Genomic DNA, 57,671 nt, shown 5'->3' with positions numbered 1-57,671 from the left:
TGTAACGCTAGAGCGTGAATATCATTCGCCAACTGCTCTTTTAATACCCCATTAACGGCACGATGCCTTTTTATCAAGCGTTCACCGTCAAACTTGGCAGACACCATAACGACCTTAAAGTGACTTTCAGAACCTTTGGGCACATTGTGCATATAGCTCTCGTTTATAACTTCAAGATGTTGAGGGCTAAAATGCTCAGCTATTTTTGTTTCTATTAACGTTTGAATATTCATTGGATTTCCAATATTGATTAAACTAACCAATTGATTAACATTATTTACCTAAACGTCTAATAATACCCTATGCAACATAGAATTTGTTAAAGAAAACAGAACCATATATAACTATTTACAAGCTATATCCTACAAACATCTAAATTTGCCTCACCTACCAGCAGCCCAACCATTCTCAGCGTGTTATTATGTTACTCATCAAACAATAACCTCTCATACCTTGTTTTTAGGTACACAACTAAAAAATGAATACACGCTTAGCCCTATTAAATAAAAATATACAGTTAGTTCGTTATCCAGAAACGTTACAGCACCCAAGTTGGCAAGCATGGGATGCCGCCGACGAGTACCTAATTGAACATGTTGAACAACACTTAGATGGCGCAAAAGGCAAATCAGTTAGGATTGTAAATGATGACTTTGGTGCACTAACTTGTTGGTTTGCTAGCACTAAGCCAACATGGGTCAGTGACTCCTATGTAGCCAAACAAGCGTGTTTGCTAAACCTAAGTAAAAACAAGCTAGACACAACACACATTGTATTTAATGATTCTGTAAGCCCTGTTTCAGAAAAAATTGATGTCGTACTACTTAAAATACCCAAAACAAATGCCTTGTTAGAGCAACAGCTTATCGATTTACAGCCAAGTGTTGATTCCTCTACAAAGGTTATCGCTGCCGGCAAAGCCGCATTAATTCCTAAATCTATGCTGGCATTATTTGAGAAACACCTCGGCCCTACAACAACATCACTGGCTAAAAAGAAAGCGCGTTTAGTATTCTGTGAACCTACAGCTGATAAAGCTAACCCTAGCCCTTATCCAACCATTTGGTATACAGAAAAACCACGATTTGAAATCTGCAACCTAGCTAATGTATTTGCAAGGCAACAATTAGATATTGGTGCCCGCTTTATGTTAGAGCATTTCAAAAAGTTACCCAGTTTTAACAACAAAACCATTGTGGATTTAGGTTGTGGAAACGGTGTATTAGGTTTACATGTGCTCAATGATAGCAACCCTAAAAAAGTTATCTTTGTAGATGAATCTTATATGGCTGTTGCGTCAGCCAAACTTAATATTGAAAAAAACATCCCAGACAAACTTCACCTATGTGAGTTTAGAGTTGATAACTGCCTAGAAGGCTTCAGACAAGAGCCTAACAACAACCAAGTCGATTTAGTGCTCTGTAACCCCCCTTTTCATCAACAAAACACCATTACCGATCACATTGCTTGGCAAATGTTTACTGATGCGAAAGCAACTTTGAACAAAGGTGGGCAGTTGTGTGTTGTAGGTAACCGACATTTAGATTACCCCAAAAAACTAAAAAGACTGTTTGGGAACACGTCTGTGGTTGCAACCGGCAAAAAATTCAGTATTTTATCTACTACTAAATGATCATCGTATTTAAAGGTCAACTTTCCATGCTTAAAGTATTACTTATTCTATTTTCGCTTATTCTGACTACAGCCAGCCTTGCTAAGTCCAAACTAGACGGCTCTCATATTCAACCCGATAACTTTTATCCTAGAGTCAAAATGGAAACCACAATGGGAGATATTATTGTTGAATTAAACCGCTCAAGAGCACCCATTACGGTTAATAATTTTTTGCGTTACGTTGAAAAGCGTAGCTACGAAGACACTATGTTTCATAGAGTGATAGCAGGTTTTGTGGTTCAAGGCGGAGCCTATGATGTTGATTTTGTTGAAAAGCCATCATTTGGAAGAATTATTAACGAATCAGGTAATGGCCTTAAAAACGATATGTACACCATTACTATGGCTAGAGAGAATGATCCCCATACAGCGAATCGACAATTCTTTTTCAACATGGCTGACAACGAGAGTTTAGATCCTGGCAGAGGTTGGGGCTATGCTGTTTTTGGCAGTGTGATGGAAGGTTATGAGGTACTAGATAAAATCGTAGCAATAGCAACAGACTTCGATCCTAAATATGGCTGGGCAGATGTGCCTGTTGAACCAGTGATACTTAAAAAAGTTATCATTTTACCTCCTGTGTAATTCAAACAACACCAGATGCTTTAGTGGTATATTCCCTACAAATAAAATAAGCACTCTTAAGGGGTAAAATCACAAATAAACTATTAACTTCAAACATTTACATCGACAAAGCTTATAGATAATATCGATTGAGACTTTATAAGTTATTAAAACACGAACTACAAGTAACAATAAATTGCAGGCACAGCAGTTTCTCACTAAGGCTAAACAAGGATTTTAATATGCGTAAATATATTAGCAGTATCACATTTATACTCATTGCACTTGGACTAAACGGGTGTGCAGGCTTAGGCAAGATGAAAGTTGTGCAGTTCGAAAAAGAAATAGCTTCAGACATGGCTATGGTAAATATTGTCAGAAGAGCTGTATTCATGGGAGATGGAGCAAAAGTAGAAGCATGGGACGGAGAACAGTTCATCGGAACCTTAGAGGCAGGAAAGTTACTTCAATATAAAGCAACGCCTGGCGTCCATACCTTTATGGTATCTGTACAAGGGTCATGGGCTGTTGCCAAAGGGGAGCTAAAGCCGGGTAAACAGTATTACTTAAAATTCAACATGTCTGGGTGGGGCCCCATTATGTTAGGCGTAGCTACCTCTGATGACCCTAGAATAACAGAATGGAATACCATGACGACGGTAGCAATAGACCAATCATCACAAAAACCCGTTCCAGATAAATACCTCAAAAAAGCACAAAAGGTTCTCAAAAGAGTTGCCGATGGCGAAGCCAATGTGACACCAATTACAGATTCGAATGCCTTGTAACCTATAAGGGAACAGCCATTACTTTACAGCGACTACAGCGACGTCTCATTCTAAATTCACTAGGCGTATTCTAAGTGGTCATTTACTTAATGAATTTGATATAAAAAATCTACACTGCGCTGGCCTAAAATTCTTTAAGCCAGCTTGTTCGAACATTCACCAGAAAATGACGTTACATTAGACAACTTACTTACATCTAAGAGATGTGATAACTCACCTAAATGCAATAAATTTTATCTAGTTCACTCCCCAGAGCACTGCTTAAACTGGCTTCATTCACTCTTCGGCATCTATTAAAAAATGCGATATATTCATCACCATACATCTCATAAATATTTAATGTATTTTTCATCCTCCCCTCTGCCTTGCCGAAACGTGCATACGCCCAATACAGCCTTTACAAATTTAGCATATGCCACTTTTACATCTAATAGTCACTGAGGCTAAACCATTAACTCTTCAATAATGTCGTAATCAGGCCCTAGTACAAGAGCTACCCAGTTAAACAGCTATTAGCAAAAATTATCAATAACAATAAAACATGGGGATAAGCCACCGTTGGCTTAATTGAGGTTTTTAGGTACTCGAAGACCAAGCCTATGGCACCTTTCCTCGACTCTTCCCATGCGCTGTTAAATTGCATTGCTATATGGAGTGAGTCGAGATTACTCTTAGGGTTTTGAGTAGAAGAACAATATTTAATAGAACGTTCAACCGACTCTAAGCGCTGGGCAATTCTCTCTTGAAAGGTTTTCCAAATGCCATCTTGTATCCAAATAAGGGCACAGATGAATAGCGTCCAAAGACCAATATTAACAATAAATAATAGTGCACAACTTATAGCGACATTGAACAGTTTGATAAACAAAGAGTGCTTCTCGTAACTATCAAACTGGGTTTGTAGGGTGGTCCATTCTTGCTGTAAAGCTAACAAGTTGTTATCGGGTATCATATTGTACAGTCCTTCATCATTGCATTGATACTGTGTTTAAAGTATGAGCTAAGCGCGGTTATGTTCAAACGCTGTGACTTGGTCGATACTGACACAATTGAGCGCGAGCATCAGTAACCTGTCTATACCTAATGCCACACCAGCACATTCTGGCAACCCATGCTCTAGTGCCGCAATTAAGTGTTTGTCTAGGGGCATACTTTCTAACCCTTGAGAAATTCGCGTTTGGTTATCTTGCTCAAAACGCTGGCGCTGCTCATCGGCATCACTTAATTCATGGAACCCGTTAGCCAACTCTACCCCTTTAAAATATAACTCGAAGCGTTCAGCAACTAAGGGATTATCTTTACTGATTTTAGCAAGAGCCGCTTGTGACGCTGGAAACTCATACACTAAACAAGGTCTTTCTTGCCCTATATGTGGCTCTATGTGTTGGCTGAACAACAGCATCATCAACGTATCTCTAGATGATTCATTAACGGCTATGTCTTGATAACCGTAACGACCGGCTAGCAACCTTAATTCATCTAAACTCGCCGTCAAAGGGTCACATTTTAGGTGTTGCTGAAAAGCCTGTTGATAGGTCATGCTTTCAGCTGGCTTCGTTCCTAATATTAATTGTACTAGCTCATCAACTTCAGCCATCAACTGATGATGATCATACCCAACTCGGTACCATTCCAGCATAGTAAATTCGGGGTTATGAAAACGCCCCGCTTCTTCATTTCTAAAAGATTTACATATTTGATAAATAGAACCGCTACCCGCGCACAGCAAACGTTTCATGGCAAACTCTGGGGAAGTTTGCAGAAATAGCGTTTTTTCTTGCGGTGACATAGGGTCATTAAAGCTCGTGGAAAAAGAATGTAAGTGTTGGTCTGTCACTGCTGCGTGGCTTAAGGCTGGCGTATCAACTTCTAATACATTTTTATGATAAAAGAAATCACGAATAGCGCGTATAAGTTGCGCTCGTTTTTTAAGGGTGACTATGTCAGCACTAGGCTGCCAAGGTGTCTGAGGATATTGATTTAGCATGTTACCATTTAGTACCCATAAATAAAAAAAGCCCACCTATGTGAGCTTTTCATTAATCATATTAAAACTACTTTTGAGCGCGACCTACGTATTCACCGTTACGGGTATCAACACGAACCACTTCACCTCTTTGCACAAATAAAGGGACGCGAACAACCGCACCCGTAGCTAAGGTAGCAGGTTTGCCACCTGTGCCAGCTGTATCACCTTTAAGGCCTGGATCCGTTTCGGTAATTTCTAGCTCAACAAAATTTGCAGGTTGAACAACAATAGGCGCGCCATTCCATAAAGTAATAGTACAAGTGTCGTTCTCTACTAACCATTTCACGTTTTCGCCCACAGCTTTTTCGTCTGCTGCAATTTGCTCAAAGGTTTCGTTATTCATAAAGTGCCAAAATTCACCGTCTGTATACAAATAATCTAATTCAGTGTCGATTACATCAGCACCTTCAACAGATTCACCTGATTTAAAGGTTTTTTCTAACACCTTACCTGTAATAAGCTTACGAATTTTAACTCGACTAAAGGCTTGGCCTTTACCTGGTTTAACAAATTCATTCTCAAGAATGTTGCAAGGTTCGCCGTCGAGCATTATCTTTAGGCCCGCTTTAAACTCATTTGTGCTGAAATTAGCCATGTGTCCCCGTAAATATAACTATGTTGAGTCAGTAATTGTCGCAAATAATACCTAAAAAACCGCTGTCTGTAGAGAGTAACTGGCAAAAAGAACTGGCAACGGCATTTACAGACCCCGTTTCTTTACTAAATTACCTTAATTTGCCCGTGGATAATTTCACTAAAGACATAGCTGCCAGGCAACTTTTTCCCATGCGCGTGCCACGTCCTTTTGCCAATCGAATGCAAAAAGGTAACGCGCTAGACCCGTTATTTTTACAGGTATTTACAAGTAAACATGAGTTTAGTAACTCGGCAGGTTATTCGAGCGACCCACTAAATGAACAAAACAATACTCAACCTGGAATACTACATAAATACCAAAATAGACTGTTACTGCTAGTAAGAGGGGGTTGCGCCGTTAACTGTCGTTATTGTTTTCGCCGACATTTTCCTTATAGCGACAATCATTTAAACAAGCATCAATGGCAAGAAGCTTTGCAATATATTGCAGATAACCCGCAAATTAATGAGGTAATTTATTCTGGGGGCGACCCCTTAATGGCCAAAGATGACTTTTTAGCATGGCTCACACAAGAAATAGAAAAAATCCCCCATGTTATTAGGCTACGTATTCATACCCGATTACCCGTAGTGATCCCATCTCGTATTACCCCAGAACTTATTTCTTGGTTTAGTGAATCTCGTTTGAAGCCCGTTATGGTGGTACATGTAAATCATGCTAACGAGATTGACTTAGAATTTGCTTCAGCAATGAATAAATTAAAACAAGCTGGCGTAACCTTGCTAAACCAAGCTGTATTATTAAAAGGCGTAAATGACACAACCGAACAGCAAGTCGCGTTAAGTGAAAAGTTATTTTCGATAGGTGTGATGCCCTATTATTTGCATGTTTTAGATAAGGTATCTGGAGCTGAGCACTTTGACCTACCAGACAAAATTGCAACCGAACTGATGCAAGACATAATTAAAAATTTGCCGGGTTACTTAGTGCCTAAATTAGTGCGTGAGATAGGAGGTCAGCCAGGAAAAACCCCCCTTGATTTAAACTTACACCCTTAAATAAGCGACGAGTTTTATATATACGGGATTGGTGATTACCTTGGGAATAAAACGATTACCAAGTTACCAAGCACTTAAACTCATCAGAGCAAAAACGCTAGATAACTCGGCAATACGCTACTTACTCGACATCTGTTGTCATTGGGCATTTACAAAAATGTAAGGCCTTAATAACCTAAGCATAGGTGTCGATACTCGACCCTATCGCAGGATTAGCAGATGTAGCTTTAGGTGTTTCAGCAGCTTCCAGTAACTCTAGTGTTGCTTGGCCTTCTGCTTTTTGCTGTGATTTAGCAAGTTGCAGAGACTTAATCTCAAGAGTCGAACTAGCAGCTGAGCCTGAAATATCCATACAGTGCTCCTTATTGCTTGTAGCAAAGTACAAAAACGGGCAAAATCGCCCGCATCAAAAAATTTATCGGCAAACTGAAGTCAAACTTTAATTAATATGCAATCAATTATCCAAACTCTTAGTGAAAATGTTCAAGTAATTTATCGTAAATCTATCGATGCAGATCACACTATTAGGCGTCTGCAACAAAGCGGAAAAGGCAAGTTTAGTGCGGTTTTTACAGAAGATGCAGGGTTTGCAACCAATAGTAAATTTTTTAAACCTTATGTTGAAGAATTGGCAAAAGAAGTGCTTGAGCTTGAAAGCCAACCGGCCGAATCCATTAAAGCAGCACTACCAATAATAGTAAAAAAAATTGAGATGTTATTAACGACTCTCAACCAATTTCAGAAAAACGCCCGTTAGATTTAAGGTAACCATCAAACTAAATAGGCTGGTTGTGAATTTGCAACGCATCAATACGGGCGTTTATTTTAGCAATCATTTGTTTATATTCTTGACTGTCAACACGAATAAACCTACGTTCAAATTCAGCTTTTTTCAAGCCTTCGGGTAAGCCTGTAATATTGGGAAAGAATGCTTTCTCATCTAAATTTCCAGCGAGTATATCTTGAACATACATTGCTGACTCTGGGTTTGTTGCAGCTTCGGCAAATTTTATACCTGAAAAATCAGCCGCTAAATCTACAAAACTATAACCGCTTCCGTCCTGGCTTCGATCCATTAATTCTTTAAATTCGCCGATCGCCAAGCTAATACCTTGCTCAGAAAAAATTTTAATAGCAGCTGAAAAAATAAAATGTTGGTTTAAATCTGCTCGAGACTTTAAAACTGCTTTTGAATTAGGCGATACAACCTGTGGGCTATAGGGTTGAACATCACCTACTAAATTTGCAAACCTATGATGCCCTACATAAATAGCCAAGGCCATAATCGCCGCTTTATTCTCTATAGAAGCAGACATACCCGAAGTTGAACGACTTTTAGCTAAACTAAAGACAGGGCCAATATATTTTGCCAATGATTGTGATGTATAACGCTTCGAAATGCTTAAGTCTGATATTTCCTTCAAGTAATAGGCTGTTTTCAGACGCAAAACTTCATCCTTTTCGTCCCCAGTTCCTTGCTTAATCTCATTCAAGTTTTTCAAGAATTGTTGCAGTGGTAATACCGACAACACTATATTTTTATCTGTCATAGCAACGTTATCTATATGCTCAATAAATTGGCTTGCAATATCACTACTTGTGTACCAATTAGCTAGAGTCACTAGACTTGACAGAGCAATATCTCCAGGAATAAAGAATGGCCCTATTTTGATATATTCTACCGCGACACCAGATGCCGGTAATAGAGATGCTTCTAAATTGATAAATTGCCCAATAGGATTATTAGGAAGCTGGTAACTCACAAACACTTTAGATGACTGTGGCTTGATAACCGCTTCACCTTGAAACTGATTGTGAGCTCTTTGGGCAAAGCCAACCAAACTATTGAGTTGGTCTTCACTAATAGTGATATTTTGCTTGTTGGTTCTATGTTTTAAACTATCTTGCAGTTGATGCATTAGGGCTTTTACGGACTCAGCTTGATTAACCTGAGTCGCACTAGAGGTATCTATTTGTGGCTCTGATTCAAGAGTAAACAGAAACAAGCCTGTCGCTAACAATATTACGACTAATAACAATATAATTAGGTACTTCAACAACCTAAACAAATAGCTTTCCTTTTTCAATTACCCTGCTTTTTATGAATGTTAGCTTTTGTAAATACCTAGCAATTAATTCTTCTCTATTTAAAGGCGAGAATCAAACGGTAGATATTTGAAGGCCTGATAACGGCATTTATCTTTAATCGTCATTTTATCAATAGTGACAATTCCAAAATAACAAAGTGAGTCAATTCTTCAATGAAGAGAGAAACCAAGCTTGTGTAGCTGTCATTAAACTTCAGCCATATTACCTTTAGACTCTAGCCACTCTTTGCGGTCTGGGGCGCGCTTTTTAGCTAATAACATGTCCATGATCTCTAGCATTTGCTCGGCATCACCAACAGTAAGTTGTACTAACCTGCGAGTATTAGGGTCCATTGTTGTCTCACGTAATTGCAGCGGGTTCATTTCTCCCAACCCTTTAAAGCGCTGCACGTTCACCTTGCCACGCTTTTTCTCTGCGACAATTCGGTTCAATATACCGTCTTTTTCGCCTTCATCTAGGGCGTAATATACTTCTTTACCAATGTCGATTCTAAACAAAGGCGGCATAGCTACATAGACATGGCCTGTATTAACTAAAGTTCTGAAGTGCTTTACAAACAAAGCACATAAAAGAGTAGCTATGTGCAACCCATCAGAATCCGCATCCGCTAAAATACAAATTTTATCGTAACGCAGTCCGCTTAAGTCTTCAGAGTCTGGGTCAATTCCTAAGGCAACTGAAATATCGTGAATTTCATTCGAAGCGAGAACTTGAGATGAGTCCACTTCCCAACTATTCAGAATTTTGCCACGTAAAGGCATGATTGCCTGAAACTCTCTATCTCTAGCTTGTTTGGCAGAACCACCTGCAGAATCCCCCTCCACTAAGAACAATTCAGAACGAGTAGTATCTTGCGTTGAGCAATCAGTAAGCTTGCCTGGCAGTGCAGGGCCTTGCGTGACTTTTTTACGAGCAACTTTTTTACTTGCTCGTAAACGAGACTGCGCATTATTGATACACATATCGGCTAATAACTCAGCCACATCAGTGTGCTGATTTAACCACAAGCTAAAGGCGTCTTTTACTACACCTGATACAAAAGCTGCTGCTTGGCGAGATGATAAACGTTCTTTAATTTGCCCTGCAAATTGCGGATCTTGCATTTTGGTTGATAACACGTAACTACAACGATCCCAGATATCCTCGGGCGTCAACTTCACACCACGAGGGAGTAAATTTCTAAATTCACAAAATTCACGCATCGACTCCAATAATCCCTGACGTAAACCATTTACGTGTGTGCCACCTTGTGCTGTAGGGATTAGGTTAACGTAGCTTTCGGTTATCATTTCACCACCTTCCGGTAACCACATGACTGCCCAATCTGCAGCTTCTGTGTTCCCAGATATCGTCCCAACAAATGGAACATCTTCAGGAAGCGTCACATATTCTTTTACTGATTGATAAAGGTAGTCACGCAACCCGTCTTCGAAATACCATTCTTTGGTTTCATTGGTAATTTTATTATCAAAACGAATCCGTAAGCCCGGGCACAACACGGCTTTTGCCTGCAAAACATGAAGTAATTTAGAGACTGAAAACTTAGCGGAGTCAAAGTACTGGGGGTCTGGCCAAAAATGAACTTTAGTACCTGTATTACGTTTACCACAGGTATCAATTACTTCTAACTCTTGTACTTTATCGCCATTTTCAAAAGCAATTTGATGCACTTTTCCATCACGGCGAATATTAACTTCAACTCTTTTAGACAGTGCGTTAACAACTGAAATCCCCACGCCATGCAAACCACCAGAGAATTGATAGTTTTTATTAGAGAATTTACCGCCTGCATGTAGCTTAGTCATAATCAGTTCAACACCAGAAATACCTTCTTCTGGGTGAATATCAACAGGCATACCACGGCCATCATCGGTTACTTCTAACGATTGGTCAGTATGCAAAACAATCTTAATAGACGTAGCATGACCACCTAATGCTTCATCAACACTGTTATCAATGACTTCCTGACTCAAATGGTTAGGACGGGTGGTATCAGTGTACATACCTGGTCGGCGTTTCACGGGTTCAAGGCCGTTTAAAACCTCAATGGCATCTGCGTTATATTGATTTGACATAATTTTTATTCAGAGCTCTTATTATTCGAAATAGCGGATGAAACACTCACGGATTAAACGCGGGCACTTATACATTTAAGATATGTTATACCAAGCTTCATTTAGTCTTGCAGTAGAAACCTAAAAATATCTGGTAAGAATCGCTGAAAATCTTGAAAACTATGATTTCCGCCTTGCTCAACAGTCATTTTACAGCCTTGGTATTTCAATTCAGCTTGACGATAATCTAAGGTTTCATCAGCGGTTTGTAGTAGCACCCAATAGTTTTCTTTAGTGCTCACATGTTCACAATCTAATGCTATCAATTCTTCGATGTGTGTCTTTTCAAGTATAAATTGCTCGCCTGAATTGGGATTTACATGTTCGCCTAGGTAGTCTAATAATAATTCATAGGGCTTCACCGCTGGGTTAATCAACACCGCTTTCCCAGCATACTTCTCTCGCATATAAGTAGATAAATATCCGCCAAGCGAACTTCCAATAAAGCGTAATTTTCTATCAGGATAACGCCCAATAATATCTTCTACTATTTTTGCAGCATCTTGAGGGTAATTCGCTAGCTGCGGCACTTCCATATGTAAATCAGAGTAGTGCTCTTTTACAAAATCTAAAGTCTGCGTAGCTTTTAATGAGTGCGGCGAACTTAAAAAACCATGTAAATATATGACTAAATAATCCACTTTTCAAACCTAATTAATACGTTTAATTACGTGACTGAACTGAGCATTATCATTCAGCTCAATCACCCGAAATCCCGGCTTTAAATCACTTACGCCAAAAGATTCTGTATTAGCCCATTGCCAACAAGTTGATGGACTGGCTAAATACAATACGCCATTTTGTAGCGTTTCTATATCACTATGAATATGCCCATATACGACAATTTTTACGTTTGAAAAAGACTCAACTAATTGAGTAAAGTCTTGTCGATTAACCCACTCATGTTTATCCATCCAACCATTACAATCAACTGGATGATGATGTACCGCTATGCAATGATATTTATTTATGTTGGCTTGCAATTGCTTCTGCAGAGCAATCAAATCATTGACGGACACTTTCCCTAACGCGCCTTTAAATTGGGTGTTTAATGAATGAATTTGCCAATTGTCATGACAATCTAAATGAGGAGAATTAACCCATAAACTTTTCTTAGAAAACGTGGCAAGTAAATATTCTAATGAGTCGTGATTACCGGGTAATACCTGCAGGTCACAGTCTAAATTAGACTCAATAAATAATGTTTTAAAGTGTTGATAGCTTTTTATCGAGCCATCACCACTTAAGTCACCGGTTACAAGCAGTAATTCTGGCTTATAGGCACAGACGTCTTCTAATACTTTTTGTAAACTTTGATAAGGGTTTATGTGGTTATAACCGACTTTTTCTGTGTCTGCGAATAAATGGCAATCTGAAATTTGGACGATTTTCAAAAGTTAAACTCTATCGGGTAATAGCTTGTTTTTGATTATTTTGACTTAAACAGAACTGTAGCCATTCAGCTAAGAATAAATTAACCATTTCTTTTTCATTTTTTTGATACATTTTAATATTTGGATATTGGTAACTCGGCTTTAAAGAGCCAATATTCTGAGCCTGTAATACCTCAGCCATTTGTGCATCATGGTAAAGCCTAACTTGCACAATAGGTTGTAAAAATTCAAAACCAACATGACTCTTCTGTGACATTTCTATGGTACTGGTATAGCGACTGCACTCGATAATTTTAATGGTATATTGTAATGCAGGACTGATCTCAAATTGATATTCTAAATCTTCAGTATCGCAGTCAGGCAAAAGTCGTAAGAGACGACCATAATTAAACTCACATACTTTATGCATGCTCGCTACTTTAGGAACATACTTTTTCTGTAACACATCACTCATTTGACCAAGCATCCAATATTTTTGGTTTATTCATCGCGAACCATTGTAAAATAATTATAGTCGCCGAATTATCAATTTTACCTTCCTCGAGCCATGCCATTGCATCATTAACTGACACTCTATGCACTAATATGTCTTCACCTTCATGATCGAGTCCATGCACACCACCGGCCTTAGCTGCATCAACCTCTCCTACATAAAGGTGCAAACGTTCAGTACAGCCTCCTGGGCTAGGTAAATAGCTTAAAGCCTTAATAAGCTGTTTAACTTGCACTCCAGCTTCTTCTTCTGCTTCACGGCAGCATACATGTTCTGGCGTCTCACCTTCATCAATAATCCCAGCAACCACTTCCAACAACCAAGGACTTTGTAAGTTAGACAAAGCACCAATACGAAACTGCTCAATCATCACAAACTCTTCTAAAATCGGGTCATAAAGCAAGACAGCAATGGCGTTACCACGCTCAAATACCTCTCGTTCTATCTCCTTACTCCAACCACCATCATATAAACGATGCTTAAAAGCATATTTCATCATCTTAAAAAAACCCTCAAATAACGGTTCTTTTCTAACAATCTCTACATCTTCAATAGAAAACTGTAAGGTAGACGGTTTAGATTCGTGATTACTTTTTTGCACGTTAGCGCCAAATTCTGAAAACTTAATGAAATCGTACCATATAATAATTTAGAAGTTCATTTGCTAAATGAAGCAATCAATCCCTGCGCTAGCAAATAATATTCTGTTACACTTGAACATGTTGTGTTACTACAAAGTATTGTCACTTATCACTTGATTTGCTTAGACTTCTACCATAGATAAACATTCGACAGCTAGATCGGATTGGAAAACTACATAGGACCACCAATGAAAAAAACATTTTTGTCATTTCTGATAAGCATGAGTATTTCTACTTCTGCTCTAGCAGATGACCTTTATCAAGTCTATCAAATGGCTATAGAAAAGGACCCAACTATTAATAGAGCCCAAGCGGATAAAGACGAAGCTTTTGAAGGCATTTCTGTTAGTAGAGCCAGTTTGTTACCGCAAATATCTGGTGCAGTTGGTTATACAGATAGTACCTCTGAGTCTTTTAACTTCACTACCGATGCAAGCGGAGCTTCGGTTGTAGGAATAGTTGAAAGCGATTCTCAAACTTTAGGTATTGACTTGGACTTAACTCTTTCTTTATACAACCGTCAAAACTGGGTCGCTTTATCCCGAGCAGAGAAAGTAGCACAAAGAAGTGACATCAACTTCGCTCTGGCCAAGCAAGACTTAATAGTAAGAACAACTAATGCTTACTTAGCAATATTAAGGGCAAAAGACAGCTTAACTTTTGTACAAGCTGAAAAGCGTGCAATCGAACGCCAGTTAGAGCAAACCAAGCAGCGTTTTAATGTGGGTTTAACAGCAATAACTGACGTACATGAAGCACAGGCAAATTTCGACAACACTGTTGCACAAGAAATTTTAGCAGAGAATGTTGTAGAACTTCGTTTAGAAGAAATGCGAGAAATTACAGGCAAATATCTAAATAACGTGTCGGTATTAAATACTGAAAGCTTCAGCGCATCACGTCCAACACCCACAGGTGTAGATAACTGGCTGAAAATAGCAGAAGAGAAAAACCTCAATCTTATGGTTAGCAATATGACCAAAGAGATTGCTAATGATGATATCGCCTCAGCTAAAGCTGGGCATTATCCAACACTTTCTTTAGGGGCTAACTATAGCCGTGATGATACAAAATTAAACGGTAGCAGTAATTTCCCTGTCAGAAATAGTAATTATATCGCTCTAAATCTTGACGTTCCTATCTATTCTGGTGGGTCAACCACGGCTTTAACAGCCCAAGCGCGCTATCGCTATGTAGCTGCAAGTGAAGATATGGAGCTAACTTATCGCTCTACTGTTCGCTCTGTACGCTCAGCTTATAATGATGTCATTGCATCAACATCAACCATTCGAGCCTTAGAGCAAGCAGTGGTTTCTGCTGACAGCGCTCTCAAAGCTACTGAAGCTGGTTTTGATGTAGGCACCAGAACAATAGTCGACGTATTAAATAGTACTCGAAACCTATTTGATGCACGTCGTAATCTTGCTAGTGCGCGCTATGATTTTATCAGCGCTATTTTACAGTTAAAACGCTCAGCAGGAGAATTAAAAGAGCAAGATTTAATCGATATTAACCGTGGCCTTACCGCTGAAAGTTAAATTTGAGTTACTTTAAAACAGATTAAATTTAAATGAATCAAAAGGGGCGTGTTAGCGCCCTTTTTAATGATACTGCAAAAGATGCTAATTAAATATTTGGTAATTTTCATTAAAGCATTGACTGTAAAAACCAAAACACTATCCTAACGTCGCTCCCAATAAACAAATAAAAGACCAATGAAAGCTTCCATCTTACAAGACAAGTTTCTGCGTATCCGTTCCAACAAATTATTCGAAATCTTTGTTGTTACTGTTATCATTTTTTCGGCACTGCTGGTAGGTGCCAAAACCTATGAAATGTCTACTACCATGCAAAAAATTACGTTGTTTTTGGATTGGTTTATTAGTGCGTTTTTTCTAACAGAGATTACCATACGCTTTCTAGCAGAGCCCCGTAAGAGAAAATTCTTTAAAAGTTTTTGGAATATATTTGATACGCTGATTGTGATCATAAGTATGATCCCCGCTGACGACGCAGAGCTTGCTGTAATTGCTCGTTTAGTAAGAGTATTTAGAGTCTTACGAATGATATCTATCATCCCTGAATTGCGGATACTATTGGTTTCCTTGGTGAAAGCTCTGCCTCAATTAGGCTATGTAATGTTATTGATGTTCATCATCTTTTATATTTACGCTGCAATAGGAAGCACCCTGTTCGGAACTATAAACCCGGATTTATGGGGACACATCACAATATCACTTCTCACATTATTTAGGGTCATGACTTTCGAAGATTGGACAGACGTAATGTACGAAACCATGGAAGTCTACCCCTTAAGCTGGCTATTTTATCTGACTTTTATCTTCTTCACTGCTTTTGCTTTTTTGAATATGGTAATAGGTATAGTGGTAGGCGTGATGGAGCAAGAGAATGCCAAAGCGAGAGCTGAAAAAATGGAAGAGGAAGGAGAGCCAAGCCTTAAAGATATATCTAAACAAATAATGGCCTTACAAACCCAGATACAAGACTTACAAAATACTAATAAACCCTAATTATTTAACTCAGTTTCCCCTTAAATACTGCTGCATTACTAGCTTTTCTCAAATTTTAGAAAAGCTAGTGGCTATTTAATTGTTCGTTTTATATTTGATAACCTCTACACTTATTCAATACCGTACTCGACAGTTAAGGCTTGCACCCTATCCAGAGACTCTTGCTGTTTCATTTCTCGTTGAGCAAGCTTACGCTTTGCCAGAAAATCATCACCGGAAAAAAGTAAGGTTTCTATATAATTCAGATAGATTTCTTCGTTTTCTAAATCATTAGTCACCACACGGCTATATATTGCTAGTGCTTCTTCATAATTTTTTTCAGCCACATAAATTTGCGCCAAGGTGTCTAACGTGTCTGCATCATCAGGGTTGAGCTCTGCGGCCTTTTCTGCAAACTGTTTAGCAATATCAACTTCACCTTGCTGTAAGTATAAATACGCTAAATTATTATTGGCAATATAATTATTGGGGTTTTGCTCTAATGCTTTTTTATAGGTCGCCATTGCTGCACCAATATCTCCACCGATTTGTCGCTCGGCATATAGCATTCTTGCAACAAGGTCATTTGGCTTTGCCTCAAGATGCTTTTCTAAAAACAGTAAAGACTTTTCAGCTTGTCCCATTAAGTCATGGATACGAACAAGCAGTAATAAATTACGACTGTTTCTGGTAGCAAGATATGCCACTTCTGCATTATCCAAAGCAGCAGAAAATTCTTTTTTATTTAACTGAAATCTAGCCAAAAAGCCTTTCGACATAGGCTCTTCTAACACCTCAGCTGGTAACTTATCATAGGACGTTTGAGCCTTTTCAAAATCACCCTTCATGATTAGAAAATGAGTATCAAGAATTTGCATTTGCACATCATCACGATTTGCTAAAAATGATTGCGTTAACCTCGCTCCTTCTGCAAACTTAATTTGACTATCTAATAAGAATAGTTTTCCAATCACAGCATCCTTATCATTAGGCGCAAATGATAACCACTCATCATAGTGCTTTGTTGCCGCTTGACGTTGATTATCTCGAATGAGACTTCTTCCTAATCTAGCCCAATACTCTTTGGGTAGGTTTTCTTGGTCCTTGATCGCATTTAGTAAAGTAATAACCTTTGAATAGCGTTGCTCAACCAACCAAACTTTTGCAAGTAATAGTCTAATGGCAATATTGGTTTGGTTTTCATCAAAGGTACTTTCAATTTTCTCAAGCCCCACTACTTGCTCGCCTAGCCGTTTAGATATCAAATAAAAGGTCGCTAATGCTGTTACATCTGTTGGGTATTCCTGAAGTACATCATCTAAGCTGTCTTTAGCAACCTCCAAATTACCTTGAAGTAGATCTATATTTATCAAGGCTAGTTTAGGAATTACGGCACCATTTGATAATTCTTTTGCCTTTGTATATTCAGTTTTAGCCGCTTCAAAGTCTTCCAGCTTTATGTACACATCGCCAGCTAATAAATAAGGTCTTGCATCATCAATTTCCGTCTGTTTCCAGGTGCTGGCTAAATCCAAAGCTTTATCGTATTGAGCAGTAACAATATAAGCTTTTGCCAGAGTTAACTGAGCACTATCAAGCTCTGGCGCTTTCGCCACTGCTTGCTCTAAGTTAACGATACCATCTAAGTTATTGAGAGATAATTGTAACAGCCCCAAGCGTGTTAAATCTTCTGCCGTACGACTTATGCTCCCCGATTTATTAATCAATACAGCTGCATCTTTCTCGTATCCACCTTTAATCAGTTCATAGCTAGCTTTAGAAAACAACGGGGCATCTTGTTCAGTAAGCTGGTCTAGTCTACTTAGCACCCCTCCTACATCAGTAGTTAACCCAAGTTGTAATTGACTTGCTGCTAATAACTTTAATCCTGGATGATTATTCGGCAATGAACCTGCTATATAAGATAGATGACGATTGGCTCCGGTAAAGTCTTGTACTTGATAGGCTGCATAACCTGCAACTAGTCTTAGTGAAAAATCATCTACACCTTGACTAATTGCAATTTCTGCATGTTTTAATGCATCACCGTAGTTTTCTTTTGAAGTATTGATAGCAGCCTTTAATTGGTTCAATAAACCATGTTGTTTGTTAATATTTAACAAACTATCAACATAAGGTTCTGCCACATTCATCTCACCTAAATCCACCAATAACTTAGCTAAAACGAAAGTGGTTTGAGTATCTTCTGGGTAAAATTGTACGTAATCTTTAAAAACGTTAGTCGCTTCTTTAAGCTGATTCGATGCTAAATGTAACTGCGCTAAAAGCTTCAGCACTTCAGCATTTTGAGGGGATGTATCTCTTAGCGCCGAAACTGCAACTAACGCACTTTCGAAATCAGAATCCAAAACTAAACTATAAGCGTCCGTTAAACCTTTAAACACTGAGCGAGTATCTAAACTATGCAGCTCTTCTATCAGTAGTTTAGCCTCAGTGATTTTGTCTAATCTTGTCAAAGACACCACTTTAAAGTAGCCAATCTTAGCTTTTTCAACCGACGTTAAGCCAGCTTGCTCATGTTCAACTTTACTCATCGCAGAATAGGCCCCAGTGTTCTGATACGCTTGGGTCAGCATAGGTAACACTTTAGCGGGCTCAAAACCGTACTCTAATGCTCGATTTAATTCCTTTTCAGCACTTTCGTACTGCTTTTGGGTAATATAGACTCGTCCCAATTCAAATCTAGCCTGAGCCGACTTAGGAGCAGTTTTAACGGCATTTTTTAATGCCACAATGGCTGCTGCTGCATTATCATCTTCAAGATACTGCTTAGCTTCCTGGATATACTCATCGCTACTTTGTTTGCCACAACCAACCACCATACCTAAAACTAAAATAGCCGATACAAATCTTATTTTTGAACCAATGAACCGTTTCATTTATTGTTCCTTTTTATCTCTTAATACAAACATAATGACACTTGTCGTTATTTAATACGATACTTACTCGTTAGCAGTTGAAAAGGCTATCCCAGCGGGCATCTAACTGTTTCTGCGCGGCAACTATAGGTAATGCGTGGTAATGATGATTTTGTTTGACGACGATACCAAAGCGCAGCAACTTCAACAGAGCATCCTTGATTTCAAAATCTACCTTTAAATTAAACTGATGCTCTAGCCAAGCTTCAATTTTAGAGTCTAATTGCTCACTACTCATTGGCCCATCTACAGTCAAAAAATAGTAAGCTAAAATAGCTTCTTTACATTCCTCTTCTTCCGCAGCATCAATAAGGTGATGTAAAACACCTGCATTATTATCTAAATTTTTAAAATACAAATTGTCAGCCAGTGCTTTCATAAATCGTAATTTACGATTTTTAAACTTACTCCACTCTTTAAAAATAAACCCACCTAAAATTCCTATTCCAGTGCCCAATACAATTAATTGCTGGCTGGTAATCGTCACCGATCTATCACTGAAACCTAGCCAAAAGCTAAATAACCCAGCGAGTACGACCAGTGATGCTCCTAACTTAGTGACCAACACTACCGCTCCACCAGCAACTGCAGACCCTCCAATAATAGCTTTATCAATGGTTCTCATGCGAACCTTGCTATTTGGAAACAGCATTTCTAAATCTGCTTTAGGTACGTTTTGAAATAATTTAATAATGGTTGAGCCTGGTTCAAAATTACTAACTGCTTTTTTATGCTGTTTAAAGTAATCCTTGTCTTTAAATTTAATATAGACAGCTACCTTGTCGTAATTTGTAAATGTGATTGTGTCTTTTTTTAGCCCCCACCACTTTCTTATAGTATCGGTCTTTTGATGCTCTCCTCTGCGATAAAATACCACTTCTGAAAAGTCATCAAACTCAACGGCTAACCTTACTTTAAACAAAGACTCTTCTTCTAAAGCTTCTCGTAAATCCTGCTCAGTTATTTTTTCAAAATTAGCAGCGTTTAGAACCTCGATAAATACATTAGCAAAAAGGGCTTGTTTTGCTTCTAGTTCGCCTTCACTGAACACTCTTATGGATTGAACATCTGAATTTGGATCAAATGGCGCATAATTGTCTTTTAACGTTTCCAAATTCTGATGGTACTCAAAGTGCAAGGTACTAGTGATTAACTGACACAATAATTGAAACTGCTTGATGCTACCCTTTGGTAAATTATCCATTTCAATGCAAGCTTGAACAACATCTGCCTTTCTAAGAGGTATAAACCTATCGTCATTACTTTTTATCTGCATAACACCCCAAAATAACACACCAATATTCACCATTGTTAGCAAAAAACACCAATATGTTAAATTTGACAGAGCCAAAATAAACATCTTGGTGACAACATTAACAATAAAACCTCAAGGTGATTAATTAAAACCTAAAAATGATAAAAATATTGCAATTAATCAAATCATTACATGGAGTATATGTCAGTAATCGAATATAATTTAGCCTTTGAAACCGTGCCGGCTTCGCCTTAGAAAATTGTTTTACCAATTTAGTAATTGTTTTACCGATTCATATAATGCTGTGCCTGCCTGTACCCTGGGAAAACTTGATGACAACCCCATCTGAAATTACATTTAGAGATTTAAACCTACCCGAAGAATTACTGCAAGCACTGGAAAAAGTCGGCTATGAAAAACCTACACCTATCCAAGCCGAAAGTATTCCAATTATATTAGACGGCCATGACTTGTTAGGTACTGCCCAAACTGGTACCGGTAAAACTGCAGCCTTTGCTTTACCGATGCTTGCAAATGTTGATGCAAATGACAAGAATACTCAATTGTTGGTACTAGCACCAACACGTGAATTGGCTATTCAAGTTGCAGAAGCTTTTCAAGTATATGCAAGCTTTTCTAAGAAAATTAACGTGCTACCTATTTATGGTGGTTCTTCTTATGACAACCAAATCCGTCAACTAAGACGTGGAGCCCAAGTTGTTGTTGGTACACCTGGACGTGTCATTGACCACATTAAGAAAGGCACGCTTAAACTTGATAACTTAAAATTCTTAGTACTAGATGAAGCCGACGAAATGTTACGCATGGGCTTTATTGACGACGTAGAGTGGATTTTGAGCCATGCGCCGGAAGAACGTCAAACTGCTTTATTCTCAGCAACTATGCCTGACGCTATTCGTAAAATAACTAAACGTTACTTGAACGATCCTAAGCAAGTAAAAATTGCAGCTAAAGCCGCAACAGCAAGCACTATTCGTCAACGCTATTGTCAAGTAGCGGGCCATCATAAAATGGAAGCCTTAACGCGTATAATGGAAGTTGAAAGCTTTGATGCAGCAATAATCTTTGTGCGTACTAAAACGGCTACTATGGAATTAGCTGAAAAATTATCAGCTAGAGGTTATGCCGTTGAGCCATTAAATGGCGACATTCCTCAAAACTCTCGTGAAAGAACAGTTGACCGCCTAAAGAAAGGCAAAATCGACATATTGGTTGCAACCGATGTTGTAGCCCGTGGATTAGACGTAGAACGTGTCAGTCATGTAATCAACTATGACGTACCTTATGATACAGAGTCTTATGTCCACCGTATCGGTCGTACTGGTCGTGCTGGCCGTCAAGGTGATGCAATATTATTTATCTCTCATCGTGAAAAGCGTATGTTATTTTCAATCGAGAGAGCGACTAAGCAATCAATCGATGCGATGACAATTCCATCTATTTCACAGCTAAACGAAACTCGTTTATCTCGCTTTAAAAACAGTGTAATTGAAGCTATGAGTGACTCATCCATTGAAACATTAATTCCAATTGTTGAATCAATTCAAGAGCAAACAGAAGCGGCTCCAGAAGTGGTTATGGCAGCCCTAGCTAAAATTGCGCAAGGTGACGAGCCACTTATTCTTAAAGAAAGTGACCGCCCTGATTTGAATGCACGTCCACCTAGAAATGACCGCAATGACCGAAACGACCGTGGTGGCCGCAACGACCGTGGCGGCCGTGGCGGTGATCGTCCACCAAGACGTGAACGCAAATCTGGTCCACCTAGTGAAGGTATGCAACGTTACCGCATCGATGTTGGTCATACCCATGGTGTTAAACCTGGCAACATAGTTGGTGCCATTGCAAATGAAGCCAACATTAGCAGTAAAAATATTGGTTCTATCGAAATTTATGATAATTTCAGCACCGTAGATTTACCTAAAAACATGCCTAAAAATACTCAAGACGTATTGCAAAAAACCCGTGTTGCTGGCCGCAGCCTTGGTATGCGTGAATGGTCAGATCAACCACCAAAGAAACGTGGCAATCCAGCCAACCGTGATTAATCACTACACTTACTAAAAAGGGGCTTATTAGCCCCTTTTTTTATTTCCGCACACTTATAAAAAACAAAAACTAATAACCTAATGGAATATTAATTCCAATTAAATTGGTTTGCACTTTAAGGTATTCAAGGCAAACTAATCGGCAGAATGTCACGAGTGCTCAGATATGAAATATTTCCCCATTTTTTTAGATACCCAAGATTTAACCTGTTTGGTCGTAGGCGCTGGTGAAGTAGCCGCTCGTAAAATTGAGTTGTTACTTAAAACTTCAGCCAAAATTACAGTAGTTGCTCCATGGGTATGTGACACAGTAAAACGATATGCAACAGAGGGAAGAGTCCATTTAATCGAACGTGTTTTTGAATCTGATGATCTTAACGACAAACAAATGGTGTTTGTTGCTACTGACGATAGCCGAATAAACAAAAGCATTCATGATGAAGCTCGAACCCTAAAAATTCTTGTTAACGTGGTAGATAACACCCCACTGTGTCAATTTATCACTCCATCAATCGTTGACCGCTCTCCTATTATCATCGCCATGAGTAGTGGCGGTGTAGCTCCGGTTTTATTGCGTTACATGCGGCAAAAACTCGAATCATTAATTCCACAAAAAATTAGTTTATTAGGCCAATTTTCAGAAAAGTTTAGAGAGTTAGTAAAACAAAAATTGCAAACAGTTACTGAACGGCGTTATTTTTGGGAAGACGTGCTAGATGGCGATATTGCCGAAAATGTCATGCAGGGTAATAACCAACTCGCAGAACAAAAATTTTTAGAAAAATTAAATAGTGATGATGCAAGCCAAACTCAAGGTGAAGTGTACTTAGTAGGAGCTGGGCCAGGAGACCCTGATTTACTGACATTTCGAGCTTTACGTTTAATGCAGAAAGCCGACGTTGTGGTTTACGACAGATTAGTTTCTGCTGAAATATTAGAATTAGTTAGGCGCGATGCAGAAAAGATTTATGTGGGTAAAGCCAAGAGTAAACATTCGGTACCTCAGGATGAAATAAATGAACTGCTTGCCAAACAAGCTTTAGCAGGGAATCGTGTGGTTAGACTAAAAGGAGGTGACCCTTTTATCTTTGGCCGAGGTGGTGAAGAACTCGAAACCTTAATAGAGCATGGCGTGAGCTTTCAAGTTGTACCAGGAATTACTGCGGCAAATGGAGCAGCTAGTTATGCTGGTATCCCGCTAACTCATAGAGATCATGCGAAGTCGGTAGTATTTGCAACAGGTCATTTGCGAGATAACAGCATCAATTTAAACTGGCAAGGTTTAGCGCAACCCGATCAAACCATAGTCTTTTATATGGGGTTAACAGGGCTACCTATTATTTGCGAGCAACTTGTTAAACACGGTATGTCGGCAAAAACACCAATTGCTATGGTGCAATCAGCCACTACAGAGCAACAAAAAGTGGTAACAGGAACATTCGAAACGATTCAGCAAATTGCAACACAAGCAGATATACAACCACCCGCGTTAATTATTGTGGGCTCGGTGGTTAGCTTGCATGAAAAATTAAACTGGTATAAATAATCGCGCTAAAAGTAACCATATGGCCATTATTTTTAACAAAGCTCTTTAAAAGGTAAAGGTATTCATTTTGCCTAGAGGTTAAGTTTCAAATTATAAAAATCCACTTTTTTGTTTTTGTCCCTCAGTAACTAGGTTAATCTAATTGAGCTATAGGAAATTCAAGGCTGTAAACTTACGAATCCGACTAAAAGCTTTACAAATTAGGATACTTTTCATTTAACTAAGGCAGGGTGCCAGACTATAAAAATAATTAAAAGAGGTCATAAATATGCATAAACAAGACCCCAGTATCGATATTGCAATGCCTGTCAGTAACCCCACAAAATCAATGACATTTAACTACATGGTTTCATTGTCAATTATTGCCTTATTATCGATATTTGTGCACTTCATGCTAGATAAAATTATTTATGCACAATCTGACTCAGCCAAAATTGTTAACCTAAGTGGGCAACAGCGAATGCTATCGCAAAGGGCTAGTTTGTTTACGATGGAATATCTGTCTACCGGGCACCAAGAGAGTAAAGAGGAAGCAAAGAAAGCGCTGAATAAGCTCAATAATAACCACTATACCCTAACAACTCAGCACCTAATTTCACAAGAAATTCGAGATTTATATTTTTCACAGCCACATGATACCGACAACCAAGTTAGAGAGTTTACACACCTCATTAGCCAGGCACTCGAAACTCCCTCCAAACATATTGAAGAAAAGTTAGTACAAGTAAACTTAGCCTTTATGGAAATGGCAAAAAACCAATTTCTAAAAAATCTAGACTTGATAGTGCATCAGTACGAAAACGAGAGTGTTGAAAGAATAAATAAATTAAGGTTAGCCCAACAAATTGTGTCGGTTATCATATTACTTACGCTTTTACTGGAAGCCTTGTTTATTTTTCGACCTATGGTCAATAAAGTAAGAGGTTTTGCAGACAACCTGCAACAAGAAGCAAACTACGATCACTTAACGGGTTTACTTAATCGTCGCTCATTCACAATTTTAATTGATCAAGCATTGGCATTAAGTAAACGACATCATTATGAATTAGGGGTGCTAAGCTTCGACATTGACCATTTCAAATCCATAAACGACACCTATGGTCATGACGTGGGAGATAAAGTAATTAAACATATCAGCAGCATCCTAAAAAGTCATACTAGAGCTTCAGACTGCGCGGCTAGATTTGGTGGTGAGGAATTTGTCATTCTGTTACCACAAACAAAACAAGAAGACTGTTTTAATCTAGCCAACAAAATACGAGAGACCATAGAAAAAACGCCCTTAACGCTAAACGGTTTAATAATAGAAATAACAGCAAGTGGCGGAGTCAGTGGATATAGAAAGGATGATAACAACGCAGGCGATATGCTAAAGAGAGCCGATGAAGGTATGTATCAAGCTAAAAGTGAAGGTCGAAATCAAGTGTTTTATGGTTAACACACGCCTCCTCGATTGAGCTTAGTCACTCAACAACTGGAGGCGGTATTGAGTGCATTCTCTAAAATTATAATTGGCCTTTGATTATTACCATTAAAGCAAGATTGGGAGTATGTAAGAGAATTAAAGCAACTGGAGAAGTGTAACAAATATGGGGTAACGTCTTGAATATTCAAAGTAATAGCAAGTAAGTACGGTAAATCACTATCTAATTTAAATTGTTTTGCAATATAGCTTATATATTAACAGATTTTTACAATTCGAACTTACCTCAGATTCAAACCTAAGTTAATATAAGTTAACAATAAAAAGGAAGAGAGGTGGGCGTTAATGAGAAATAAATGGTTCAAAAGGATATTACCCTTAATAGTACTCATAATCGGTTACGGTGGAATGGGCGTTATTAAAGCATCTGGTAATGATGACGAAGAACAAGATCCCATTGATACACGCCCTACGGTCAAAGTTGAAACAGCGGTTGCTGAAGACTATCAAGTCAACATCACAAGCTATGGTGAAGTGACCCCCCTTGAAAGCACTATGATTTCATCTCAAGTTTCAGGTGAAGTTATAAGCTGGCACCCTAGTTTTGTTGCTGGAGGTTTGGTGTTGAATGGCAGCATTCTTTTCAGCGTTGAAAAAGGCACCTATGAAGCTGCTTTGTTACAAGCAGAATCTGATTTAACAGTCGCAAAAGCAAATTTAATTGAAGAGCAAGCCCGAGCTGATGTCGCCAAACAAGAAGCAAAGGGTAATAAAGTCTCTGACCTGTATTTGAGAAAACCACAGCTTCTAAGCGCACAGGCATCAGTAAAATCAGCACAAGCCCGTCTAAAAATCGCCCAAAGAGACTTAGATAACTGTGATATTAAAGCGCCATATGATGCACTAGTAATCTCTCGCACTTTAGGTAGTGGCCAGTATGTTAATCAAGGCTCTCAAGTGGGAGAGCTCTACAACATTGAAACTGCAGAAATATCTTTTCCAATTGCTGGTTTTGACCAAGAGTTTTTACCTTCAAGTATCTCCCAAAAAACTGCATTAGTGAGTACCAAAGGATACTCAGCTATCACTCGAGAAGGAACGATAGCCAGAGATTTAGGAATAATTGATCAACAAACACGCATGAGCCAATTAGTAGTAAGAGTTGAAGACCCCTACAGTTTAAAGTCTGATCTCCCTCCTCTTAAATTCGGTAGCTACGTTGAGGTAAGCTTTGCAGGTAAAACACTTAGCCAAGTTTACAAATTGCCCCAAAGCTTAGTAAATAACCGTATCATTTGGGTGCTTGACGAAGAGTTACAAATGCAACCAAAACGAGTGGCGATTATTCGAGAAGAGGGCGAGTACTTGCTAGTTAGTGAAGGGATAAAAAATCAAGACACTCTTATAATGACACTGCCGGAGTACCCTCAAAAAGGCATGAAAGTAAAAATTGCTGAACCGAAGAAAGAATTAGCTCTACAGCAATCACAATAGGGGGCGAGTCATGTCTATAGAACATTCAAACAACCAAAAATTGACCTCAGAGTCGCCTTTGCCGAAGCAAACTGGATTAATTGCTTACTTCGCTAACAACCCTGTTGCTGCAAACCTCATGATGGTGTTCATCGTTATTATGGGGCTTTTTAGTTATTTCACTATTCAAAGACAAATGTTTCCCAATATTGAAATTAACTATATCAATATTAGCGCTGTATACCGAGGAGCTTCGCCTCAAGAAATAGAACAGAGTATATTAATCAAAATTGAAGAATCGTTAAAAGACATCACCGAAATTAAAAAGGCCACTTCCCGAGCATTTCGCGGTTCTGGAAGCATCACCCTAGAAATCCAAAAAGATAAAGAGCTCACAGAAGTACTAGATAAAGTAAAAGCCAGAGTCGACAGCATTGCCACATTCCCAGCTGAAATGGAGCCCCCAAACATTTCACAAATTGAGTTTAAGCAAGATGTTATTGAAATGTCATTAGTTGGTGATATCCCCATTACCGAACTAAAACCAATTGCCAAGCAAGTTGAAGATGAACTTTTACAACTAAATAACGTGTCATTAGTTCAACTTGATACGCCTGAAGACGAAATTGCTATTGAGATTAACCCTGAAACCTTGCGTAAATATAACTTAACCATAGCTAATATCACGCAAGCCATTAGAGGTTACTCAGCCAACATTTCAGCGGGCCAGTTACGTACCGATGCTGGAATTATTGCTGTTCGAGTTGAAAACCAATTATACGATGGCCACGAATTTAGGCGGATTCCAGTCAAAATTGGTGTTAACGGTGCAAAAGTATTACTCGAAGATGTTGCCACAATTAAAGACGGCTTTGTAGAAGGAGAGCGATATTTTAAATTTTCTGGCCAAAATGCGATATACCTCTCAGTCAAAGCAACAAAAGACCAAAATACCGTCCCTGTAGCAGAAACCGTTAAGCAATATATTGAAGAGCGCAACAAGACCTTACCTCAAGGGATTCAGATAAAGACACTAGTAGATTTCACATATTATTTGAATGCACGGCTAGACATGATGCTTAAAAATCTATTTCAAGGCTCTTTATTGGTCGCGTTAATGTTAACAATATTCTTACGCTTTAGATTAGCATTTTGGGTCATGGTTGGCTTACCCGTATGTTTCTTAGGTGCAATGATGATGATGCCGGTGTTTGGTATTACGATTAATATTATGTCGCTATTTGCTTTTATCATGGTCCTCGGAATAGTGGTAGATGATGCCATAGTAATTGGAGAAAGCGCCTACTCCGAAATAGAGCAAAAAGGGGGAGGAGTCGAAAGCGTGGTTCGCGGAGCTAAGCGTGTCGCAACGCCCGCAACATTTGGAGTTTTAACGACAATAGCCATTTTTGCACCAACGTTATTTTCTAGTGGCCCAGAGAGCGCATTTTTTATCAATATATCGACAGTCGTTATCTTATGTTTGATATTTAGTTTAATAGAATCGAAATGGATTTTACCTGCGCATTTGGCACATATGAAGTTTTCTCCAATAAAAGAAACAAGCTGGAGAGCTAAGTTTAATAAAGGTTTTTTTGGATTTGTTAATGGTCCCTATAAACGTTTTATAGAAAATTGCATTCAATGGCGCTGGTTAGCCTTTGCCATTTTTGTAGCAGTGTTAATGTTAAGTGCAGGCTTAATACAAGGTAATTATGTCAGGATGGTACCGACTCCCAAAGTACCTCATGACTTTCCTAGTATTAATATTGAAATGAACGAAAACGTATCAGATCTGGCCACTATTGATGCATTAAAGACCATTGAGTCAACACTCTTAGACGTAGATTCCGCCATTATAGATGAGCATGGTAGTCCTATGATGAAAGACATAATGGTGTTCAACGAAAATCGCACTAAAGGGCGCATAATAGTCCCCCTCGTTGATGAAAGTGAACGTCATTTCGATGCCTTTGAGCTAGCCAGAATGTGGCGTGAGGCTATGCCTACCATTCCTGGCGTAAAATCGCTTACTATTTACGACGATATCAATAGTGGCGGAAATGAAGGTGGTGAATTTGGCTTTATGTTATTTGGTGCAGATGTAGCGCTTCTTAATGCCGCAGGTCGAGAATTTATCGCCATGCTGCAACAGCAAGAAGGCTTGTTCGATATCAGTTCGAGCATAGACCCAGCCAGTAAAGAAATTCAAATTGACTTATTACCAGTTGGCTATGATTTGGGACTGAATCTAGCGGATGTTGCTACGCAAGTTGGTGCCAGTTTCTTTGGTGGTGAAGCTCAAAGAGTTATCAGAGGTGATGAAGAAGTACGAGTAATGGTTAGATACCCAGCCTTAACTCGGGAGCGTTTTGCCGAATTGAAATATACGGTAATTACTACACCACAAGGCCGAGAAGTTATGTTAGGTGATGTTGCAACATTAACAGAGAAGCCTGGTATTAATTATATCCGTCGTGAAGGCGGTTATCGAAGCGTCTATATATTTGGTTCTATCGATGAGGAACTAGTAGAGCCTAACGAAGTGATTAGTGAAGTAGAAGACAAACTGATACCGCAACTTAAATCAAACTTTCCAGGGGTTAAATCTGAGTTAGGTGGTAGCATAGAAGAACAACAGGCCCAAGAGTATCAACAAATGACATTCTTCATAGCTGGCTTACTAATGATATACATCTTGCTTGCCATACCTTTAAAAAGCTACGGACAGCCACTGATTATAATGTCGGTTATCCCTTTTAGCTTGACCGGCGCTATTTGGGGCCACTTCTTCTTTGGCCTAGATTTAAGTTTAATGTCACTCTTCGGCATCATAGCCGCATCAGGCGTAGTTATTAACGATAGCTTAGTTATGACAGATTTCGTTAACCAAAGGCGCAAACAAGGTTACAGTATAAAAACCGCTGTAACAGAAGGTGGCTGTGCTAGATTTAGGGCGATCACCTTAACATCTATTACCACCTTTGCAGGTGTTTTACCTATAATGTTTGAAACCAGTTTACAGGCCAAATTTGTCATTCCTATGGCGGTATCTCTAGGGTTTGCAGTATTATATGCAACAATGGTTACCCTAATTTTGGTGCCTTGCTTATATATGATTTTAGAAGATTTGAAAGCAGGTTTTGTATTTATTGGGCGCATGATCAGTGGTAAAAATAGAAAATCACCCAAAGGTGAAATATCAGTCTCCAATTGACACACAAACAGTAAGTGAACCTAAAAGTTAAAAAAGCGCCTGTGGCGCTTTTTTATCTTTGAAGTCTGCTGAAATAATATTCAAAGCGCTTTGATAATCACATTGCTCTCACCTAAGACGGCTCTGCAAAAGTGAAGATGTCAGTTTAGGAAGTAGTATTTATTACAATGTTACCCGCTGTAATGTTGATTAACTCAGATTTACACATTTCAAGCTCAGACGTGGCCACTGCCAAACTAACTACCACTCGATGTTCATAAGTAGATACAATATCTTTTATGTCGTAACGCTCAAGTAGGCGAGAGATTCCGCCGTCATTGGCGTAGTCAAAGGTTAATGTCAGTATGGTGCGATCTACTTTTGTAATAGTAGGTAAATCTTTTAAGACTAAAGATACGGCATCAGAATAGGCACGCTGTAAACCTCCAGTACCTAGCTTAGTGCCACCAAAGTAACGCACTACCGCCACAGCAGTATCGCCTAAGCCACTATACTCCAATACTTTTAACATTGGCATGCCCGCTGTGCCGCTGGGCTCACCGTCATCACTCATAGACCTGATAGTTGTATCGGGAGCACCAGCAATATAGGCCCAACAAACATGATTTGCTTGAGGGTGTTGTTCTCGTAACCCCTTGATAAAAGCTTCAGCACTAGCGCGATTTACAGTATTGGCAGCAAAGATTAAAAACTTACTACGCTTTACTTCTAATTCAACTTGCCACTCATGAGCTGGGACTCGATAACTAGCAATACTCATCAATCAGGCCCACATCACTAATACAGCTGCCGCAGCAATAAGCAACAGCCCTACAACTTCATGTCTAGCAACCTTATTTTTAAGCCAAAACATAGCAACCAACATAGTAAACAAAACTTCTATTTGCCCCAAGGTTTTTACATAGGCAACATGATGAAGTGCCATAGCACTAAACCAACAGATTGACCCCAAACAACTCGTTGCACTGGTAGCCAGTGTTTTGCCTGAATTGTTTTTTAGCGCAATGAAAATAGACCTGTCTTTCATGGCGATATAACTGCTCATTAGCAGAGTTTGAATACATAATACCCACAACAAAACCCACGCTGCACTATGGGGAAACGGTACATTTAATATATGACTTGCTTCGCGAACAAACAAAGAGGTTAAGGCAAAACAAGTACCACAAGCTAAACCAATACCTATGGTTTTAAGGCTAAGCCCACCTTTTTTTCCTCCGCCAGACAATACAAAAACTGCCGCGCCACCCACCAAAATCCCAAGCCAACCAAAAAGGCTCAATTGGCTCCCAAAAAATAACGTGCCTAATACACCCGCCACTAACGCTTCGCTTTTTGCCAAGCCTGCGCCAACAGCAAAGTTTTTTTGTTTAAACAAAATGACCATGAAAGACGTGGCTGCAATTTGTAGCAAAGACGCAGCAAATACAATCAAGATAAATGCTTGATTAAAGGTAGGGATGATTTGATCTGATACAGAATAAAGGATTAACAAGTAAACCAGTGCAATTGGGGGAGCAAATAAAAACCGAGCTAAGGTCACACCTGATGTACTGACACTAGCACTAAGTTGACTTTGCAATGCATTACGAAACGTCTGCATTACAACAGCACCTAATGTAAAGAAGACCCAAGTCACCTTTTCACCTTAATTAATTAGAAAAGGTGATATTACCCTACATCATCACTAAACATTATGAATGCTTTAGAATTATTCTCAGTCATATATAAAAGAATTACTGGGTTAATATTGGGTATTAAAAGGTCGAACATCCTAGCTCTTTCTTTTCATCACCATTAATAACCTACCCCATGTAAGAGGGGTTTAGATTATGATGGCTAGCTATAGCGCTATTTATAAAACTTTATGAAAATCTGCAACCTTACTGGCCTGTATTTACGAACATATATTTTTGTCTACTTTGCGTCTTTATGCACTCTAAATTGGCGTAACCTCACTATTGTAGTGCGCAACAGCAAACCTAATGTATCAAATATTACCGCAATTACACAGCAAGTAAGCATGTCTTGATATAATGGTGAGTGGCATTTTTCTTGCACTCTATCCCTCCATATAACTGAGGTAAAATATTGATGAACGCAATGCCATCACCCAGCTTTGAAGACTGGAAAGCCGATGTTTGCGACAGCTTCTGCAAGATGGATGTTGTTCGCACCGGCCCAGTAAAGCAGCCATTTATTGGGGGTTTTGAACATAACGAGTTAAACCATATTCGCCTATGCACGGTGCAGAGCAAGGCAGTCTGCGTTGATACACCTTCAGACGAACAATATACGCACCTATCAGGTAAAGAATATTTAGTAAAATTTCAGCTAAGAGGTAATGGCAGAATTGAGCATCATGGTAGAGTTGCAGAATTAACACCTGGCGATTTTATGGTGTGGTACAACGAAGAACCAATAAAATTTGAATTTAAAAAATTAGTAAAACATGCTGTATTAGTTATTCCTTCCAAGAAAATGCATCAGGTTTGCCCTGATATAGATCAATATCTAGGATTGTTGTTTGATAAGAGCGAAACGACCAATTCGTTATTAAGCCAATACGTTATCAATCTTGCACAAAAAGTCGATACCATATCTCCAGAAATAGTAATTAAGGTTGAACATATTCTATTGGAATTATTAGGTACGGCATTAAGTGCTGTTGAGTTACCAAATGAAAGCGAAACATTAACAACAGCAGCGTCTCACCTTAAATCGATAAAAACGTATATAGTGGCTAATCTTGATAACCCAGATCTGTCACCAGATTACTTAGCAGATAAAGAAAAAATCAGTAAACGATACCTTCATCAATTATTTGTAAATGAAGGTATATCAGTTTCTCGTTTTATTCAGTTACAGAGACTAGAAGCCTGTAAAAAAGCGTTAGCCTCACCCAATATGGAAAACATGTCGATTACTGACATTGCACTTGAATGGTGTTTTGCTGATGTATCTCACTTTCATCGTTGCTTTAAGGCTCAATACAAGGTCACTCCTCGCAAGTATCGCACTACAGCTTTGGCTTGTTAATTACACAAGCCCAAAACCTGAAGAGCCTTAATCCATGTCTGGATCAAATAGTCCCTTCTTCATATATAATTTCACCCACAATGCAGCTATGACACTCACCACCACTAAAATTCCACCGGTAATACTATAAACTAACTTAGTGACTGATGGGTCTGGTGAATTGTTCAAGGCCACATAAATCATCGCAATAATGCCAATAATCTGAGGAATAGGGTAAAAAGGAGTGCGATATTGGCGCTGCATATTGGGTAATCGAATTCGTAATACTAAAACATCTATATGTGCAATGATGTACGCTAGTAGCCAACTAGTCGTCGCAGCAATAACTAATATCAAGAGCGAATCTATCTCAAGAAATATATACGGCATTAAAGTACAAACAGCCAAAAAAACAATAGCGACCCAAGGAGAGCCATACCGATTAATTGCTTTTAACTGGGGAAATGCTTGTTTATTTTCTGCCATACCATGGAGCATTTTAGGCACAGATGTCAGTACGGTGTTTATGGTACTGCAGGTAGCTGTAATTGCGAGTATTGTGGCTATAATCAACCCGATTTTACCAAACACTGCTTGGGTATATGCTAAGTAAGGTAAAGGGGACTGCAACAGTTCTTCACCCGAAAGAAAACGCGTAGAGCCATAAGAAAACATCAGAAAAATAACGAAAATAATAACCAATGAAAGCTGCATTGATAATGGGATATTTCTAGTGGGTGACTTTACCTGATTTATCATCGGACAGATAAACTCAACCCCAACCATCATCCACATTGCTAGCGCGATTAAACCAATAAAGCCACCATTCCATGCACTCGCTAAGCTCCACACCACATTAGATTGTCTTACCCCCTCTTCTGGTAAGCCTCCAGTCACAGCCACTAAACCTACCAGTATAAGCGCACCAATAAGCACAAAAGCCAACACATTTTGTATTTTAGAAAAGACATCTGCACCAATTAAGCTTGTCAAAGTCAGCCCCCCTAGCAACACAATAGGTATAGCCTTATTGTATTCAAAAGATGGTAGCAATTCGTTAAGTATGGCTTCTACCAATAGCATTTCTACAGGTATTGCCAAAATGGCAACAACTACATAACCAGCAAAAACAGCGATGATCGCCGGAAAATGCCCAAGTGCTTTTTGTGTATAAGTAGCCAACGTCCCCTCTTGAGGAAACATTAGCGCTAATTCTGCAAAGCTCATGGCATTGCATTGCGCAATAATGAGAGCACAAAACATTGCTAAAACAAATGCACTACCGCCTATACCTATACCTTGTAAAGCCGATATCATTGCGCCTTGAACTATTACTAGACCAACGCAAATTGCTATCATACTCACTAAGCTAAGCTTGCTATTTTTACTCTCAGAATTATTTAATGCGCCCATTTTATTATTATCTCTGTATTGGCTTATACATTCTATAAACGGGAAAACTTATACGGCCCATTGTTAACTAATGGTGTCGCACCAGTTGCAATATCTGCCGCTAGTTGTCCCGCTGCGGGGCCTGTTCCAAATCCATGCCCAGAAAATCCAGTGGCCAAGGTTAATCCAGGTAAAGTATCGATATTATCAATAATAGGGTTGGAGTCGGGTGTCACATCAATCAGCCCCGCCCATGCCTCATCTATGTTGGCTTGATTAAAGATTGGCCAAGCTTCACGAAGAGCTGCAAGCGCTTCTTGATTTAAACCATCCACAGTAGGGGGGTTATTAATACGAAGCCTTTCAAATGGTGAAGCTGACGTGGCCTGCCAGCGCCTTGCCAAAGCTAAATCTCTAAGAAACTCTTTGCCTAATGACACTCTAAGAAAGCTTCGTTGATGTTTAAGTTGTTCTAAGTATTTGTAACCGATAAGTAAGTGGTCTAATACTAAAGGTGCCTTAAGTGCTCCACGTTGAGTGATAACATAACCGCCACCTTGATGTTTTCTAAATGAAAAATTAGAAGCCCCAACCGCAATATCAGTAGGACCGTCAATGGGTGTCGTTCGCATAACAGAACAAACTAACCCTAAAGTTGGCAAGTTAATTCCCATATTACCAAGGAACCTCCTTGATCCCATTCCACCAGCTAAAATAACCTGCTCACATTTAATTTCACCGGCTTCGGTAATGACCCCATTAACTTTTCCACCAGATGTCATCAAGCAACGGACTGCAGTGTTTTGCAAAATTTTAGCGCCTCGCTGCAATGCAGCTTTAGCAAGCCCAGGTGTAGCTATATGTGGCTCGGCACGGCCGTCACTGGCAGTATAAATCGCTCCTGCCCATTTTTTAGATGAATTAGGAACGCGCTTAGCGATCTCTTCGTTACTGAGCAAAGTAGAATCGAGATTAAGATCGTCAACTGACTTAATCCAATTTTCATAGACTTCCATCTGTTCAGTAGTGTTTGCGAGAAACATAATGCCACTTTGCTTGTAACCAACAGACTGACCGATTCGTTCTGGCATACTTTGCCATAGTTTGTCAGCAGCTTGAGCCAAGGGGACATCTTGGGCATCTCGACTGGTTTTACGGATCCAGCCTAGATTTCTTGAAGACTGTTCACAGGCAATATGGCCCTTTTCTAACAACACTACAGGGATATTTCGTTCCGCCAAGGTTAAGGCTGCAGAAATTCCCACGATACCACCTCCTATAATGACAACTGAGGTCGACTCAGGAAGTTCAGTTGAGGTTTTAATTCTTTCTAATGTTTGAGTCATACATCACCTGCAAAGCAATTATTAAGCTAACTTTAATTCTTGAACATTGGCATTGCTTGCACCTAGATAGGCTTGTACTTCAAGTTCAACTTTATAAACTGAACTTCCAAGAGGTGGACAAGTAACAGTTGTAGCTGGATCAATGCCTCTAAATTTAGTACCTATGTGCTCCATAACTACAGGGACTTGTTGTGGATCTTGAATAAATACCCTAGACACCACTACATCTTCAAGACTAGACCCTGCGGCGTGTAAGGCCCTTTCAATATTTTCAAAAACCTGATCGGTCTGTTCAAAAATATCCTCAGGAATTTCTTTGGTAATCGGATTTCTACCAGCGGTATTAGAGACAAACACCCAGTTGTCGACCACCACTGCTCGGGAATAGCTCGCTACTTCTTCTAATTTAGAGCCTGTTTTTACTTTAATAATTTTTCTCATATTACTGCCGTTATCAATAGAGTTGGAGATGTGAAACTGGATTTCAGCCTCAATTCTAGGGTTCAAAATGACTTACTTAAGCGCTGGTTCGTCCCACAGGTTAAGTGAAACACCAATCCCTTTTTCTAGGGCTGTGCGGTATATGGAGGTAGCCCAAGCAACGTCTTCAATAGGCATCCCTCCTACAGACAGGACAATTATCTCTTCTTCATTTTTACGCGCTGGTGTTGCACCACCTACTATTGCGGCTAGATCTTCAATATCGTTGTCAGTCAATTCACCATCTGCAATCATGTCCATAAATTGCATGCCCACTAAAGGGATCACAGTATGAGATGGCTTGGGCACTTCTTCATACCAAGCTTGGTAAAGCCCCTTACTGTCTTGTACTTTACGCACATCTGCGGCTAAAAAGCCTTCATCAAGGGTACAACTGGCTGGCATAGCGAGAAATGCACCTGGCTTAAGCCACTCTTTTTTAACAATGGGATAGGTATTCGGGTCACCCACCTCACCAGAATTACAATAAGTCACAATATCAGAGCCTCTAACTACAGACTCAATATCATCTACCACTTCCACGTTAGTGATTTGCGGTAATGTGCCTTTAATCCATTCAAGAAAGTCGTCTAAACTTTTTTGGCCGCGACCTTTGATTTTAAGGGTATCAATTTTAGGCCGTGCCGCTACAAATGCTGCAACAGAGGTTTTACCCATTACACCAGGGCCAAGTAATCCAATGACTTTTGCATCTTGACGAGCTAAAAAACGAGCACCCACCCCAGGGATTGCACCTGTACGGTATGCTGAAAGTAAGTTGGCAGACATATAAGCAAGGGGAGCGCCGGTATCTACATCATTCAAAATAAACATCAGAATAGAACGGGGTAACCCTTTTTCACGGTTTGCGATATTAGAGCCATACCATTTCACACCACAAGTTTGAAAGTTACCGCCTAAGTAAGCTGGCATAGCCATAAGTCTGCGGTCAGCAGTTGGCTTAGGCATATTAGGAAAAGGCGACTCATCTGGGAAGGTAATCATCGCACCATGGGAATCATTATTAGACCCTGCCATCCGGTAATCACCCTTATGCAGTAGTACAAACATCTCTTCCATCACATCGACACATTTGGGCATATCAGTCACGCCCGCTTTAATCATGTCGGTTTCAGACAGGTAAATAAAGTCAATTTTTGTATTCTCAGACATGGAGACCTCTATAAGTTATGTTGCTTATACGTTTTAATATGAAAAAATTATGCTGCAAATTACACACTAAAAATCATAATTCACATTCACACCAACCCAACGGGGCTTGGCGTAAAATTGCTGGTTAAAGCCTGCAGCCGAACTAAAGTCGAATGTATACACTCGGTACTCTTCATCCAGTAAATTTTTTGCAAACAAAGACACCTGTAAATCTGGTGTAATTTGATATCCAACTCTTGCGCCTATTACTGTGTAGGCCTCTTCTTTAGATACGTCACTATTGGTGATATCAAAATAATGCTCACCTTGGTGGTTAAAATCTAACTGCATAGTTAATGCGTCTGTGGCTTGCCAGCGGATCAATCCATTAAAGGTGACATTGGGTGCTAATACCATTTCGGTACCCGATATGGTCTCACCTTGAATAGTCAACACCCCTACCTCTGAATCAATTAAACTGGCACCTAAGTTAATATCAATAGATTTGGTGGGCATCCAAACAAGCTCAAGATCCATACCTTTAATAGTACTATCAGTGTTCTCGATAAATTGACTCAAGCCAGAAAATGTTAACGCTTGATAACCTTCATAATCGTAATAGAAAGCCGTAGCGTTAAACCTCACTTTGCCGTCTGCCAAAGTAGTTTTAATACCTAGCTCATAAGAACTGAGGTTCTCTTCATCATAAGGGGTTGATTCAGGTGAAATGCCATCAGTAAGGTCAAGAAAGCCGCCATTAAACCCACCAGATTTAAAACCAAGAGCATAATTAGTAAAAATTAAAATATCGTCAGAAGGGCGGTAATCTAAGCCAATTTTACCAGACACATTGTTGTTACTAATATCGCCTTGATAAGCGAACCAGCTATCAGGAAAGTAGTCTGCATCGTCTTCAGGAAGTGTATTTAAGAAACGTAAAAAGTTAGTAACAGCGCCATCATCAGCTAAAGAATCGGTATCTCGAGTGCCAAAAGCATTAATATAATCAAAATCTCGTTCTTCGGTGGTATATCTCAAGCCAAAAATTAACGTTAAATCACTGGTTAACTCTGTATCTGTATTGAAAAACAAGCCAAATGACTCTGTATTCTGCTCATAATCAATATCGTATGTCACAAAAGGAGTAAGTGTACTTGGGTCACCCGTGACTGGATATGTTTCTAGGGCAGCTAACGCTCCACCAAACGAATCAGCATCAATAAACTCAACCAAGCCTTCAAAGTAACTAATATTTAAATCCATGGCATTATCAGCTTTAGAAGAAAAGTAATACGCACCCACAAGCCAGTTAGTATCTTCCCAAAGACCGCTAAATTGAATTTCTTGGCTAAATTGCTCTAGATCAGCAATAAAAGTAGGCTCGATACCCGCATAAGGACCCATATCGGTATCTTCTTGGTGTATTTTATCTACATATTCAACACCGGTAATTGATTTAAAATCAAAGTTATCTGCCGCCCAATCTATTACCAAGGATACGCCTTTGCTATCAATATCAAGTATACCTTCGCGGTCATAATCCCCAGCAAAGTTATCACCATCAGTATCTGCATAGCCCCAAAAATCAACTACATCACCTGATGCCTCATGTTGGTATTTAGGTGCCACGGTTGACGACTGAGCGCCATGGATATTCAAAAGTGCACTAACTGAGTCTGATAAATCTGCAGATAGTTGTAAGCGAAACGCCTGACTATCTGCTTCATTGGCATCTTTACCGATGCGATTTTCAACGTAACCATCATGATTGTTTGTGGCAACTGATAAGCGCCCCATCACAGTATCTGAAAGGCTACCACTTACCGCACCTTCAAATTTTACTTGGTTATAACTAGCTATAGATAAATCAGCATATCCTTCAAAATCTGCGGTTGGTGCTTTAGATATAAAGTGCACCAAACCACCAGTAGCATTACGTCCATACAAGGTACCTTGTGGACCACGAAGCACCTCAACACGACTTAAGTCAAATAACTGAAACGTTAAACCAGGCATTGCCGACTGATATACATCATCACGATATACAGCCACAGGCCCTTCATTATTATCATTGAAATCATTAAGACCCACGCCACGTAAACTGATTGAAGGGTTGTTACCTTCACCAACAGGTGTACCGATATTCAACCCAGGAGTTTGCGCTGCAATATCAACACTGTCTGTCATATTCAATTCTTTTAGCATGTCCCCTGAAAAAGCAGTCACCGCTACACTTACATCTTGTAAGGCTTGCTCTCTTTTTTGCGAAGTGACCATTATTTTTTCAAATTGGTTCTCTTGGGCGTTAACAGGCATACCCTGTGTAGCAAAAAGACTAGAAATTATCAGTGGTAAAACACGCTTTTTGGTAATCATAAAAATACCTTTATTATTTTTTAGTTTATGAAGCAGTCTTAGAAGTCGACTTGCATTACAACAAAAAGAAAAAAAGATATCTTGCATAGTAGTGAAGGAAAAAATTGACTATCCGTGCAGTACAGTAAAATGAGAAGGCGGGGTGTAGACCCACACTGACTAAAAAGGGGACAAGTAAACTTGCCCCTTTTTTGGATAACATTTACAGCGCGATTTCTAACACCTTACGTGAATTAGCCAGTACAGAGTAATACTTGGATATTTATTCGATGAGTTTCCCAACCATTAAACCCCATTGAGGTATCAAGCAAGCCTCTGAAATATAAAATATTTTACTAGAGATAATGATTAAAATTATCGGTGAGGATAAGAGATTAGTGACAATAACAGCCCTTTACGTCAGCCACTATCATGTCGGCCGAAAAACCTTTTATGTAATTGTCAAAAACCGTTTGGGCTAGCCCTTCAGTATTTGAACAGCCAAGTCCTGCTCCATAAGGCCCAAAATACACCACCTCACTATTATTATTGGTAATCACTACAGAAGGTGTAGAAGTCACTAATGATGAATGATTTGGTTCCATATTCAAAACCGACATGCGCTGCTTATGGGCTGATTTTACCAAGCCATTAATATGAATTTGAGTAACTTTATTACAGCCACATTCAGGACTAATAAAATTGATAATGGTGTTGGCTGGAAGTGCCAAACCAGAAAAATACTCTTGACTTAATAACGTCCTAAATACAGCGGTATTTGTTCCTTCCAATTGACCATTCAAGTCAAATTCAATTAAGCGCTCGAAAGTAAAGTACCGAAATGCAAAAATGGTAAACGCTACCCAAGCCAATAAAACGCCAAATTGAACCCTTTTCTTAGACCAGGTGTCTATCATTTAAAGTTGGAGACACTCTCAGCTAATTTATTTGAAGTATCGTTTATCCCCTGGGTTTCAATATCTAGGGTTCTCACGTTTTCACTATCAACTTGGGCAGTAGCTCTTAAGGTTTCCGTGCTCTTTGCAATACTATCAGTAGTCTTAGACTGCTCTTCAATAGCAGCAGCAACTGTCATTGATATATCATTCGCTCTCTCTACAATACTTAAAGCATCGGTTATTTGTTTCTTAGCTTTATCTGCTGACTCACTAACCGATTGTACTATTTGCATACTACTTTCCATTGAATCTGTAGATGACTGTGAATAATTTTGCAGTAGTAAAAGAGTTTCATTTATTTTATCAGTACTTTGTTTAGTACGATTAGCCAAAGCTCGAACCTCATCAGCTACCACTGCAAACCCACGCCCTTGTTCTCCGGCTCGCGCTGCCTCAATGGCTGCATTTAATGCTAACAAGTTAGTTTGATCTGCGATGCCAGTAATTTCGGTTAATACAGTAGAAATAGTCACAGTAGAATTTGCTAGCTCGCCCACTTCGTTACTAGTATTTTTTAATGCAAGAGCAAGAGATTCATTTTGTGTATTAATTTGTTCTACATCTCTATCGGTAGATTGAGTAAACTCAGTGGCACGCTGCATTTGCGTTGTCAGCTCAGTGGTTTCTTTAGCGATTGAAGAAACTGTCATAGATAACTCTTCAGTAGACGAGGCTATTGTATCGGTTTCGATATGACGATGACCCGACGACTCTTCTAACTCGTTTTTAGCAACGCCTAAGTTTTTAGCATTATTATTCAAGACATTAACCTGCGTCTTAATTCCGTCTGTCAAATAACTCAACGAATCTAATAGCTCGTTAAACGCCGATAGCGTCGGATTGTTATCTGCATTCGCCCTTGGCTTAAGGTCTATCAACCCTTTCTCACAAGCTAAGGCTTGCACAACTCTTGCTAACTCATTACCCGTTTGGCTTTCAGCAAACATCAATCGAGCTAAATAACCACCAACAACGACTTCTGCTACTGCATATGCAGCGTGAATTAAAACTGTTGTAAAAGCTAACCTATCTGCATCAAAAATATAAATGCCAGCGCCACTGACCTGAAGGTAGTAAAAAGATAAGTGGTGTACTGCAATCACTACAATAGCAGTCAAAAATACCTTCCAATCTTTAAAAACAATCAATAATGCAATTAAGATAAAAATTTCAAAATGCACTTCGATCAAACCATTTGCCTGATGAATATGTAGTGCTGCAAAAACCATAACGGCAGCAGCAATTATATGCCTTGATATCGCTGAATCGGGCGCTGTTCGACAGAAAAACAAAGGAACCAATAAAGCTGGCAAACCAATAACCAGACCAGATATCAAAGTTCCAAAAACCAAGCCAAACACTACACTTAAACCTAAAAGCGTAATAAGAACATATAAAAATAATCTGTTTACCTTAGTCATCTCAACTTCTTCCTCTGTTAGATCATTACTTTGAGTACTAATTTATCGACGTTTCGATGTGATTGTTAAGTACTAATTCAGTTTTCAACCACTATTTAACCACCTGTAATAAAATCACCTTTTATTTGGAATATTTAAAACTAGTCTAAAGGTGACTAATTGGCCAAGCAGAAGGCACACCGAGAAGCCAATAGTAATAAGCAAGCACGCCTTATTTTTCACAGCTTCATTTTATGGTTCAGCCCACTTTTACACAAGCATTCAGTTATCGTAATACCACTCCCAAAGCATTAGTGTAAATCCCACCACCTAACGAACATTATTTTTCTCGACCAAAACGAAAAATGTTATATTATAACATTTTATAAATATTAACGTTGTGGATTGTATTAAATAATCCACCATGCAAAGAAGGATCACTAGCAAGATGCAAAGCTCAGCTTCTTTATTACCTGTAACCGTATTGTCAGGGTTTTTAGGTGCAGGTAAAACAACCGTACTCAATCATATTCTTAATAATAGAGATGGCTTAAAAGTTGCCGTTATTGTCAATGACATGAGTGAAGTCAACATAGATGCAGCGATGCTTAAAAATGAGGTGAGTTTAAATCACTCAGAAGAAAAGCTAGTAGAAATGAGTAATGGTTGTATTTGCTGTACCTTAAGAGAAGACTTACTCGAAGAGATAACCCGTCTTGCCCAAGCGAAAAAATATGATTACCTAGTAATTGAATCCACCGGTATTTCAGAACCCCTACCCGTTGCTGAAACCTTTACTTTTGCCGATGAAGACGGTGTAAGCCTGTCAGATGTATCAAGATTAGATACTATGGTAACAGTGGTTGATGCCCTTAACTTTATACAGGATTATGACCAAGCTAAATCCCTTGATGAGGTCGGTGAAAGCTTAGGCGAAGATGACGAACGGAGTGTGGCTGACTTACTGGTTGAGCAAGTAGAATTTGCTGATGTAATCCTCATTAGTAAAACTGACCTTGTCTCAGAAAAAGAATTAAATCGTTTAAAAAGTATTTTGCAAACCCTTAATACAGAAGCAATACAAATTCCCATCGAAAATGGCAATGTTCCCGTAAAAAAAGTTTTAGCAACAGGGAGATTTAACTTTGAAAAAGCGCAACAAGCACCTGGCTGGCTGAAAGAATTACGTGGTGAACATATCCCAGAAACCGAAGAATTTGGCATCAGCAGTTTTGTTTTCGAAGCAAGGCGACCTTTTCACCCACAAAAATTCTACGAGTTTTTACACAGCAAAGAAATCGCTGGAAAGCTAATTCGTTCAAAAGGCTTTTTCTGGCTAGCGACACGCCCAGAACTGGCGGGAAGTTGGAGCCAAGCCGGAGGCATGGCCAGATACGGAGCGGCAGGATTATTTTGGAAGGCGGTACCAAAAAAACAGTGGCCTGATGACCCTGAATATCTAAATGCAATTGCCGAGCAATGGGTAGAGCCCTTCGGTGATATGCGACAAGAACTTGTATTCATAGGACAAGGGCTAGATAAAGACAATATCACTAAGCGTTTACACGCATGCTTGTTAAGTGAAGATGAAGTGCTAGAAGGCAAAAAAGAGTGGTCGACTTTGCCCGATCCATTCCCACCATGGGATCTTCACTAGCACCGGGGTATAAGCGTCGCTTTATAAAGTATTGGCTGTAATTTGAACGGCCAATACGCTTTTAAACCAGACCTATAACCTGATGAAGATAATGCAAAAATTTCACAGCCATAGGTAACGCGAGCCCTTATGGCTTTGTACTTTAAAGGACTTATCTCACCCATCTAAATCATTTGATTTTAAAGGCTGACTAAAATATTTAAAGTCATAGGCAACAATAAAACGTTACTTTAAAACAAAGTGAGCGTCATCAAAGCTTGTTAAGGCGTGGGTACACTTCGGTAATAATTCAGACTCAATATCAGCTAAGTCAGGAATTGCTATGGTTTGACAACCCGCTGCAAGTGAAGCTTTAATCCCTACACTGGAGTCTTCAAACACCAAAACTCGCTCTGGCGATACCGATAGCTTTTGACAAGCCAACAAATAACAATCAGGAGCTGGTTTTGGGGTAACAACATCATCAAGGGTAATCAATACATCTAGTGCAGGCAGAAAATCAGTATGTTGAAAACTATCCATTGCTGCGTCATACGAAGACGAAGTCACCACACCAATAGGTATCTTTACAGCTTTTATTGCTTCAAAAAACTCCGTAAACCCTTTTTTAATGGGCACTCCTTGCTGCTTACTAATACTCATGCAATGGCGATATTCACTAATAAAGTTATCCATTGGGAACCCTTTCCCAAATAAGTTACGGGCCCTGTTAAAGCACTCAGGTGTCGGTACACCAATGAATGTTTTATAAATATCAAGGTTAAACAATACACCAAATGCTCTTGCTGTATTCATCCAAGCATCGAAAGCCATGCGCTCACTATCGAATATAGTGCCGTCTTTATCGAATAAAATTGCATCGTACTTAGGAATTAACATATAGGCTCGTTTAGAATGAAAAGAATTAATTAATGATTAGTCTAGAAACTGCTATTGAAGTTCACAGTGCTTACCGTGAGTTTCAAGGGTAAACAATTATGCAGTCAATTGCTGGCATTTGTAATGAAAACATTTTTTTGCAAATGAGCCCTTAATGTAAATTTAACTAAATATATAAACTAAATTTACATATTCATAATGGGAACTCTTCCTAAAAACCCACCTTAAAAACCCCAAAACTTTGTTATATAAGGTTTTTTATCGCATTGGTGAGTAAATATCAACAGCTCGTTGCTTATATGTTACTTGAGCGAACTGGTACAAAGATGTAAAAAGTGCGCACCCAAAGTTAACATATAATTTACAGTGATTTAATCTATGTATTCAGATGAAGTTATTAAAAAAAACCGCAACACTGCAGTTAATGACATTTTTGGTGCTACCACATCCTCACATGTAAACATTTTAGAAACAGCCGGTGCAGCAACCTCCGGTGTCGATAACAAAGGGCAACAAATACTAGATTACATTCACTCTCTTCCACCTGCTTATGAATTTGAGCCAGCGTATACCCGACAGTATAGAGAAAACCCTTACGAGCATGACGATGTACCGCAAATCGTCAGAGAGCAGCTCATAATTTCATGTAAAGACCATGACTTAGCAGCGAGGGTATATCGACCCACGCTAGACACAACCTTCCCCAGCCCAGCACTCATCTACTTTCATGGTGGCGGCTTTGTATTAGGAAGCATCGATAGTTACGACAAGTTACTCGCACAATTGAGTATTCAATCTCAAGTGGTAGTAATTTCTGTTGACTACAGGCTAGCGCCAGAAACCGTATTTCCAGGCGCAGTAGAAGACACACAAGAAGCTGTAGATTGGCTGGTAAAAAATGCGCCGACTTTAAATTTAGATCCTAATAGAATTGCCCTTGGCGGTGATAGTGCAGGGGCAAACCTAGCAACAGGCTACTGCCTAGCCAACAAAAACAAAGATGATTTTAAACCTTGTTTTCAACTGCTCATTTATCCAAGCATTGTAGGTAACGATCTAACACCTAGCCGCGAGAGATTTTCAGAAAAGTTATTGCTAACAAAAAAGCTCCTGCACTGGTTTCACGACCTGTACATCACAAAAGAGCAAGAAAACGACCCCCGCTTCAACGTATTAAAAGCAACGGAATTTAAGCATTTGCCAGCCACCTTTATTTTGACCTGTGGTTTTGATCCGCTCCGCGACGAAGGGCAAATGTATGTAGATAAACTCATTGAAAATGGCGTAACCGTTAAGCACTCCTGTTACGCCGATATGTTTCATGCCTTTCTTAATTTTGGTGTGTTGCAACAAGCAAAAGACGCAGTAACAGAATGCGCAATGACCCTCAAGGCCGTGATGGCTAACAGTAAATAAGACAAGTTTGAAATTAAAACTATTCTAATGGGACGAAATATGAAAATGACACAGTTATTAACCTCAAAAAAGATTATCGCTTTATCAATATCTGCCGCCCTAACTTTTTCAGTTAACGGTCAAGACAAGGTAGAAACCATCCAAGTAACAGGCTCTTACATCAAACGTACTGCTGTGGACGCCGCAGAACCTGTGCAAGTGCTGGACTACAACTTTATTCAATCTACTGGCGCGACTACAGTAGCAGAGCTCATCAGCAAACTAGCCATATCATCAGGCGCTGAAAACCAAGCAGACTCGTACACACAGGCATCAACACAAGGCACAGGAAACGTTAACTTACGTGGTCTAGGGTTAAGCTCAACATTAGTCTTAATTAACGGCCGTCGCCAAACAATATCAGGTGCTATCACTAATGACGGCAGCGTATTCGTTGATACCAGCCATATACCAATTGATGCCATAGAACAAATAGAAGTGTTAAAAGAAGGTGCTGCTTCAACCTACGGGTCAGATGCAGTGGCAGGGGTGGTTAACTTTATTTTACGCAAAGACTTTGAAGGCTTTGAAATAAACGCTGGTATAAGCAAAGTAACAGACAGCAGCCAAAAAGACACTGATATTGGTTTTTTGTGGGGTACCGAATTTAACAATACTTACATTACAGTATCGGGCCATTACTTAGACCGCACACCATTAAGTACAGCCGACAGGCCAGACCTTGGCGACAATGCATTTAGTTCTTTAGGTAACTCATTCTTACTTTACCCTATTCAAGCTGATGGCAGTTTTGACTTTTCTCCTATCACAGTTGCAGAAGGCCCCTATGCTGGGACCTACGCACCTTTTGAAAATGTAGCTGACCCAAGCTGTTTAGATGATGAATTAGGAGTGTTAATTCCACAAGCAAGTGGTACTCGCTGTGGATTCAACTATGGCCCTATTTACAACTTGGTCAATACAGAAACCCGCACACAATTGTATACCAACATATCTCACGACTTTAGTGGTGGCACTCAGTTATCTGCCGACCTAAGTTGGAGCTCAAACAAAGTAAAAGATAACCCACAGTCGCCCAGCTATCCTGATTTAACGTTTCCTTTCATTAGCAGTACCCATGAAGGCAATCCATTTGGAACCGGTGTTATTTGGCTTGGCCGTCCACTTGGTGCGGATCAAGCCCCTGCCCTAGCACCACGCAAAAACGAAACGTTTCGAGCTTCATTTAACCTAGCAGGTTCATTTGAAAATAACTGGGGATGGGACACAGCACTTACCTACAGTAAAAATACCTACACCCAATATCAACAAGATCAGTTGCGCTCTAGACTGGTAGCAGCACTGGCAGGCGAAGGTGGTCTAAACAACGATGAGTTGTTTAACCCTTTTGATCGCACCAGCATTACTGACTCGATCATTGAAGATTTTACACATATTACAAAATCAGAAAAAAATACAGACTTGCTAGCATTTGATGCAGTCATTGACGGTAAGTTATTTGACATGCCAGCAGGCCCCGTTAATTTTGCTGCAGGGATACAAGCTAGAAAAGAGGGTTTTCACGTTGCCACTGATGATGTTTACGAAATTAATTACGATGCAGATGGTAATCCTATCCCTGTAGATCTGATCTTTTTAGCTGGGTTATCAGAAGTTGATGTAGACAGAACCTCATTCGCACTATTTGCTGAAAGCTTATTACCTGTTTCAGACAATATTGAAGTCACCGCAGCTGTTCGTTACGAAAAACTAGAAAACGATTCAAGTTTTGATCCCAAAATTGCACTACGCTGGCAAGCCTCAGAAAAGCTTATCGTGAGAGCGTCAGCTAGCACAGCATTTAGAGAAGCCTCGTTATCACAAATGAATGCTACCGCGGCAACCATAAACGGAATTAGCGACTTCAATCCAGACGGCTCAGCAAAATCACCCGCGTTTGTAGGCGTACTGGCTAGAGGTAATGAAGACTTAAAGCCAGAACAGTCTAAAAACTATAACCTTGGGCTTATTTTTAAAGCCACCAGCAGTCTCGACTTTAAAATTGACTATTGGCGAGTGGATTACACCGACTTAATTACCGTTGAAAATGCCCAAGGAAAAATAGCTGATGACCCAAATGGCGAGGATATCATTCGCACTGCCGCAGGTTTGTTATCTGCTATAGAAGTAGATTACTTCAACTCTTCATCGGTAACAGTAAAAGGTATTGATATTGAGTCGGTTTGGAAAATAAATGATCAATTCAACCTAACCTTCAATGCCTCTCACTTTTTAACCTACGAGCTAACTAAAGATAATGGCGAAGTCGTCGAAGCTGCAGGGTCATTTAACTATGATAATTTTGCTCGTTCGTTGCCTGAAGATAAAGCCACCTTAAATCTTAATTGGGTGGGCGAGAGTCAACGCGCCTCAGTAAACGTTAATTATATATCAAGCTACGAAACTGCTATTGCTCTACCAGAGAATGAAAGCGCTAAAATAGACTCATTCACAACTGTAGATACACAATATTCAGCCACCTTTGGTATCTCAGAGGAAAGTGAAGCTACCATAACGTTAGGTATTAAAAACCTATTAGACGAAGCGCCACCAAGAGTATTTAACGGTTTTGGCAATTTAAGTTATGACCCTAAGCAGCATAGCCCATTAGGACGAGTGTTCTTTGCAAAAGCTAAGTTTGCTTTTTAACACCCTACAATCATTAACAATAAAAGTGGGGTTACCCCCCTCTTTTAAACCAAAAGAAATAATCATGTCATTTACTTTTAACACTACAAAATCCATTGTAAACGCACCAAATTCATCATTAAATTTGGCGCAATATTGTCAAAATCTCAATATCACCAAGGTTTTATTGGTGACCGATCCAGGTATTGTGAAACTCGGATTACACCAAAAAATGTTGGCAAGTTTAGAAGCAAGCACACTCGATTATGTGCTCTTTAGTGAAGTAGAAGTAGACCCACCAATGGGCGTCATTGAAAATGCGCTATCTTTTGCGAAGCAACATCAAATTGACGGTGTGGTAGGCCTTGGGGGCGGTAGCTCTTTAGATACAGCCAAACTTATCGCAGCACTTACCTATTCAAGCCAAACCCTTGACCAAGTATTTGGGGTAGATAAGCTTTTACATAAAAGATTGCCACTAATTCAAATCCCAACAACAGCAGGCACAGGTTCAGAAGTCACCCCGATATCTATTGTCACAACCGGTGAAGCCATGAAAATGGGCATAGTGTCGAGTGTTTTATTACCAGACATAGCATTACTAGATGCCAGCCTCACGGTTAACCTGCCACCACACATTACTGCGGCAACAGGAATTGATGCCATGGTGCATGCCATTGAGGCCTACACCAGCAATATCAAAAAAAATCCATACTCAGATATGCTAGCCATTGAAGCATTAAAGTTAATGTCTAAAAACATTCAACAGGCGGTACACCAAGGCAGTGACTTACAAGCTCGAGCCAATATGATGTTAGGAGCCACTATGGCAGGCCAAGCTTTTGCCAATGCACCAGTGGCAGCAGTACATGCCCTAGCCTATCCATTAGGAGGGCATTATCATATTCCTCATGGGCTCAGTAACTCTTTAGTATTACCTCACGTTTTAAAATTTAATGCGCCGGCAGCCGCCCCTTTATATGCACAATTAGCCGATATCATTATTCCAAACATAGCTTCTTCACTAACCACAGCTGAGGAAAAAACAGCAGCCTTCATTCAATACCTAGAAGACTTAATCACAAATTTAAACCTTCCTAACCGTTTAGCTAGCTTAGACATACCCGAAAGCGCGTTAACCATGCTCGCCAAAGACGCACTGAAGCAAGAACGCCTACTGGTAAACAATCCTAGGCCTATGAAAGAAGCAGATATATTATCTATATATCACGCTGCCTTTTAATGCTGACTCATTATTAAAAGAGGTATATAAATGATTAAAGACACACACACTCAAATTGAAACGCCCCAACAGCAAGTTGCGTCGTCAAAGCAAAGTATTTATGCCGTATACCTGATTTTTATCTTATTGTTGGCTTATACCTTTTCATTTATTGACCGCCAAATTTTAAGTTTATTAGTTGAGCCTATGAAGCGAGACTTAGGTATTAGCGATACTCAAATGAGCCTATTACAAGGCCTGTCATTTGCATTGTTCTATACCCTAATGGGCTTACCATTAGGCCGCTTAGCTGACAGTAAAAGCCGCCGCGGAATTATAGCCTGGTCTATTTTTATTTGGAGTCTCATGACAGCCGCCTGTGGCTTAGCCAAAAGTTACTGGGCTTTGTTTTTTGCACGAATGGGCGTAGGGGTAGGAGAAGCAGGTTTGTCTCCCGCAGCATATTCACTCATTGCCGACAGCGTACACAAAAAGCACCTTGCCAAAGCCATAAGTGTCTACACCATGGGGATTTACCTAGGTGGTGGTTTAGCACTAATTGTTGGCGGCATGGTAATTCAATGGGCATCAGAATTTTCATCTATCACTCTGCCCATAATTGGTGATGTCTATCCGTGGCAAGCGGTGTTTTTAGCCGTAGGTCTGCCAGGATTATTGTTAGTACCTTTGCTTTACACATTAAAAGAGCCTGCGCGCCCTCAGTTGCAGCAAAAAGCAGTGCCTGTTTCTGATGTTATCAGTTTCTTTAAGCAAAATAGAAAAACAGTATTACTTCATAACTTTGGTGCAGCTCTTGCCTCAGTCGCCGGTTATGGCGCGTTAGCTTGGGTGCCAAGCTACCTCATACGAGTACACGGAATGAGCGGTGGCGAAGTAGGGTTAGCCTTCGGCTTAATTGTACTTTTTTGTGGTGCAGGTGGCGTGATTGTGGGCGGTATACTCGCTGACAAACGCCTTAAAGCTGGGCAAACCGATGCAAAAATGCGAGTAGCGATGTGGGCTATGATCTTAGGTATCATTCCCACTTTGCTATACCCACTGGTCTCCAACTTACAAATTGTGCTAGTGATACTGGCTGTTTCTACTTTTTTTGCTAATTTCATGATGGGCTTAGGGCCTGCCGCAATTCAAGAAGTGGTACCTAGTAATATGCGGGGCCAATTCAGTGCATTGTATTTGTTCATCGTTAATCTAATTGGCTTAGGACTTGGCCCAACCTTAGTTGCCTTGTCTACAGACTATATTTTTGGCTCACCAGAAATGGTTGGTTACTCACTATTATTAGTCACAAGTGTAGCTATGGCTGGCTCAGCGTTATTACTGGGTAAGTGCTTACCTCATTATAGAAAAACGCTAGCATCGTTAGCGCAATAATTAACAACTACCTTAGAGTTTGGAGGTGCTAGTGATATCGCTAGCAGCCCAAGTTCTAACACCTATCAAATGGATACCCCATGCTACCTTTGAACGATCCTGAGTTATTAAAACGACAACTTTTTATTAATGGGCAATGGCGTAATGCAGACTCAAAAAACACGTTAACTATCGACAACCCCGCCACCGCCAGCAAAATATGCGACATAGCCAGCGCAGGCTTAAGTGACACACAATTAGCCATAACCAGCGCCCATAATGCCCTGCAAAGTTGGCGTCATACTACGGCCAGTTACCGGGCTGATATATTAAAACGCTGGCACGATTTGATTTTAGAGAACATCGACGATTTAGCAGTAATACTCAATGCCGAACAGGGTAAACCACTAGCAGAAGCCAAAGGCGAAATACGTTATGGCGCATCGTATCTTGTGTGGTTTGCAGAAGAAGCAAAACGCCTTTATGGCGATGTTATTCCTAGTAAACAGGCATCACAAAGGCTGTTAACTATTAAACAGCCAATAGGCGTGGTTGCAGCCATCACCCCATGGAATTTTCCTAATGCAATGATCACCCGTAAAGTTGCCCCAGCATTAGCCGCTGGCTGCACTATGATTGTCAAACCAGCAGAAGCCACCCCTTTAAGCGCACTTGCACTAGCAGAATTAGCAGAACGGGCAGGGTTACCGAAAGGCGTACTATCGGTAGTAGTAGGCACCGATGCCATTGCCATAGGCAAAGTACTAACAGACAGCCCTATTGTGACTAAACTATCTTTCACAGGCTCCACCAAGGTAGGTAAATTGCTCATAAAGCAATGTGCCGACACCGTAAAAAAAGTGTCCATGGAATTAGGAGGCAACGCCCCTTTTATTGTTTTTGACGATGCAGACATCGACCAAGCGGTTCAAGGAGCTATTGCGTCAAAGTTTCGCAACGCGGGACAAACCTGTGTTTGCGCAAATCGCTTTTTAATACACCAAGATGTTTATCAAGAATTTAGCGACAAATTTGTCGCTGCAGCTCAACAGCTCACCCTAGGTAATGGTGCAGACACAGGCGTAACCCTTGGCCCAATGATTAATGCCGACGCCGTCACAAACGTGCACTCAATGGTATCTGATGCCGCCAAAAAAGGAGCCAATAGGCGCTTAGGAGGCCAACTATCTAGTCTAGGGACAAACTTTTACCCGCCCACAATTTTGACTGACGTCAGCGCTAACATGCGGGTATTCAATGAAGAAATATTCGGTCCAGTTGCCCCGATTATTGCCTTTGAAACCGAGCAACAAGCGCTACAACTCGCCAATGCCACACAAGCAGGTTTGGCTGCATATTTATACACTCAAAACTACGCAAGAATATGGCGCTTTTCAGAAAATTTAGAATGTGGAATTGTAGGTATAAACGAGGGCATTATCTCCTCTGAAGTTGCACCTTTTGGCGGTGTAAAACAATCAGGAAATGGCCGCGAGGGCTCTAAATACGGGTTAGACGATTACACCGAAATCAAATATTTGTGTATGGGAGGCATCTAGCCGCCAGACTACAAAATATTAAAGGTGAGCTTGGTTCCAAAGCTGTTGCGATGCCTGTGATTCGGCCACCAACCAATCTCTGAAAACTTTAATAGTGGGGTTGTTTTCAAAATGCTCTGGGCACACAAAGTAGTAAGATTCAGACTTCAACATCATGTAGTTATGGGCAACAACCAGTTTGCCCTCTTTTATCAAATTATCTGCAAGGGGGCGGTACATAGGGATAATCCCCAAACCGTCAACGGCTGCTTGAGTCGCAACAGCCACATTGTCAAAAGTGATGTTCTTTTTATCAGTATGCAACCCTGGCTGATTGCTTTTAGACAACCACTGCTCCCACAACTTTGATAAATGCTCGTAATGCAACCAGTTGTAATTAACTAAACTGGTAACATCGTCTAAGTCGTGTTGTTTATCTAATAAAGAGGGCGCACACACTGGCTGAACATAGACATCTAACAGTTTTTCACTGTGACACCCAGGCCAGTCACCCGTACCTAAACGAATGGCCGCATTCATATGCTCGCCAGAAAAGTCCACCGAATCTTTACCCGTGTCTAGGCTATTGGTATAAAAAGACAGGGTTAAATCAGGACAAAACTCCTCTAGGGTACGCAAACGACTCATCAACCACGTAGAATTAAACGTAGCTGAAATACCCAGCTTCAATTTTAATTTTTCGCTACCGTGATGCAAGGTATCTGTGGCCACCCGTAAATCAGCAAAAATGTTAGAAATAGAATTCGCATAAATCACCCCCTGCTCGGTAAGCTCAAGGCCAACCTTATGGCGCTCAAACAACTTAAAGCCAAAATGTTCTTCTAAGTTTTTTATCTGGCGACTCACAGCAGAGCGGGTAATAAACAACTCATCAGCCGCTTTAGTAAAACTCAATAAACGGGAAGCGGTAAGAAACACCCAAAGGGTATTAAGTGGTGGTAAATGTCTCGACATAACAGACCTTTTAAACCCTCGCAGAGGTAACACTTGCAGAAATGACAAAATAATTAGCCTAAACTGGCTAACCTTGGCGACTAAAAAACAAAAAATTCGCTAAAATTCAATGCCCTAAGAAAAAACATTTATACACTCAACAGAATACCCACAATATATCCTAACCCCAAGAGTTGAGCAAATGAGTCAGTTTAAACAATAGGCGCAATCAACTCAGCCACAATACGCTTCAGTAAAAAGGTTTCGCGCTCTATCGATAAACCTTTTTTCTCACTATGCATCATAGTGTTTTCGTTATGCTCAATTGCCTCATAAATATTCAGCCAAACTGGGCGCATTCCATTGCTCACTTCATAATCTTCAAACTGAGTGGCACCTAACTCGCTATCAATATCACAGATATAACAATATGAATTCATGTGCATAGTATCTAAATTATTTTTATACCAAGGCCTAAACTCTTCATAATGGCCGAAGGGTATTATATTGGTAATACCGGTGGCCCCCGTCTCTTCAGCTAGCTCACGTTGCAGTCCCTTTATTTTGTCTTCACCTAGGTCAACTCCTCCGCCGGGTAAGGTGTAATCATTGTATCGTTCGGTGAAAAGCATCAATATTTTGTCACCCCTTAATACAATCGCCCGAGTCGCATCACGCTTGAAAATCTTAGTACTTTGAAGATTAACATCAGGATGAATAGCCGTTTTTAATAAGCGCATGGTTTGATCAACTTTTAGACTATAGGGAAGGCGAGAAGTCTACCGAATTAACGTTTACCACGCACACCTAGTTTTCCAACTTACAGTCTCGTTAACAAAGATGGCTTAACGTTACTGTTGCCTAAATGACATGTGTAAAGTCATCCAGTTCCCAGCATGAGAACTCTAATAGCCGGTGTAGCTTCGCCACGAAATTTTAAACACACTTAAGCAATAGCATTACGTCTAAAACAAAGTCGCTGAGGTTTGAGAGAATAGCAACAGAATCACAAGCCAAGACAAACATTGGGTTTTAAAATACCTAATGAGTTATTTACCAACAAGTCAGAGAGACTGGAGACTGTATAAATAACTGCACTTATTAGTTGAATTCAAGTAAAGTTTGCTCTGCTAATACTCAAAAAAGGCCTAGTATGCGTTTAACAAAACACTTACTTATACTCATGCTATTTGCATCCTCATCTTTATTTGCTGTTGAAGAACAAAGCACAGAGAACAATTTAGTGGCCGTAGCAAACAGTAATCGCTTACTTCAGTATTATGAAAATGGTGAAAATAAAGGCCCTTCTATTGAAATTCTTCAGGCTGTTTTAAAAGAAGCTCAACTCGATGCTACCGTTAAATTTATGCCCTGGGTACGAGCTTTTTCAACCGCAAAAAACAATCCCAATACATTAATTTTTAGCATGATAAGAACACCTGAACGAGAAGCAGATTTTCATTGGATTATTCAGGTAAGTAATTTGTCGAGAGTCTTTATCTCTTTAGCAAGCAAACCAGAAAATTACGTAGATACTATGCAGCAAGCTAAGCATAAGTTGATAGCAACTATTGTAGACTCGGCCAGCTACAATGAACTTATTTCACATGGTTTCTCAGAACAAGAGAACCTTTACAGAGTGCCTGACTGGGAGGTAATGGTAACTTTATTTGAAAGTGGTAAAGTCGACTTAATTTATGCAGAGCCTAATAGTATTAAACATATCCTAGAAAGGCGCGGCAAAGAGAGTGTTACACTGCGCTACAAAGCAATAGAATCAAAAAAAGAACTCACTAGTTATATCGCCATTAGCAAATCCACTGATATAGAAATAGTTAAGCGCTTACAACAAGCCGCTCGCAAATTTGAAAAAACAGCTGAGTATAACCGCCTACTTTTTGAATAGAATATTTTTAAACCGATTGAGAGCGAGATGTAACACTCAAATCAAATTCAGATTCTTAGAAGCGAGCCTTTTGCGGTTTATCGCAGGTTTATCAGATAACTTCGTATATCAAAAACTATCAGCTTGGTTAGCCAAATAAATTATGGAACAGCTACAAAATAGCCAATACGCTTTGCCTAGACTCTTCTAGTTGTTTAGCAATCATAGTTATTGTTGCTAGTGAAACCCCAATTGAAGCGTCCACCTCAGTAAAATCACCCACGATATCAAGTGTTTCCTCAATAATAGGAAGCGAATTTTTGAAGGGGTTTCATAGGAGGTTTTTTACCGAACCCTGCAAATGAAGTTGCTTGCTCGCCAAATGGATGTGGGCTAAAGGTAACATCATAAAAAGTAGCTATTATTGCCTGTCTCAGAAAGATGACTGTTATCTTAAATTCTAAGGTTATAGATGGAGTGATGTGGGACGAGAATATGGTGAAAATTCAATGATTGACACCATAGTCACTTGTTAGCTATTCAATTCACTAATAGCTTGAGCCATACCCTTTTCAATTAACTCTAATGCTTTATCTTGGGATAGTTCTTGATGAGCACAGCGACAAGTTACCAAATAATTAGAGTTGCTGTCTTTAGGATACATAGCAAAAGTAATGTACTTATAATCATTTTTAAATACTCTTGCCCCAGTAATTAAGGTAAATGATAAAGGCAATTCATAGTCATGGCAACTTTGTACGCGATCAACAGCGTCACCAGCATTACTGTTTAGTTTAATAATATATTTATCTTTACCCGTTGGAGTAACGTCTTTGTATACCGTTGCATTTACTGCGTATACCGATATTGATTTCCCTTCTTTCATTATGACTCCAATGCAGATTTGATGAATAGCTAACGCTTAACATATGGGGATTTTAGGAGCGCTGTTTCAGCGAGTAAAATTCCCACCATGATTTTTTTGTTATACCTACTTTTTCTCGATGTGCAATACACTGTATGACCAAACCTTTATATTAATGTCTTTACACGAATCACCATCCAAGCAAATACCACTAAACCAGAGATCGCCAATTCCAAAATTCATACCGTTATAGTTATAAAATAATGAACTAAAATTTTGTGCTTTAACTCGTTCAAGCATTTCAGGTTTAACAATTTTATCGTAGTTTCAAGAAACGCTTCTTTTGAATCATAATACACTCCACCTGAAGGGTAATTTACCCTAATTGGATACAAGTTTAGAGTCGCAACCTTTTCTTTATTACCTGAAAGTAAGCTAGATTTTTAGTACTTTGAAAAATTTCTCATAGTCCACATCAGTTTTAAAATACTCATTCAACCTTTCGTTCGTTACTTCGTTTTGACCCGCAAAGACAGCAACACTATTTAAAAAGACTAACAAGAAAAGTAGACAGGCCTTCAAGATAACTCCCTGTAAGTATAACACTCCAATTAACGGGCAGGGGCATGGCGCGCACAATGCCGAAGGCGCGCCATGTGACTGTCCCAGCGAGCGAAGCGAGTGCGTTGAATTGTTTGTTAGCTGCTTTACTTAATTGTAAACCTGCCAACCGTTTTCAGTTTCGATGAACGTTATTTTATGCGTCATATATTGAATGTCACCCGCTGAAAATTCTCCGTATTCTTGAACAAACTCTAACTTTAAAAATCCAGTTCCAGACATTAGCCCAACCAAACCTAAAGCCATGTTTTCCATAATGTCAGAGCCTTTTGCGGCCTTCGTATTCTTATCTATTTTGGCAATAGCTTCATCTAGAACCCCGCTAGAAGGACTTTTACTGAATACAAACTAGAGAATACAAACTAGACATCCAAGATAAAATACTTATATAAGTTCGTCCATTTAATTACCAATATATGAGTTAGTTTTTGGCTCTGGATTGAGACTTTGGGTGAATATTACAAACGCCTATTTTCAGTTTATAAAATTAGGCTATTTACCTGAATTGCAGCCGAGCGAAGGCTTGATGGTGACTGTGCTAGCAGAGTGTTTGTTTAAGTATTGAAGCTAGGCTCGTTTGAGTAAGGTTTTAGCCTT

The 57,671-nt window shown here is 39.6% G+C and carries 47 protein-coding genes and 1 pseudogene (1 of these 48 running past the window's edge); 21 read left to right on the top strand and 27 right to left on the bottom strand.

Annotated elements, in window-relative coordinates; all coding sequences use genetic code 11:
- Window positions 1-233: the 5' portion of a BolA/IbaG family iron-sulfur metabolism protein gene (locus ABJD71_RS00240; protein ID WP_348162781.1), read on the bottom strand. Its footprint begins 82 nt before the window's first position; 233 of the gene's 315 nt are visible here — the first part of the coding sequence; its start codon is at window positions 231-233; the stop codon falls past the left edge of the window.
- A 245-nt stretch (window positions 234-478) separates the two neighbouring features.
- Between ABJD71_RS00240 and ABJD71_RS00235 the strand changes: the two genes are divergently transcribed.
- The 3 genes from ABJD71_RS00235 (at window position 479) to ABJD71_RS00225 (ending at window position 3,026) form a co-directional block, all read left to right on the top strand.
- Entirely contained in the window at window positions 479-1,633 is a 1,155-nt protein-coding gene (locus ABJD71_RS00235; RefSeq protein WP_348162778.1) for a methyltransferase, read from the top strand.
- Window positions 1,634-1,659: 26 nt separating this feature from the next.
- Window positions 1,660-2,259 carry a peptidylprolyl isomerase gene (locus tag ABJD71_RS00230; protein ID WP_348162775.1) on the top strand — a complete coding sequence of 200 codons (600 nt, stop codon included), beginning with the start codon at window positions 1,660-1,662 and terminating at the stop codon, window positions 2,257-2,259.
- A 221-nt stretch (window positions 2,260-2,480) separates the two neighbouring features.
- Window positions 2,481-3,026 carry a hypothetical protein gene (locus ABJD71_RS00225; RefSeq protein WP_348162772.1) on the top strand — a complete coding sequence of 182 codons (546 nt, stop codon included), beginning with the start codon at window positions 2,481-2,483 and terminating at the stop codon, window positions 3,024-3,026.
- Between the two features lie 493 nt (window positions 3,027-3,519).
- On the opposite strand, the gene ABJD71_RS00220 is transcribed toward ABJD71_RS00225, so the two are convergent.
- From ABJD71_RS00220 to efp, 3 genes are all read right to left on the bottom strand, one after another.
- Window positions 3,520-3,978: a hypothetical protein gene (locus ABJD71_RS00220; RefSeq protein WP_348162769.1), complete on the bottom strand. Its 459-nt coding sequence runs from the start codon at window positions 3,976-3,978 to the stop codon at window positions 3,520-3,522.
- 48 nt (window positions 3,979-4,026) lie between these two features.
- On the bottom strand, window positions 4,027-5,013 hold the full coding sequence (gene epmA, locus ABJD71_RS00215) for an elongation factor P--(R)-beta-lysine ligase (RefSeq protein ID WP_348162766.1): 987 nt from the start codon (window positions 5,011-5,013) through the stop codon (window positions 4,027-4,029).
- Window positions 5,014-5,080: 67 nt separating this feature from the next.
- Window positions 5,081-5,650 (bottom strand): elongation factor P, encoded by a 570-nt coding sequence (gene efp, locus ABJD71_RS00210; RefSeq protein WP_348162763.1) that lies wholly within the window; start codon window positions 5,648-5,650, stop codon window positions 5,081-5,083.
- A 35-nt stretch (window positions 5,651-5,685) separates the two neighbouring features.
- Between efp and epmB the strand changes: the two genes are divergently transcribed.
- Entirely contained in the window at window positions 5,686-6,711 is a 1,026-nt protein-coding gene (gene epmB, locus ABJD71_RS00205) for an EF-P beta-lysylation protein EpmB (protein WP_348162760.1), read from the top strand.
- Between the two features lie 175 nt (window positions 6,712-6,886).
- Here the strand turns inward: epmB and ABJD71_RS00200 are convergent, their stop codons facing one another.
- Window positions 6,887-7,063 (bottom strand): hypothetical protein, encoded by a 177-nt coding sequence (locus tag ABJD71_RS00200; RefSeq protein ID WP_348162757.1) that lies wholly within the window; start codon window positions 7,061-7,063, stop codon window positions 6,887-6,889.
- 96 nt (window positions 7,064-7,159) lie between these two features.
- Here ABJD71_RS00200 and ABJD71_RS00195 point away from each other — a divergent pair, with 96 nt between their 5' ends.
- Entirely contained in the window at window positions 7,160-7,468 is a 309-nt protein-coding gene (locus ABJD71_RS00195) for a hypothetical protein (protein ID WP_348162754.1), read from the top strand.
- A gap of 19 nt (window positions 7,469-7,487) precedes the next feature.
- Here ABJD71_RS00195 and ABJD71_RS00190 read toward each other — a convergent pair whose 3' ends face one another.
- The 6 genes from ABJD71_RS00190 to nudF all read right to left on the bottom strand — a co-directional run bounded on the left by ABJD71_RS00190 (window position 7,488) and on the right by nudF (window position 13,422).
- On the bottom strand, window positions 7,488-8,780 hold the full coding sequence (locus tag ABJD71_RS00190; RefSeq protein WP_348162752.1) for a hypothetical protein: 1,293 nt from the start codon (window positions 8,778-8,780) through the stop codon (window positions 7,488-7,490).
- Between the two features lie 225 nt (window positions 8,781-9,005).
- Window positions 9,006-10,895 carry a DNA topoisomerase IV subunit B gene (gene parE, locus ABJD71_RS00185; RefSeq protein ID WP_348162749.1) on the bottom strand — a complete coding sequence of 630 codons (1,890 nt, stop codon included), beginning with the start codon at window positions 10,893-10,895 and terminating at the stop codon, window positions 9,006-9,008.
- 101 nt (window positions 10,896-10,996) lie between these two features.
- Window positions 10,997-11,575, bottom strand: a complete 579-nt coding sequence (locus ABJD71_RS00180) for a YqiA/YcfP family alpha/beta fold hydrolase (protein WP_348162746.1) — start codon at window positions 11,573-11,575, stop codon at window positions 10,997-10,999.
- Between the two features lie 9 nt (window positions 11,576-11,584).
- Window positions 11,585-12,328 (bottom strand): metallophosphoesterase, encoded by a 744-nt coding sequence (locus ABJD71_RS00175; protein WP_348162743.1) that lies wholly within the window; start codon window positions 12,326-12,328, stop codon window positions 11,585-11,587.
- A 10-nt stretch (window positions 12,329-12,338) separates the two neighbouring features.
- Window positions 12,339-12,782 carry a DUF1249 domain-containing protein gene (locus ABJD71_RS00170; RefSeq protein ID WP_348162740.1) on the bottom strand — a complete coding sequence of 148 codons (444 nt, stop codon included), beginning with the start codon at window positions 12,780-12,782 and terminating at the stop codon, window positions 12,339-12,341.
- Window positions 12,775-13,422, bottom strand: coding sequence for an ADP-ribose diphosphatase (gene nudF / locus ABJD71_RS00165; RefSeq protein ID WP_348162737.1), 648 nt, complete (start codon window positions 13,420-13,422; stop codon window positions 12,775-12,777). Before nudF ends, ABJD71_RS00170 begins: the two co-directional genes overlap by 8 nt.
- A gap of 228 nt (window positions 13,423-13,650) precedes the next feature.
- On the opposite strand from nudF, the gene tolC reads away from it, so the two are divergent.
- Both tolC and ABJD71_RS00155 read left to right on the top strand, forming a co-directional pair.
- Window positions 13,651-15,000, top strand: a complete 1,350-nt coding sequence (gene tolC, locus ABJD71_RS00160; protein WP_348162734.1) for an outer membrane channel protein TolC — start codon at window positions 13,651-13,653, stop codon at window positions 14,998-15,000.
- A 177-nt stretch (window positions 15,001-15,177) separates the two neighbouring features.
- Window positions 15,178-15,993 (top strand): ion transporter, encoded by an 816-nt coding sequence (locus ABJD71_RS00155; RefSeq protein ID WP_348162731.1) that lies wholly within the window; start codon window positions 15,178-15,180, stop codon window positions 15,991-15,993.
- A gap of 110 nt (window positions 15,994-16,103) precedes the next feature.
- Here ABJD71_RS00155 and prsT read toward each other — a convergent pair whose 3' ends face one another.
- Window positions 16,104-18,872 carry an XrtA/PEP-CTERM system TPR-repeat protein PrsT gene (prsT, locus tag ABJD71_RS00150; RefSeq protein ID WP_348162728.1) on the bottom strand — a complete coding sequence of 923 codons (2,769 nt, stop codon included), beginning with the start codon at window positions 18,870-18,872 and terminating at the stop codon, window positions 16,104-16,106.
- 70 nt (window positions 18,873-18,942) lie between these two features.
- Window positions 18,943-20,187 (bottom strand): TMEM143 family protein, encoded by a 1,245-nt coding sequence (locus tag ABJD71_RS00145; RefSeq protein WP_348162725.1) that lies wholly within the window; start codon window positions 20,185-20,187, stop codon window positions 18,943-18,945.
- Window positions 20,188-20,498: 311 nt separating this feature from the next.
- Here ABJD71_RS00145 and ABJD71_RS00140 point away from each other — a divergent pair, with 311 nt between their 5' ends.
- The 5 genes from ABJD71_RS00140 (at window position 20,499) to ABJD71_RS00120 (ending at window position 29,894) form a co-directional block, all read left to right on the top strand.
- A complete protein-coding gene (locus ABJD71_RS00140) occupies window positions 20,499-22,235 on the top strand; it encodes a DEAD/DEAH box helicase (protein WP_348162722.1) in 1,737 nt (578 codons plus the stop codon).
- 166 nt (window positions 22,236-22,401) lie between these two features.
- Window positions 22,402-23,781, top strand: a complete 1,380-nt coding sequence (gene cysG, locus ABJD71_RS00135; protein WP_348162719.1) for a siroheme synthase CysG — start codon at window positions 22,402-22,404, stop codon at window positions 23,779-23,781.
- Window positions 23,782-24,049: 268 nt separating this feature from the next.
- Complete coding sequence (locus tag ABJD71_RS00130) at window positions 24,050-25,219, top strand: diguanylate cyclase (protein WP_348162716.1); 1,170 nt, start codon at window positions 24,050-24,052, stop codon at window positions 25,217-25,219.
- A gap of 330 nt (window positions 25,220-25,549) precedes the next feature.
- Window positions 25,550-26,698: an efflux RND transporter periplasmic adaptor subunit gene (locus ABJD71_RS00125; RefSeq protein ID WP_348162713.1), complete on the top strand. Its 1,149-nt coding sequence runs from the start codon at window positions 25,550-25,552 to the stop codon at window positions 26,696-26,698.
- 10 nt (window positions 26,699-26,708) lie between these two features.
- Window positions 26,709-29,894 carry an efflux RND transporter permease subunit gene (locus ABJD71_RS00120; protein ID WP_348162710.1) on the top strand — a complete coding sequence of 1,062 codons (3,186 nt, stop codon included), beginning with the start codon at window positions 26,709-26,711 and terminating at the stop codon, window positions 29,892-29,894.
- A 145-nt stretch (window positions 29,895-30,039) separates the two neighbouring features.
- Here ABJD71_RS00120 and ABJD71_RS00115 read toward each other — a convergent pair whose 3' ends face one another.
- Window positions 30,040-30,654, bottom strand: coding sequence for a YigZ family protein (locus tag ABJD71_RS00115; protein ID WP_348162703.1), 615 nt, complete (start codon window positions 30,652-30,654; stop codon window positions 30,040-30,042).
- A 3-nt stretch (window positions 30,655-30,657) separates the two neighbouring features.
- Window positions 30,658-31,533 (bottom strand): EamA family transporter, encoded by an 876-nt coding sequence (locus ABJD71_RS00110; RefSeq protein ID WP_348162700.1) that lies wholly within the window; start codon window positions 31,531-31,533, stop codon window positions 30,658-30,660.
- Between the two features lie 455 nt (window positions 31,534-31,988).
- On the opposite strand from ABJD71_RS00110, the gene ABJD71_RS00105 reads away from it, so the two are divergent.
- Window positions 31,989-32,933 (top strand): helix-turn-helix domain-containing protein, encoded by a 945-nt coding sequence (locus ABJD71_RS00105; protein ID WP_348163475.1) that lies wholly within the window; start codon window positions 31,989-31,991, stop codon window positions 32,931-32,933.
- 27 nt (window positions 32,934-32,960) lie between these two features.
- On the opposite strand, the gene ABJD71_RS00100 is transcribed toward ABJD71_RS00105, so the two are convergent.
- The 7 genes from ABJD71_RS00100 to ABJD71_RS00070 all read right to left on the bottom strand — a co-directional run bounded on the left by ABJD71_RS00100 (window position 32,961) and on the right by ABJD71_RS00070 (window position 42,017).
- Window positions 32,961-34,325, bottom strand: a complete 1,365-nt coding sequence (locus ABJD71_RS00100; RefSeq protein WP_348162697.1) for an APC family permease — start codon at window positions 34,323-34,325, stop codon at window positions 32,961-32,963.
- Between the two features lie 32 nt (window positions 34,326-34,357).
- Window positions 34,358-35,650: an FAD-binding oxidoreductase gene (locus tag ABJD71_RS00095; RefSeq protein ID WP_348162694.1), complete on the bottom strand. Its 1,293-nt coding sequence runs from the start codon at window positions 35,648-35,650 to the stop codon at window positions 34,358-34,360.
- 21 nt (window positions 35,651-35,671) lie between these two features.
- The gene (locus ABJD71_RS00090; RefSeq protein WP_348162691.1) at window positions 35,672-36,091 is read right to left on the bottom strand and encodes a RidA family protein; all 420 of its coding nucleotides are present in this window, start codon (window positions 36,089-36,091) and stop codon (window positions 35,672-35,674) included.
- Between the two features lie 72 nt (window positions 36,092-36,163).
- Entirely contained in the window at window positions 36,164-37,303 is a 1,140-nt protein-coding gene (locus ABJD71_RS00085; protein ID WP_348162688.1) for a tyramine oxidase subunit B, read from the bottom strand.
- Between the two features lie 66 nt (window positions 37,304-37,369).
- Complete coding sequence (locus ABJD71_RS00080; RefSeq protein WP_348162685.1) at window positions 37,370-39,658, bottom strand: TonB-dependent receptor; 2,289 nt, start codon at window positions 39,656-39,658, stop codon at window positions 37,370-37,372.
- A 374-nt stretch (window positions 39,659-40,032) separates the two neighbouring features.
- A complete protein-coding gene (locus ABJD71_RS00075) occupies window positions 40,033-40,554 on the bottom strand; it encodes a DUF6436 domain-containing protein (protein ID WP_348162682.1) in 522 nt (173 codons plus the stop codon).
- A complete protein-coding gene (locus ABJD71_RS00070; RefSeq protein WP_348162679.1) occupies window positions 40,551-42,017 on the bottom strand; it encodes a methyl-accepting chemotaxis protein in 1,467 nt (488 codons plus the stop codon). Before ABJD71_RS00070 ends, ABJD71_RS00075 begins: the two co-directional genes overlap by 4 nt.
- Window positions 42,018-42,444: 427 nt before the next feature.
- Here ABJD71_RS00070 and zigA point away from each other — a divergent pair, with 427 nt between their 5' ends.
- The gene (zigA, locus tag ABJD71_RS00065) at window positions 42,445-43,653 is read left to right on the top strand and encodes a zinc metallochaperone GTPase ZigA (protein ID WP_348162676.1); all 1,209 of its coding nucleotides are present in this window, start codon (window positions 42,445-42,447) and stop codon (window positions 43,651-43,653) included.
- Window positions 43,654-43,878: 225 nt separating this feature from the next.
- On the opposite strand, the gene ABJD71_RS00060 is transcribed toward zigA, so the two are convergent.
- Complete coding sequence (locus ABJD71_RS00060) at window positions 43,879-44,532, bottom strand: HAD family phosphatase (RefSeq protein ID WP_348162673.1); 654 nt, start codon at window positions 44,530-44,532, stop codon at window positions 43,879-43,881.
- A gap of 378 nt (window positions 44,533-44,910) precedes the next feature.
- Here ABJD71_RS00060 and ABJD71_RS00055 point away from each other — a divergent pair, with 378 nt between their 5' ends.
- From ABJD71_RS00055 to ABJD71_RS00035, 5 genes are all read left to right on the top strand, one after another.
- A complete protein-coding gene (locus ABJD71_RS00055; protein ID WP_348162670.1) occupies window positions 44,911-45,948 on the top strand; it encodes an alpha/beta hydrolase in 1,038 nt (345 codons plus the stop codon).
- 39 nt (window positions 45,949-45,987) lie between these two features.
- Complete coding sequence (locus tag ABJD71_RS00050) at window positions 45,988-48,636, top strand: TonB-dependent receptor (RefSeq protein WP_348162667.1); 2,649 nt, start codon at window positions 45,988-45,990, stop codon at window positions 48,634-48,636.
- A 64-nt stretch (window positions 48,637-48,700) separates the two neighbouring features.
- On the top strand, window positions 48,701-49,858 hold the full coding sequence (locus tag ABJD71_RS00045; protein ID WP_348162664.1) for an iron-containing alcohol dehydrogenase: 1,158 nt from the start codon (window positions 48,701-48,703) through the stop codon (window positions 49,856-49,858).
- A 30-nt stretch (window positions 49,859-49,888) separates the two neighbouring features.
- A complete protein-coding gene (locus tag ABJD71_RS00040) occupies window positions 49,889-51,232 on the top strand; it encodes an MFS transporter (RefSeq protein WP_348162661.1) in 1,344 nt (447 codons plus the stop codon).
- An 80-nt stretch (window positions 51,233-51,312) separates the two neighbouring features.
- Window positions 51,313-52,770 (top strand): NAD-dependent succinate-semialdehyde dehydrogenase, encoded by a 1,458-nt coding sequence (locus tag ABJD71_RS00035; RefSeq protein ID WP_348162658.1) that lies wholly within the window; start codon window positions 51,313-51,315, stop codon window positions 52,768-52,770.
- Window positions 52,771-52,788: 18 nt separating this feature from the next.
- Here the strand turns inward: ABJD71_RS00035 and ABJD71_RS00030 are convergent, their stop codons facing one another.
- Both ABJD71_RS00030 and ABJD71_RS00025 read right to left on the bottom strand, forming a co-directional pair.
- A complete protein-coding gene (locus ABJD71_RS00030; protein WP_348162655.1) occupies window positions 52,789-53,724 on the bottom strand; it encodes a LysR substrate-binding domain-containing protein in 936 nt (311 codons plus the stop codon).
- Window positions 53,725-53,915: 191 nt separating this feature from the next.
- The gene (locus ABJD71_RS00025; RefSeq protein WP_348162652.1) at window positions 53,916-54,443 is read right to left on the bottom strand and encodes an NUDIX hydrolase; all 528 of its coding nucleotides are present in this window, start codon (window positions 54,441-54,443) and stop codon (window positions 53,916-53,918) included.
- Window positions 54,444-54,856: 413 nt separating this feature from the next.
- Here ABJD71_RS00025 and ABJD71_RS00020 point away from each other — a divergent pair, with 413 nt between their 5' ends.
- Window positions 54,857-55,609: a transporter substrate-binding domain-containing protein gene (locus ABJD71_RS00020; protein ID WP_348162649.1), complete on the top strand. Its 753-nt coding sequence runs from the start codon at window positions 54,857-54,859 to the stop codon at window positions 55,607-55,609.
- Between the two features lie 390 nt (window positions 55,610-55,999).
- Window positions 56,000-56,101, top strand: a pseudogene (locus ABJD71_RS00015) (IS110 family transposase); the annotation flags it as partial.
- Window positions 56,102-56,120: 19 nt separating this feature from the next.
- On the opposite strand, the gene ABJD71_RS00010 reads toward ABJD71_RS00015, so the two are convergent.
- Both ABJD71_RS00010 and ABJD71_RS00005 read right to left on the bottom strand, forming a co-directional pair.
- On the bottom strand, window positions 56,121-56,474 hold the full coding sequence (locus ABJD71_RS00010; protein WP_348162646.1) for a hypothetical protein: 354 nt from the start codon (window positions 56,472-56,474) through the stop codon (window positions 56,121-56,123).
- A 690-nt stretch (window positions 56,475-57,164) separates the two neighbouring features.
- Window positions 57,165-57,329 carry a hypothetical protein gene (locus tag ABJD71_RS00005; protein WP_348162643.1) on the bottom strand — a complete coding sequence of 55 codons (165 nt, stop codon included), beginning with the start codon at window positions 57,327-57,329 and terminating at the stop codon, window positions 57,165-57,167.
- Window positions 57,330-57,671: the final 342 nt, after the last annotated feature.

The sequence above is a fragment of the Paraglaciecola sp. genome (genome assembly GCF_039943935.1).
In the GTDB taxonomy this organism is placed as follows: domain Bacteria; phylum Pseudomonadota; class Gammaproteobacteria; order Enterobacterales; family Alteromonadaceae; genus Paraglaciecola.
This window is presented reverse-complemented; position numbering and strand designations above follow the sequence as displayed.

Bases quoted from the DNA above. Each gene is read 5' to 3' on its own strand.
- prsT (WP_348162728.1), bottom strand. From the start codon at position 18,872: ATGAAACGGTTCATTGGTTCAAAAATAAGATTTGTATCGGCTATTTTA.
- ABJD71_RS00020 (WP_348162649.1), top strand. From the start codon at position 54,857: ATGCGTTTAACAAAACACTTACTTATACTCATGCTATTTGCATCCTCA.
- ABJD71_RS00090 (WP_348162691.1), bottom strand. From the start codon at position 36,091: ATGAGAAAAATTATTAAAGTAAAAACAGGCTCTAAATTAGAAGAAGTA.
- parE (WP_348162749.1), bottom strand. From the start codon at position 10,895: ATGTCAAATCAATATAACGCAGATGCCATTGAGGTTTTAAACGGCCTT.
- efp (WP_348162763.1), bottom strand. From the start codon at position 5,650: ATGGCTAATTTCAGCACAAATGAGTTTAAAGCGGGCCTAAAGATAATG.
- ABJD71_RS00220 (WP_348162769.1), bottom strand. From the start codon at position 3,978: ATGATACCCGATAACAACTTGTTAGCTTTACAGCAAGAATGGACCACC.
- ABJD71_RS00225 (WP_348162772.1), top strand. From the start codon at position 2,481: ATGCGTAAATATATTAGCAGTATCACATTTATACTCATTGCACTTGGA.
- ABJD71_RS00060 (WP_348162673.1), bottom strand. From the start codon at position 44,532: ATGTTAATTCCTAAGTACGATGCAATTTTATTCGATAAAGACGGCACT.
- ABJD71_RS00125 (WP_348162713.1), top strand. From the start codon at position 25,550: ATGAGAAATAAATGGTTCAAAAGGATATTACCCTTAATAGTACTCATA.
- ABJD71_RS00010 (WP_348162646.1), bottom strand. From the start codon at position 56,474: ATGAAAGAAGGGAAATCAATATCGGTATACGCAGTAAATGCAACGGTA.
- ABJD71_RS00095 (WP_348162694.1), bottom strand. From the start codon at position 35,650: ATGACTCAAACATTAGAAAGAATTAAAACCTCAACTGAACTTCCTGAG.
- ABJD71_RS00235 (WP_348162778.1), top strand. From the start codon at position 479: ATGAATACACGCTTAGCCCTATTAAATAAAAATATACAGTTAGTTCGT.
- ABJD71_RS00200 (WP_348162757.1), bottom strand. From the start codon at position 7,063: ATGGATATTTCAGGCTCAGCTGCTAGTTCGACTCTTGAGATTAAGTCT.
- tolC (WP_348162734.1), top strand. From the start codon at position 13,651: ATGAAAAAAACATTTTTGTCATTTCTGATAAGCATGAGTATTTCTACT.
- ABJD71_RS00085 (WP_348162688.1), bottom strand. From the start codon at position 37,303: ATGTCTGAGAATACAAAAATTGACTTTATTTACCTGTCTGAAACCGAC.
- ABJD71_RS00030 (WP_348162655.1), bottom strand. From the start codon at position 53,724: ATGTCGAGACATTTACCACCACTTAATACCCTTTGGGTGTTTCTTACC.
- ABJD71_RS00045 (WP_348162664.1), top strand. From the start codon at position 48,701: ATGTCATTTACTTTTAACACTACAAAATCCATTGTAAACGCACCAAAT.
- ABJD71_RS00115 (WP_348162703.1), bottom strand. From the start codon at position 30,654: ATGAGTATTGCTAGTTATCGAGTCCCAGCTCATGAGTGGCAAGTTGAA.
- ABJD71_RS00105 (WP_348163475.1), top strand. From the start codon at position 31,989: ATGAACGCAATGCCATCACCCAGCTTTGAAGACTGGAAAGCCGATGTT.
- cysG (WP_348162719.1), top strand. From the start codon at position 22,402: ATGAAATATTTCCCCATTTTTTTAGATACCCAAGATTTAACCTGTTTG.
- ABJD71_RS00050 (WP_348162667.1), top strand. From the start codon at position 45,988: ATGAAAATGACACAGTTATTAACCTCAAAAAAGATTATCGCTTTATCA.
- ABJD71_RS00170 (WP_348162740.1), bottom strand. From the start codon at position 12,782: ATGAGTGATGTGTTACAGAAAAAGTATGTTCCTAAAGTAGCGAGCATG.
- ABJD71_RS00195 (WP_348162754.1), top strand. From the start codon at position 7,160: ATGCAATCAATTATCCAAACTCTTAGTGAAAATGTTCAAGTAATTTAT.
- epmA (WP_348162766.1), bottom strand. From the start codon at position 5,013: ATGCTAAATCAATATCCTCAGACACCTTGGCAGCCTAGTGCTGACATA.
- ABJD71_RS00070 (WP_348162679.1), bottom strand. From the start codon at position 42,017: ATGACTAAGGTAAACAGATTATTTTTATATGTTCTTATTACGCTTTTA.
- ABJD71_RS00055 (WP_348162670.1), top strand. From the start codon at position 44,911: ATGTATTCAGATGAAGTTATTAAAAAAAACCGCAACACTGCAGTTAAT.
- ABJD71_RS00035 (WP_348162658.1), top strand. From the start codon at position 51,313: ATGCTACCTTTGAACGATCCTGAGTTATTAAAACGACAACTTTTTATT.
- ABJD71_RS00230 (WP_348162775.1), top strand. From the start codon at position 1,660: ATGCTTAAAGTATTACTTATTCTATTTTCGCTTATTCTGACTACAGCC.
- ABJD71_RS00005 (WP_348162643.1), bottom strand. From the start codon at position 57,329: ATGGAAAACATGGCTTTAGGTTTGGTTGGGCTAATGTCTGGAACTGGA.
- ABJD71_RS00155 (WP_348162731.1), top strand. From the start codon at position 15,178: ATGAAAGCTTCCATCTTACAAGACAAGTTTCTGCGTATCCGTTCCAAC.
- ABJD71_RS00120 (WP_348162710.1), top strand. From the start codon at position 26,709: ATGTCTATAGAACATTCAAACAACCAAAAATTGACCTCAGAGTCGCCT.
- zigA (WP_348162676.1), top strand. From the start codon at position 42,445: ATGCAAAGCTCAGCTTCTTTATTACCTGTAACCGTATTGTCAGGGTTT.
- ABJD71_RS00080 (WP_348162685.1), bottom strand. From the start codon at position 39,658: ATGATTACCAAAAAGCGTGTTTTACCACTGATAATTTCTAGTCTTTTT.
- ABJD71_RS00130 (WP_348162716.1), top strand. From the start codon at position 24,050: ATGCATAAACAAGACCCCAGTATCGATATTGCAATGCCTGTCAGTAAC.
- ABJD71_RS00025 (WP_348162652.1), bottom strand. From the start codon at position 54,443: ATGCGCTTATTAAAAACGGCTATTCATCCTGATGTTAATCTTCAAAGT.
- ABJD71_RS00100 (WP_348162697.1), bottom strand. From the start codon at position 34,325: ATGGGCGCATTAAATAATTCTGAGAGTAAAAATAGCAAGCTTAGCTTA.
- ABJD71_RS00145 (WP_348162725.1), bottom strand. From the start codon at position 20,187: ATGCAGATAAAAAGTAATGACGATAGGTTTATACCTCTTAGAAAGGCA.
- ABJD71_RS00040 (WP_348162661.1), top strand. From the start codon at position 49,889: ATGATTAAAGACACACACACTCAAATTGAAACGCCCCAACAGCAAGTT.
- ABJD71_RS00075 (WP_348162682.1), bottom strand. From the start codon at position 40,554: ATGATAGACACCTGGTCTAAGAAAAGGGTTCAATTTGGCGTTTTATTG.
- ABJD71_RS00140 (WP_348162722.1), top strand. From the start codon at position 20,499: ATGACAACCCCATCTGAAATTACATTTAGAGATTTAAACCTACCCGAA.